This is a genomic window from Chloracidobacterium sp. D (assembly GCF_018304685.1).
GTDB classification, from domain to species: Bacteria; Acidobacteriota; Blastocatellia; order Chloracidobacteriales; family Chloracidobacteriaceae; genus Chloracidobacterium; species Chloracidobacterium thermophilum.
In genome coordinates, this window is sequence record NZ_CP072634.1 from 1 (window position 1) to 57,671 (window position 57,671).

Genomic DNA, 57,671 nt, shown 5'->3' on the forward strand with positions numbered 1-57,671 from the left:
ATGATGGACGACGAAAAGTGGACTGCCTTTCTGAGGGAGATCGAAAGGCGTATCAACCACGAAAGCTTCAGCACGTGGTTCAAGCCGGTGACATTGCATGCCTGCCAGGGGGACACCATTTACCTCCGCGTTCCCAACCGAAGCTATGAGGACTGGATTACAGAGACCTACCATGAGTATGTCGAAGAAGCCCTGAAAGCCGTTGGATGCGGTGGGGCGCGCTTGGTGTTTGTCTATACGGAGTCACCTGAACCCAAGTCTGCCAACGGGTTGCTTGACGATGAGTCTCCCAAGTCAGGCAAAGATGCCTTTTCCTTTGGTGTCTTTGACAGCGAACTCTCCGAGGGGTTGGCGGGCGCACGCATTGTTGACCTTGAACCCCTCGAACTCCCGCTCAACCCAAAATACACCTTTGACACCTTTGTTGTCGGCTCGTGCAATCAGTTTGCGCGCGCCGCTGCCATGGCGGTAGCTGACACGCCGACCCGCACCTACAACCCCCTGTTCATCTATGGCGGCGTGGGGCTTGGCAAGACTCACCTGATGCACGCCATCGGTCATGCCATCCGCAACCGGGACCGCCACATGCGGTTGGTGTACATCTCCTCGGAAAAGTTCATGAACGAACTCATCAATGCCATCCGGTACGACAAAGCCCAGGCGTTCCGCGAGAAGTACCGGAGCATTGACGTGCTGCTGATTGACGATATTCAGTTCATTGCCGGCAAAGAACGCACCCAGGAAGAGTTCTTCCACACCTTCAACGCCCTCTACGATGCCCAGAAGCAGATTGTTATTTCCAGCGACTGCCCACCACGTGAAATCCCTACGCTGGAGGAGCGCCTTCACTCCCGTTTCGAGTGGGGACTTATTGCTGACCTTCAGCCGCCTGACTTGGAGACCAAGGTCGCCATTCTGAAACGCAAGGCTGATCTGGAAAAAATTGACCTGAGTGACAACGTGGCCCTGTTCATCGCCGGAAAAATCAAGTCGAACATCCGTGAGCTGGAAGGGTCACTCATCCGGCTGGTGGCATACGCCTCACTCAAGCAGCGCCCGATTGACATTGAGCTGTGCAAAGAGGTCCTCAACATTGAGGAAGAAGAACGCCCTATCACCATTGAAATGATCCAGCGGGTCGTCAGCGACCACTACGGGCTGCGGGTGGCTGACCTCAAATCAAAGAACAACTCACGCAATATCGCGGTGCCACGGCAAGTCGCCATGTACTTGTGCAAGCAGCTCACCAACCACAGCCTGCCTGAAATCGGACGCCACTTCGGCAACAAGCACCATACAACCGTGCTCCACAGTTGCGAGAAGATTTCCCGCCTCTACCAGACCCAAAACGATTTCCACAGGCTCATCAACAACCTAATTAGTTCATTGAAATAGACTTAGGGGAGTTTTCCACAGATCTGTGGAAAACTGCCTGTGGATGACCTGTGGAACCTGTGGAAAACTCTGCCCACCTCCCGAAGTTTTCCACAGGTTCCACAGGAAAGGGCTTTTTTTCCACAGCTTTTTCCACAGCCGAATTCAAATCCAAGTGTTCTAAAATCAATAACTTGTAATTTTTTTCCACATTTCCACAGGCCCTACTAGGACTACTAGATCATGATCCATGTGGATATTTCATGAAGCGTAGTAAAAGATGCCCGCCCGGAATCAGCGGTACATAGCCGCATGGGCCGCCTGCTCAGGGCAAATCTCGACCTTCAAACCGGGAAAGACCGTTGCCCAAATCGGCAGCACCTGCTGGGCGCACCACACTTCCAGGCTGATGTCCGTGTTGTCCACGGAAATGGGCACAATCTGCAGGCTCTGGTCCTGCATCTCCACAATGACTTCCTTGACTTTGCCGCCGTGGCGACGGTCAAGGGCATCGGCGAGGCGCAGGATGGGAATCAGCCTGGTGACGGTTTCCTGATGGACCGGCAGAAGGCGGGTGAAGTCTTCGTGCTTGCGTTTTGGAAGTGAGCCACGGTGGTAGCGCGCCAGATTGGCAATGATGGCTATCTCGTGTGTATGGAAGCCGGGAAGCTCGGCGTGACGAATGAGGTACATCGCATGTTTGTGATGGCTTGTGTGTGCGATGTGGTAGCCAATATCGTGCAGCAGCGCCGCGTAGCGAAGCCATTCCCGTTCACGCATGCCCAATCCGTGGAGGGGCAGGGTCTGGTCGAAAATCTGCTCAGCAAGCTTGGCGGTGTGGTGGGCGTGGCCGGCTTCGTAGGCATACCGGCGGGCAACGGAGAGAATACTGTGCTCCCGGATGTCCCCGGCTGACAGAGGCGTATGGGAAAGCGACCAGCCCTGTTCACGCAGGTAGTTGATGACAACTCCTTCCCGCAGCGACCACTCGCAGGTAGTCAGATGTTGAATACCCAGTTCCCGGAAAATGGTCTCCAGCAGGATGCCGCCGGCAACGATGATGTCAGCCCGGCGACTGTCCACACCGGGAAGTTTGCGTCGCGCTTTGTGCGGCATCCGTTGCAGACGGCGGTTGAGGGCTTGCAGCTCTGCATAGGTCAGTTCTGATGCAAAGGATGTAAATGCGACCTTCTTGGGCGCTGGGGCCTTTGTTTCCAGGGAGTGTGTATCGGGCTTGGCAGCGGCAAGGGCGAGGATGGTTCCAGAGGTTCCGACGACCCGCTGAAAACCTCCGGCCTCCTGGATTTCACGTACCGTCCGGGCAAGGCCGCTCTGAATGTAGGTGGTGAGGGCTTCAATTTCAGCGCGCGAAGGTGGGTCCTGCCGGCTCAGAAACTGCTCCTGAAGACGAACTGCGCCCAGCTTGACCGAGGCCAGATAGGTTGGCGTCTGGCCGTCCGTCAGAATGAACTCGGTGCTTCCGCCCCCGACGTCAATGATGAGTCCGCGTTCACCCTGGAAATCGGTAACTTCAGCGACCGCCAGAGCAATGAGACGGGCTTCCTCGACGCCGGGGAGAATCTCAACTTTCAGCCCGATCTCCTGCTCAACACGCTGAAGGAACACGTCCCGGTTCCAGGCTTCCCGGATGGCGCTCGTCGCCACCACTAACACGGCTGTCACGTCGTGCGCATGCGCCAGGTCGGTGAAACGACGGAGCGTGGCGACGGCAGCTTTGATTTTTTCATCCGTCAGGTGGTGAGTCTCGGTAAGACCGGCGGCCAGGCGTACGGTGTCTTTCTCCCGTTCAATGATACGCAGTCTTTCTCCCGGACGGGCTTCAGCAATGATGAGATGGATCGAGTTTGAGCCAACGTCTATCGCCGCAACGCGGTGAAGTGCTGAACCCGGCCTGGGTGAGATGCTTTGACGGGTAGCCGCAGGCAATGTGAGTTCCAAGGAGGTGGGATGATTCCAACCAGAGGCCGGCAGAGATGAAGCCAACTACGACATACAACGTTGGCGAGGCTAGCAAAAGATTGACCGCACCTCAAGTAACTGACACGCCATGAAGACAGTGCGAAAGTGGGGGCAACGTCAATGAACTTCGGTTTGGCACTCCCGCCGCAGCCATCCTGCTGGGAAGGACGGCGGGGTGGGAGACGCCAGCCCACCACTTTCGCCTTACGGAGGATATTACCTGAATGTCGTCCCCAAGACACACCTTTGAGCGACGATTGGCTTGCTGTTGTTTTGCGCCTCTTATGGCGCTGGCCTTTGTTCATCCCACTGCCATTGCCCAGTCCAAGTCACCAGCAAAGCCGGCTGTCAGTCAGCCCGCTGTCACGCCACAGGAAAAGACGCCCAAAAGCACACCGGCGCTGACAAATGAGCAACTTCAGGCCGACCCCGAAGCCGCCCTCAAGGTACTGCTCGAAGGCAATCGCCGCTTTGCCGCCGGCGAAACCATCCATCCCCGCCAGGACATTGCGCGGATTCGTGAAACGGCCAAAGGGCAAAAACCCTTTGCCATCATCATCGGCTGCTCTGATTCCCGGGTGCCCAACGAAATCGTCTTTGACCAGGGACTGGGCGACCTGTTCATCGTTCGGACCGCCGGCCAGGTTTCAACCTACGCTTCGTGGGGAAGTATCGAGTTTGCTGAGGAAGTGCTTGGTGCCAAGCTCATCTTCGTGCTGGGGCACACGAAATGCGGCGCAGTGCAGGCGGCTGTCCGGGTGCCGGAGGTGCCAGGGCACATTGTCACCCTCATCAACGACATCAAGCCTGCTGCCCAGCAGGTCAAGGGCCAGCCCGGCGATGAAGTCGAAAACGCCGTCCGGGAAAACGTCCGCATGCAGGTCGAAAAGCTCAAAAACCTTGAGCCGGTCCTGGCCAAGCGGTTTCGTGAGGGCAAGATCAAGATCGTCGGCGGCGTCTATGACATTGACACCGGTCTCATCACGCTCGTCGAGTAGTGCATCCACCAGGCTGGCATAGCGCTGCTGTGCCAGCCGACCACCAGCCACACACCCACGCACGAGAGGAAAACCATGAACGCTACCCAAGCGATGTTCTTGAGCTTGTTGTCGCCAATGGTGCTCGCTTTCATCCTTGGCGTCATTGCCACCCGCGTCAAAAGCGACCTGAAATTTCCCGAAGACCTCTACACAGCGCTGACGATTTACCTTCTCGTCGCCATCGGTCTCAAGGGCGGCTACAAGCTTTCCATCAGTCATCTGAGCGACTTCTGGCGACCGGGCCTGGCAACGATTGCGCTGGGAGTCATTATTCCGATAGTGAGTTATTACATCCTGCGGCAGCTAGGAAAGTTCAACGTCTGGAACGCGGCGGCCATCGCAGCCCACTATGGCTCGGTGTCCGCTGTGACCTTTGGCGAGGCCATTGCCTTCCACGACACGCTCAAGGAAGAAGCCTTGCGGGCCGCCATCGAGGCCGGTGCTGTTGCTGCCGGGACAGCGGCCGATGCCCCGGCAGCTTTGGCGGTCTATCAGGCGCAGGGACTCAACTACGAAGGGTTCATGCCTTCGCTGTTAGCCATCATGGAAGTTCCGGCCATTCTGGTGGCCATCATCATCGCCCGCCTGCAGAGTCGTGAGGATTCGCTGGACGCCGGGGAAGGCGGGACGATGGGCGAGGTTCTGCGGGAATTGCTGGCCGGGAAAAGCACCCTGCTGCTCATTGGGTTTCTCATTGTTGGTTATGTTTCAGGGAAGCGCGGCTGGGAGCAGGTAGCCCCGTGGTTTGACACGCCATTCCGGGGCGTCCTGACCCTGTTCCTGCTTGAAGCCGGTCTCGTGACCGGGCGGCGTCTGGAAGACCTGAAGAAAGTCGGTCCGTTTCTCGTTGCCTTTGGCATTCTGATGCCCATTGCCAGCGCTGTGGCAGGCATCTTTGCCGGTCGGCTTGCGGGAATGACCATGGCGGGAGCGACGGTCTTGGGCGTTCTGGCCGCCAGCGCTTCATATATTGCTGCACCGGCGGCGTGTCGCGTCGCACTGCCGAAAGCCAGCCCGACCTACTACCTCACGGCCTCCCTGGCCATCACCTTTCCGTTCAACATTATTGTCGGGCTGCCGCTGTACCACTTCATTGCCACCAGGGTCTATGGGCTGTAGGTCTGAAAAGGAGGACACCGATGAAAACATTCGAGATGAAGCTCGTGGTGATTATTACCGAAGACGAGCTGGAGCCACGTCTGACGAAGGAAATCCTGGCTCTGGGGGCGCGTGGCTATACGGCCAGCCGGGTGCATGGCGAGGGTTGGCACGGCGCGCGAAAGAGCGAGTGGGAAGGGGAGAACGTCCGCATCGAGACCATCGTGCCGGAGCCTGTTGCCAACAGCATTCTGGCACACATCGCCGATCGCTACCTGCCACACTATGCCACCGTGGTTTACATGCAGACGGTGAGCATCCTGCGCGTTGAAAAGTTCACATAGCGTGACACTCTGGTCGTGACCCGCCAGCGTCTGGAGAGGTTGCCTTCACAGCCTGGTGCCAGGAATTTCTGTGCAGCTTTTGACTTGCTTTCCAACTGAAACTAGAATGTTGACAAGCCAAAAACGAGGCGGCTTTTCACATTCCTGACCGTTTATTCAGTTCACAGAAAGCAGTCGCATGGCATCCAATGATCTCCGGAGCAGTTCCTCCGGATCGCATCTCGCTCATGCTCCATCAAACCGTGGCCGGGTAGCGATCTTCATTGATGGCAATAACCTGTTTCACGCCGCGCGGTCGGCTGGCGTCGAAATAGACTACGCCAAGCTCCTGGCCTACCTCCGGGGGGAGGACCCGCTGCTGCGGGCCTTCTTTTATACCGGAGTGGACCAGCAGGCGGAGCGCCAGCAGGGGTTTCTGCTCTGGATGCGCCGCAACGGCTACCGTGTCGTACAGAAAGAACTCAAAACCTTCCCGGACGGAACCAAAAAGGCCAACCTCGATGTCGAAATTGCCGTGGATATGCTGTCACTGGCCGACAAGTACGACACGGCTATCCTCGTCAGCGGGGATGAAGACTTTACTTATGCCCTCAATGTGATTGCCTACAAGGGGGTACGGGTTGAGGTGGCTGGCTTCCGTGCCAACACTTCGCCGCGCCTGATTGACGTTGCCGACCGCTTTCACGAACTGGATGCCATCGTGACCGACATCAGCAAGTCTCCAAGCAAGCGGGACTCGCAACAGACAGAAGCTCTGCGTCCAAGTGGAGAGTGGTCAATTTCACCGGATCGCCCGGCTGAGAAACCCGAATTGAGTGGAGCCACGGCCTCTCCGGCAGAAACCGGCAGCGTTGAAGTACCTGATGAACAACCCAGTCAGCCACCGGTTTCAGGGGGCACGGGAGAACTTGTTGGAAAACCCACCCAGCCGACGGAAACGGCATCATCGGGAACAGCACCCCTGGAAACAGTGCCGGCGGTTGTCGAACCACCGCCTGTCACCGTGGACAATATCGTTGTGGGGGCGCTCCAGTCTGGCGAACATCCCGTCGTGATGGCTGGTGAATGGGAGGCATCAGAACTACCAGCCGAAGCGATGCCCGGTTCTACCTTGGAGCTGTCGGCCCTTGTGCCTTCGCCGGAACTGCCCGAAACCGGTAGGCCGGAACCTGGCACCGAAGGCGATACGGTTGGCAGCGACACACCAGGAGCTGAGCAAAGCCCGAAGGTCGGGCAACGCTGAGCACCTGACCTCCGGGGCGACAAAATCAACACGCTGGCGTCGAAGTTACGGACTACAGCAGGTTTCCCGTCAGCACAAATGGCCCAAGGTGTGGACCGGGCTGATTGAGACAGGTTTCAAGCGCCAGCCGGAGCATTGGACGGAGGTCCTCCGGCGGCAGCACGGCATCGCAGAAACCACGCGCTGCCGCAAACCGGGCATCGAGCTGCGCTTCGTAGGTGGCCCGAACGGCATCCATTTCCGCCTGCAAGTCGGCGTCCGGCGATTTTCCTTCCGCCTTGAGCCGTTCCAGTTGGGCTGAAAACAGCGCCATGACGGCCGATTCACCTTCCATGACGCCCATGCGTCCGGTGGGCAGCGAGAAGATGAAGTTCGGGTCGAAACCCTGTCCGGCCATGGCGTAGTAGCCAGCACCCGACGCATGGTTGACCGTCAGCACCAGCTTGGGCACGGTGGCCGTCGCCATGGCTTCAACGAAGTGAGCGCCGGCGCGGATGATGCCGGACTGCTCGGCTTCGACGCCGACCATAAAGCCCGACACATCCTGCACGAAAAGCAGGGGCAGGCGGTGCCGGTTGCAGGTTTCGATGAAGTAGGCCACCTTCTCGGCGCTTTCCCGATAGACAATGCCGCCGAAGCGCGGTGGCCGGTCGCCGGTGGACTTGATGAGGCCCCGCCGGTTGGCAATCAACCCAACCGGGATGCCTTCGACCCGAGCGTGGGCGCAAATCATTTCACGGGCGTAATCGGCCTGAAACTCATCGAAGGAATCAGCATCCAGCAGGGTGTCAAGCAGGGCTTCAACATCGTAGGGAAGCCGGTGATCGGCCGGCAGGATTTGATATGCCTCCCGTGGGTCGCGCCGGGGAGGCCGCGCCGGTGCAACCGAAACGGCACGGGGCGGCGGTGGCGGCAGCTCCGCCACCAACCGCCGGAGCCGCGCCAGACAGGCCGCATCATCCGGCTCACGGTAATGTGCCACACCGGAAACCGTGGTGTGCATCCGCGCACCGCCTAAAGCTTCCGGGTCCGAGGTCTGCCCCGTCGCTCCGCGCACGAGGTTGACCCCGCCAAGGCCCATGAAACTCGTGCCTTCAACCATGACGATGACATCCGACAGTGCCGGCAGATAGGCGCCGCCGGCAATGCACTGCCCCATCACGGCAGCCAGTTGTGGTATGCGCAGATGCCGGCGCATCAGCGAGTTGTAGTAAAACAGCCGGGCCGCGCCATACTGTCCGGGAAAGACGCCTCCCTGATAGGGCAGGTTGACGCCGGCCGAATCCACCAGGTAGACAATCGGCACACGGCAGCGCATGGCCACTTCCTGGGCCCGCAGCATCTTCGTAATGGTTTCGGGAAACCAGGCGCCGGCCTTTACCGTGGGGTCATTGGCTACAACCACAATCTCGCGTCCGTGGCAGCGTCCGATACCCGTCACCACGCCGGCTGCCGGCGCTTGTCCGTCATACCGGTCGTAGGCCACGAGCAGGCCTATTTCGAGGAAGGGGGAACCGGGATCGAGCAACCCGGCAATGCGTTCGCGGGCCGTCAGCTTCCCTTGGGCGTGGAGGCGCTCGATTTTGGCTTCACCGCCGCCCAGTCGGAGCCGGGCTTCAAGTTCCCGCAGTTCGGCCGTCAGGCGTTCCAGATTCTGCGACATCGTGGTTTTCAGCGACATTCGCCCGCAATTTCGTGGTAGCGGTCGTGGAGTTTGTTGAGCGCCGCTTTGATTTCCTCATCGCTGGCCTGCCGGGCCACAAGTTGGGCGACCTCAGCCGCCTCCCGTTCGAGCTTTGCCAGCAGTGGACGGAGTGCTGCTGCATCATAGCCCTTGGGCGGCCGGGAACGCGCCCACAGCCGGGCCTTGCGGGCCATTTCAGCCGCCCGTTTGCGTACCGGGCCAAAGTCGCCATCTTCCATCGGGTGAAACGTTCCGGCCAGGACGGAGTGAAACTCCTCCTGCGCTTTCCACGGGGCTTTGGGCTTGGGAGCGACGCCGGTCGTGGGTTCCTGCACGACGGCAGGCTCGACGACGGTATGCCCGACAGACGCTTGTCCGCCGATACCAAACGCCAGAACCAATCCAGTGAAACCGGTTGCAAAGGACTTGGTACGAATCATTCCTGATGAGACTCCATATCACCCGCCCCGGCTGGTTGCCTGGCGGGAAAGATAGTTGAAAAACTGCTCGCGCCACGGGGCTTCCTGAAAGCATCCCCGCAGGACGGTGCTTTCCACAGACCCGTCCGCGCGAACGCCGCGCATTTCCATGCACATCTGACGCGCAATCAGGCAGACGGCCACGCCTTGGGGATGACACACCCGCTCGATAGCAGTAGCGACATCCATGGCCAGGCGTTCCTGAAGCTGCGGCCGGCGTGCCGCGTGCTCAAGCAGTTTGGCCGGCGCGCCAATGCCCATCGCCAGCGCGGCGGGGACGTAAGCCACGTAAGCTGCGCCGAAAAACGGCGTCAGATGGTGGGCGCACATCGAATGGAACGACATCCCGCCAACGGCAATGAACTGACCGGACAGCTCTGCGGCCGGAAAGGTTGAAACCACCGGCGGTGGCTGGTCTGCAATGAAGGGTGCAAAAAACTCCGCCCAGAACTCCGCAACGTTTTCCGCCGTGCGCTCCAGATGAGTATCACGGTCTGCGGTCAGCCGCAGCGCCTCCAGCATGCGTTGCAGGGCGCGCGCTGCCGTCAGCAGTTCCATCCCCTCATTGCTCTCTGGCTTGGTTTGCTCGTCGTGCTTCGGCATGCTATTCCCACAATCGTGACAAGGCTCACGCTATCACAAGTTTGTCCCGTGATGCTCCCAACGATATTGAAACAACCATGACGAATCACGTGCGGATTGCTGATTTTGCCGCCAACCTTGGGCAGACCGTCACCATCAAGGGTTGGCTTTACAACGCCCGTTCGAGCGGAAAACTGCTGTTTCTCGAAATCCGGGACGGTTCCGGGATCGTGCAGGGAATAGTTTCCAAAAACGCTGTTTCCGAAGAAGTCTGGAACCGGGCGGCGGCGCTGACCCAGGAATCTTCCATCATCGTCACCGGGATGCCCCGCGAACACCCCAAACGACCCGGTGTGTACGAACTTGACGTACACGACCTCACCATCGTTCAACTGACGCAGGACTACCCCATCACGCCCAAGGAACACGGCATCGAGTTTCTGATGGACCACCGCCACCTGTGGCTGCGCTCCAAACGGCAGCACGCCATCCTGCGCGTCCGGCACGAAGTTGTCCGCGCGGTCCGCGACTTTCTCGACAACGATGGCTTCATTCTGGCCGACACCCCCATCCTGACGCCGGCGGCCTGTGAAGGCACCACGACCCTGTTCGAGCTGGATTACTTCGACGACGGCAAAGCCTACCTGACGCAGTCGGGGCAGCTTTACAACGAAGCCACTGCTGCCGCCTTCGGCAAGGTCTATTGCTTCGGCCCGACGTTTCGGGCCGAAAAGTCCAAGACCCGCCGCCATCTGACAGAGTTCTGGATGGTCGAACCGGAAGTTGCCTACGCAACGCTGGAAGACATGATGGTGCTGGCTGAGCGTTTCCTGAGCTTCATCGTGGCGCGCGTCCTGGAGCGCCGCCGGGAAGAACTCAAGCTGCTCGAACGCGATACAAGCAAGCTGGAAGCCATTGCCGCGCCGTTTCCACGCCTGCCCTACGATGAAGCTGTGCGGATGCTTCACGAGGCGCATCTGGCCGGCAAGCTCGAACACGATTTTGTCTGGGGAGGCGACTTCGGTGCGCCGGATGAGACCTACCTGGCACAGCAGTTTGACCGGCCGGTGATCGTCCACCGCTATCCGGCGCAGGTCAAAGCATTCTACATGGAAGAAGACCCGGAACGCCCGGAACTGGCCCTGTGCATGGACGTGCTCGCCCCGGAGGGCTATGGGGAAATCATCGGCGGCGGCCAGCGCATGCAATCCTACGACCGGCTCGCACAGCGGATCGCCGAGCACAACCTGCCCCGCGAAGCTTTTGAGTGGTATCTTGACCTGCGCCGGTACGGCACGGTGCCCCACGCTGGCTTTGGCATGGGCATTGAGCGGTGTGTTGCCTGGTTATGCGGTCTGGAGCACGTCCGCGAAACGATACCTTTCCCGCGCATGCTGTACCGGCTGCGGCCCTGAAACCCGAAAAAATACAGAAAGGTGCAGCGAGACCACAATGCGGCTGAAAACTACGTCACTCTGGTTGGCGCTCTTGCTGGCAGGTTGGTTGACGGGCAGTGCGGCTGCCCAGTCGCCAACCAGCCCAAAGCCGGCTTCTGGGCTGACGCCAACGGATACCGTCCAGATGTTTTACCGCCTGCTGCGGGAGCAGCGGTTGACTGAGGCTTTCCAACTGCACGTCTGCGGCCCGGCCGTTGAAAAAATGACGCCCCAGCAGTTGGACGAACTGAAGCCGGAATTTCTCAAGCTGATCGGAAAGATTCCTGAAAAGCTCACGACGAGCGGCGAAACCATCACCGGAGATGACGCCACGGTGTTTGTCGTCGTGCCGGCTGAGGCTGCACCCGGCAACCAGTCGCCACAAACTGAAACGGCCTCGGTTGGACTCATTCGCAGCAACGGACGCTGGCTCATCGGCGACCGTGAAACCCAGGCCCTGGCCCTGGCCCACGGCGAAAGCTTCTTCAAGTTGAGCGAAGAAGGTGTCTTCATCCGAATGTTTCAGAACGAAGACGCCATGGCGCGGCTGGTGACGCAGTTGGTGGAAATCGAGCAGGTGTTTGCCCGCAACAACCGGGGGCAGTACGGCACGCTCCCGGAACTTGTTGCGTACCGGAACCAGTTCCGGGAAGACATCGCCCGCCTGCTGGCATCGCTCGAAAACGGCGAAATCTTCGGGCACACGATTGAAATCGAGCTGACGCCCGACCGCCGGGACTTTGCTGTCTATGCCGTTCCCAAGCGGCACAACTACGATGGCCGCTACTCATTTTATGCCGACCGCAGCGGCGTTCGTTACCGCAACTACGGCGGCGCACGCATCGAGAAGGACACGCCCGGCAACAAGACCCTCAACTGAGACTCAACGGAGAAGCACCGGCTGCCGAACCCAAAGCAATGACCAATCACGACTCCCGCCACATCGAAACTCTGGCTGTTCACGCCGGGCGGACGCCGGACCCGGCAACCGGGGCCGTCATGCCGCCGATTCATCTGGCCACCAACTACGAGCGCGATGCCACCGGAGCCTGCCCCCGTGGGTTTGAGTACACCCGTGAAGGCAACCCCAACCGGCAGGCGCTGGAAACCAGTCTGGCGCGGCTGGAGGGCGGTGCGGCTGCCGCCTGCTTTGCTTCGGGGAACGCGGCGGCCGCGGCCATCTTTCAGGCACTGACGCCAGCGCAGCACGTCGTCATCGCACAGGATACCTACTACGGTACGGCCGTTTTGCTCAAAGACATCTTTGCTGCCTGGGCGCTGGAAGCCACCTTCGTGGATGCGACCGACCCGGAAGCCATTGCCGCCGCCATGCGCCCGCAGACGGCGCTGGTCTGGGTTGAGACGCCCTCCAATCCGCTGCTGTCCATCGTGGACATTGCCCGCGCAGCGGCTATTGCCCACGCGCATGGCGCGCGTCTGGTGGTTGAAAACACCCTGGGAACGCCCGTCCTTCAGCAGCCGTTCGAGTTTGGCGCGGATTTGGTCGTTCACTCGACGACGAAGTTCCTGGGTGGACACAGTGATGTGCTCGGCGGGGTGGTGGTGACGAACGTTGTGGACGAGTTCTTTCAGCGGCTCCGGCGCATCCAGGTCATTGGCGGCGCGGTGCCATCACCCTTTGACTGTTGGCTGTTGCAGCGGAGTCTGAAAACCCTTCCCTGCCGGGTTCGGGCGCAGTCCGAAACGGCGCTCAAGGTGGCGCGCTTTCTGGCGACGCACAAGCGCGTTGAACGGGTGCTGTATCCGGGATTGCCGGAGCATCCCGGCTACCTGACGGCCAAACGGCAGATGAGTGGCTTTGGGGGTGTGCTGTCGTTCACGCTCAAGGAAGGTGCCGCTGCCGCCAAGGCGTTGCCGTCACGTACGCGCATTTTCACCCACGCCACGAGCATCGGCGGGGTGGAGAGTCTCATTGAGCATCGCGCTTCGGCGGAAGGGCCCGACACCCGCGCGCCGCAAAACCTGGTCCGTCTGTCCATCGGGCTGGAGCATCCCGACGATCTCATCGCCGACCTGGCCCAGGCACTGGGCGAAGTGCCGCAGCCCGAACCAAAGCCGGTCTTTCCGGGTGGGCGACTGCTCCGCACGCCTGGAATGCCACAGAGCGGTTGATATGGCTTACCGGCTGGTGCCGGCCGTGCGCGCCGTCACGCGCTCCATCACTTCTGCGTCCTCACAGAGCGAGGGAGACATCTCCGACCCCAGGGCCAGTGGCAGTGCGCCGCCGCTGTCGGCGGCTACCATCGAGATGATCTCTTCCTGAAGCGGCCGCAGGCTGTGGGGAGAGCCGCGCTCCAGAATGGCAAAGAACAGAAGCCCCCGCTTCTGGGTGTACAGAATGCCGGCCAGCGCACTTGTGGAAGACAGGGTCCCGGTTTTGCCGATGACGGTGCCTATCAGGTCCGGGCTGGTGAAGCGACGTTGCAGCGTGCCGTTGTCAATCCCGGCTATCGGGAGCAGTTCGCCCAGGGAGATGTTCCGTTTTTCGAGCCAGTTGACGGCATAGCGCATGAGTTTGACCGTCGCGCGTGGCGTAATGGCGTTCTGCCCAAGGCCGGAGGTCGTTTGCAGATAAACTTCCTGGGGAGGCAGCTTGACCTTTTCGATGAGGTACTGCCGCACGCCGGCCGCACCGCCGACGCGCGCGCCGACAACGTGGGTCATTTCATTGTGACTGTAAGCGTTGATGGACTTGAGAATCTTCAGAAGCGGTGACGAGCGATACTCCAGCAAGGGGTAACGGGGCGTCGTGTGGTCATCAGCAAGAGCGTTGCCGGGCGAAATGGTGATGCCGTGATAGACCGGCATCTGGCTGAAGGCCCTGACGCCGCGCACCGCGTTCCAGACGGCTTCGGTTTTGGGCGTCCAGCGGCTCCGGTCAAGGGTGGTGAGAATTTCGCTCCCAATAACCGCCGGCTGTGAGCGCAGATTGAGCAGCATGCCGGACCCGATCCGAAGGTTGCCCTGGACGTTGCGAATGCCCATCTCGTAGAGCTTCTCGCCGATGAGAAACAGGCTTTCCGTCACAAAGGATGGGTCCTGTTCACCGCTGAACACCAGATCGCCCATGAGCGTCCCGGTGGACCAGTCTATCGCGCCGGTGTAGCTGATGCGGGTCGGATAGCGGTAGTTGACCCCCAAGGCTTCAAGCGCCGCCATTGAGGTCATGACCTTCGTGACCGACGCCGGGTTGTACATCAACCCTTCGTTCAGGCTCAGAACCGGTGTACCGTCCAACGCCTCGAAGTAGATGCCGTGCGGTTGTACCGAACGGGAATAGCTCAGCAGGCGGGCCGTAACCAAGTCAGGCAGGGTGAGTGGAACTGGTGGTGGTTGGACTTCATCAAGGGGAGCGGCTGGCCCGCTGGGGTGGTTATTACCCGAATCCACCCGCACAGCTACCGACCGGCGCAGGTCATCGTTCGTGACAACGCGCGGGCGCTGTTGCGCCATGAGGGGGAGAGTCAACAAACAGCAGGCGCTCCACAGAGCGAGCGACATCCGAACCGGGTGCTTCATGGTCGAAAGCTTCCTCTTGATGTGGTGGTGATGGTGTCCTGGCTGACTCTGGCACAGACGGTTGGCACAGAGGAAACGATGTTACCGCTGTGTACCGCCGACAGTCATCTCCGAAATTTTGATAGTTGGCAGACCAACGCCGACTGGCACGCTTTGCCCGTCCTTACCACAGGTGCCGACGCCGAGATCGAGTTCCATGTCACAGCCAACGGCGGTGACTTTCGTCAGGGCATCGGGCCCGTGCCCGATGAGCGTGGCATCCTTAACCGGCGCTGTGATGCGGCCATCCTCGATGAGGTACGCTTCACTGGCCGAGAAAACGAACTTGCCGCTGGTAATGTCCACCTGGCCGCCGCCAAACTGTACGGCGTAGAGTCCGCGCTTGACGCTGCGGATGATGTCTTCGGGCGTTTCCGTTCCGGCCAGCATGTAGGTATTTGTCATCCGTGGCATAGGGATGTGCCGGTAGCTTTCCCGCCGCCCATTGCCGGTGCGCGGCACGCCGAGCAGCCGGGCGTTCAGGTAATCGTTGATGTAGCCGCGCAGGATGCCCTTTTCGATGAGGACGGTGCAGGAAGTGGGGTGGCCTTCGTCGTCCATGTTGAGTGAGCCGCGCCGGCCGGGGAGTGTTCCGTCATCCACAATGGTACAGGCGTCACTGGCCACCCGCTGTCCGAGCAGGTCGGAAAAGGCGGAGGTTTTCTTGCGGTTGAAATCGGCTTCCAGTCCGTGCCCGATGGCTTCGTGGAGCAGGATGCCGGGCCAGCCATGCCCCAGGACGACTTCCATGGGTCCAGCGGGTGCTTCCACGGCGTCGAACTGCAACACCGCGAGCCGGACGGCCTCACGCGCGAGCGCTTCCGGGGCCAGTTCCCCCTCGGTGAACATCCCGAAGCCGCGCCGTCCGCCGCCGCCGGCCCGTCCGGCCCGGAGTTCGCCATCCTGGTCGGCAATGCACACGACGCCAACCCGCGCCAGTGGCTGGATGTCGCCGGCCAGAACGCCCTCGCTGGTGGCCACCATGACGACTTTCCATTCGTCGGTCAGGCTGGCCTGTACCTTCTGGATGCGCCGGTCGGCGGCATAGCACCGTTCGTCTATGTCTTTGAGCAGCTCGATTTTGCGTTCTATCGGGGGATCATCGCCGGTTTCCGTCTGGGGATACAGGTCATGCACCTTGGCCTGTGGCGTCACGGCCACGGGGCCAACGGATTGGGCTGCCTGGGCAATGCAGGCTGCCGTGCGCGCTGCCTGCCGGATGCTGGCCGGTGAAATATCGTCGGTGTAGGCATAGCCGGTCTTTTCTCCGGCAATGACGCGCACGCCGACTCCCTGGGCCACCGACCGGTTGGCCGTCTTGATGAGGCGTTCCTCCAAGGTGAGGGCGTTGGTGCGGCAATACTCGAAATACAGGTCGGCATAGTCGCCGCCGGCCGCCAGAGCTTCGCCGAGCAGGGCGTCGAGGTCGCCGGTGGTCAGCCCATAGCGGTCAAGAAAGAAGGCAATGGCATCCGTGGTCATGCAGGACGGCTCCGGGTTACAGAAGTTGGGACCTCAGCCAAGGAAACGTTCGACAATGGCCGGCGTTGCCTGGAGGGCTTCAGGAAGCCTGGCGGCGTCTTTTCCGCCGGCTTCGGCGTAGTCAGCGCGACCGCCGCCGCCGCCGCCGACAATGGCCGCCAGTTCACGCACGATGTGACCAGCCTTGAGGCGGTTGGTGAGCGCATCAGCCACCCGTACGGCGAGCGAAACCTTTTCCCCGCTGCGAATGCCAATGACGACCACGGCCGGCCCCAGCTTACCCACGAGGTATTCCGCCAACTGACGGACACCGGATTTGTCCAGATCGGCCGCTTCGAGTGCCAGCACGCGCACGTCGCCTATTGTCCGCACTTCGGCCAGCGCCGCTTCAGCGCGCTGCTGGGCAAGTTTGAGCCGCAGGGCTTCGATTTCACGCTCAGCCTGGCGCAGGCTGGTCTGGAGTTTCTCAACCTGCGCCGGAATGTCGCTGGTGTCGCCGAGGCGGAATGTGGCCGTGAGGTTGGAGAGAATGGCCTCATCGGCCTGGAATCGCTCAAAGGCTGCCTCGCCGGTCACGGCTACGATGCGCCGGACGCCAGCGGCAATCGAGCTTTCACTGATGATTTTGAACAGCCCAATGTCGCCTGTGGCCGTAACGTGCGTGCCTCCACACAGTTCCATCGAAAAGCCGGGTACTTCGACGACCCGCACGACATCGCCGTATTTTTCACCAAACAGGGCAATGGCGCCGGCGGCAACGGCCGTGTCAAGCGCCATTTCCCGTTTGGCAAGCGGGGCATTACGCCGAATCTGGGCATTGACGAGCCGTTCTATCTCGGCAATTTCGTCAGCCGACAGGGCCGCGTAGTGGGTAAAGTCAAAGCGCAGTTTGTCCGGCGCAACTTCACTGCCGGCCTGCTTGACGTGCGCGCCGAGCACTTCGCGCAGTGCCGCGTGCAGCAGGTGGGTGGCGGAATGGTTGAGCATCGTGCGCCGGCGGCGGTCAGCATCCACGGTGGCTGTCACCTGGTCATTGGCGCGCACTTCACCGCGCAGGACTTCCACGCGATGCACGATGAGACCTGTCACCGGCGCGACGGTATCCGTCACCCGCAGCGTGGCGGCTTCATTTTCGAGCAGTCCCGTGTCGCCAACCTGGCCGCCGGATTCGGCATAAAACGGCGTTTCATCGAGCACGACTTCGCCGGTTTCGCCAGCCCGGAGGACTTCGACCAGCTCGCCCTGCCGGATAACAGCCCGTACGCGCAGGTCAGGCAGGGAAAGGTGGTCATATCCGCGAAAAACGGTTGGCCGTCCGTCGAGCGCTGCCTGGTAGGCCGGGGCCACGGCTTTTGCTGCACCGCCTTTCCAGCTTTCACGCGCCCGAATACGCTCTTCCGCCAGCGCCGCTTCAAAGCCGGCTTCGTCCACCCGCAGCCCGCGTTGCTCGGCAATGTAGGCAATCAGGTCAAGGGGCAGGCCATAGGTCTGATAGAGATCGAAGGCATCCGCGCCGGAGACCACGCCCTGCTCGGCGCGCCGGAATGCTTCATCGAGCCGCTTGCGGCCGGCAGCCAGCGTCGTCGAAAACAGCTTTTCTTCCGTGGTGACGACCCGGGCAATGACCTCGGCCTGGGTCTGGAGTTCGGGAAAGGCCGTGGCCATGTGCGCGACCACGAATGCCGTGATGTCGTGCAGGAACAGGTTGTCAATCCCCAGCCGCCGCCCGTGCCAGATGGCGCGGCGCATGATTTTGCGCAGCACGTAGTTGCGTCCGGTGTTGCCGGGATAAATGCCGTCGGCAATGGAGAACGCTGTGGCGCGGGCGTGGTCAGCAATGACCCGCATCGAAATGCCGTCCGGGCTGTCGTAGTGGTAGGGTTTGCCGGCGCGGGCGGCTATCTGTTCGATGATCGGCAGGATGAGGTCGGTGTCGTAGTTGGTCTTCTTGCCCTGCAGAACCGAGGCCAGGCGTTCCAGTCCGGCACCGGTGTCCACAGAGGGCTTGGGCAGCGGTTTCAGCGTGCCGTCGGCGAAACGCTCAAACTGCATGAAGACCAGATTCCAGATTTCAACGGTGGTATCGCCGGGCCCGTTGACGTACTCCGGCCGGTTGTCAGCCAGATCATCGCCCAGAAAATAGTGGATTTCCGAGCAGGGGCCGCAGGGGCCGGTTTCGCCCATCTGCCAGAAGTTTTCCTTTTTGCCAAAGCGCAGGATGCGGTCGGCGGGTGCGCCCACCTTCTTCCACAGCGCGAAGGCTTCGTCATCGTCCTCGTAAACCGTGAACCAGAGCCGCTCCAGCGGCAGCTCGAACTCCCGCAGGAGCAGTTCCCAGGCGAAGGCAATGGCTTCTTCCTTGAAGTAGTCGCCAAAGGAAAAATTGCCCAGCATTTCAAAAAACGTGTGATGCCGGGCCGTCTTGCCGACTTCCTCCAGGTCGTTGTGCTTGCCGCCGGCGCGGATGCACTTCTGGGACGAAGCCGCGCGGGTGTAGTCGCGGGTTTCGCGGCCCGTGAAGACATCCTTGAACTGGTTCATTCCGGCGTTGGTAAACAGCAGGGTGTCATCCGGCGGCAGCACGGGCGAACTTTTCACAATCCGGTGGCCGTGCCGGGCAAAGTAGTCGAGAAAGCGATGGCGGATGTCATGTCCGGTCAACATCGGGTCACTCCTGACGAGGCAGGCGCAGACGGTTCTGAAATCCGTGTTTCACTTGGCAGAGGAAAACGCCGTCAGGGCGTTTTCGGCCAGGTGGTATGCACCTTGAAAACGCCGACGGCCGCGTTGTAGTCAGGCCAGGTCTTGTCACCGACCAGCCGCATCCAGCCTGCTCACAGGTGCTTTTCGAGCATGCGGGCGATGGTATCCTTTGGATGCGCGCCGGTGAGCCGTTCCTGTTCCTGCCCGTTCTTGAACACGATTAGTGTCGGAATGCCGCGAATGCCAAAGCGGGCTGAGGTCTGGTTGTTTTCATCCACGTTGAGTTTCCCCACCCGCACCCGTCCGGCGTAGTCGTTGGCGAGGGCTTCAACCGTTGGGGCCAGCATCCGGCAGGGTGCACACCAGGCCGCCCAAAAATCCACAAGCACCGGACGATCAGACTGCAACACTTCGCGCTCGAAGTTGCTGTCCGTGATTTCAATGACGTTACCGCCCATGATAGTTCCTCCAGGAGTTTGAGTTCACCGTTCTTTGTATCATCTGAAAAACCGGGAACGAACGGACAGGTGATTACTAGCACACGCCTTTTGCCTTGCGCCAATAGCGAACGCTTTTGGCGGCGGGCGGCTTCCGGCGGAACCACCCGGCTGAATGCTGCCAAATCCGGCTGGAAAAACCTATGCGCCTGTGGGTTGTCAAACACAGCGAGGTATTGCCGAATGTGCTGCGGCCGAAGGCGATTACTGACACCCTGACCACGCAGCAGATACCGCCCGCGCCCAGCCTGCGCACCTGGACGGTTTTGGCCGATGAAACCCTTGAGGAACCAACGGTTTACACAGAGTGCTTCCCAGCAGCCGGCGCAGTTGCCCGGACCCCTTCGCCCACGTCGTCTTCAAAACCCTGACGCTCACGAACGACATACAGCGGACGGCGCTTGACTTCCTCGTAGATTTTCCCGACGTACTCGCCGACCAGGCCCAGGCTAATCAACTGTACGCCGCCGATAAGCAGTACGGTGATGAGCGTCGAGGTCCAGCCAGGGACCGTCCAGCGCAGGACAAAGAACACATACAGGGCATAGACAATGTAGAGTGCTGCGAAGGTGGCCATGCCAAAGCCGAGCAGCGTCGCCATCCGCAGCGGCCAGACAGAAAAGGAAACCAGCCCGTGGATGGCAAAGCGCAGCATGCGGGTCACGGAATACTTGCTTTCGCCGGCGAAACGGGCCGGGGCATCAAACGGAATGGCTGCTGTGCGAAACCCCAACCAGCTTACGAGACCACGGTTGAAGCGGTGGGTTTCACGCATGGCGCAGAAGCTGTCCACCGCCAGGCGGCTCATCAGCCGGAAGTCGGCCGCACCGGGGATGATCGGCGTTCCCGATCCCCAGTTGAGCAGCCGGTAAAACAGCCAACTCGTGAGGCGCTTGCCAAAGCTGGCGTCAGCAGTTTCGCGGCGGATGGTGTACACGATGTCAGCCCCCTGTTCCCACGCCCGGACGAGTTCCGGGATGAGTTCCGGCGGATGCTGTAGATCGCTGTCGAGTGTGATGACGGCCGCACCTTGGGCAGCATCCAGTCCGGCCAACAGGGCCGCCTGGTGTCCGAAGTTGCGGGAAAAGGTCAGCGTCTTGACCCGTGCATCACGGGCGCGCAGACGGGCCAGTACCTGTGGCGTAGCATCGGTTGAGCCATCGTCCACGTAGATGATTTCCACATCGTAGGGCAGTGCCGCCACCGCAGCCGTGAGCGCCGCGTGAAAGGCTTCCAGACCCTCGGCTTCGTTGAAGCAGGGCGCGACGATGGAAAGCAGGCGGTCGGACATAAGTTGGGTCATGGGCAGTCCTGAGCGAGGTCGGCCTGCCGTTGAGCGATGTCCGCCCGGTCGGGAGCCAGTTGCCGGGCCGCAGCATAGGCAGCAGCGGCTTCCGGGCAAAGGTGCAGAGCGCGCCGCGCCTCGGCCAGAGTGAACCAAATTTGGGCGTCATCCGGCGCCAGCGTGGCCGCGCGCTCCAGATAGGGCCGCGCTTCACGCGGGCGGCCGGTCGCCAGCAGCGCGTAACCGTAGTCGTAGCAGGCAAGGCTCTGGTTGAGAGTGGTTTCATCACCCTTCAGCCACGGTTCAAGCACGGCAATGGCGCGTTCAAACTGTCTGGCCTGGCAGTAGGCATTGCCCAGGGCGCGCGCCAGCCGGTCTTCGTGCGGAGCCAGGGCGTAGGCGCGTTCCAGGCAGGCAATGGCCTCATCCAGGCGTCCCCGCGCGCGCAGGGCATCCGACAGATTGCCCAAGGCAAAGACGTTATTCGGGTGAAAGTGAAGAATCCGGCGGTAGAGCACGAGGTCATTCTGCCAATAAGGGACGTACTGCGCCGTCAGCCAACCGTACCCTATCAGCACACCGGACATGGGCAGGAGGCTTGCCAGGGCCCTGGCTTGCGGGCTGGTGAGGCGCTCCAGCCACACCATAAAGCACCAACCGAGCAGCAGAGCAAAACCCAGTGTCGGAAGGAAAAGATAGCGGTCGTGGAGAAATTCCTGCGGACGAAAGTGGCGCAGGTTGAGCGTCGGCAACAGGGGCAGCCCAATCCAGGCCAGCAGTGTCAGTGCCAGCGGAGCGCGGCGCAGCGCCCACGCCGCGCCAATGCCCACCCCCAGCAAGCCCATCAGCGGCAACCAGAACAGGCGGTCGGTCGGGCTGGTCACGTACGTAAGTTCGTATTCAAGGCGCAAGCCGACGGGCCACACGAGCAACTGTACGTACGTCCACAGCACGAGCGGGGCCGTCAGGGCCACTGTCAGCCACGGAAGGTAGGGCGTCCCTTCAAACACACCGGGCAGCGCCAACTGGCGTGCAACAAAGTATCCGGCAAGGGCGAACGTCTGCGGCCAGAGGGCGTGCAGTGCCGCGCTGAAGCGCATCCGCCAGCTTCCAGGCCGCTGGGTCAGATGCAGCAGGAAGACCATCGGCCACCAGAACACGGCAAATTCCTTGGTGAGCAGGGCGGCGGCCAGCGCGCCGGCGGCCAGCCAGTTGCGCCCGCTGGTCAGTCCCCAAGGCCAGCCCCGCTGCCACGTGGCTGGAAGCGATGAGTCTTCGGTGCAGCCAAATCCATGGTGCGGATGCCAGCCCGCGGCCTGAAGATGAAGGCCGAGCGCCAAGGTGAAAAACAGCATCAGCAGGGCATCGGGAAAGGAAGCAATCCAGGCCACAGATTCCACATGCGTCGGGTGCAGGGCAAAGATGACCGTCGCCAGGACACGTCCGGGCCCCTTGCCCAGAAGAAGCCCACCTGCCCACCAGACTCCGCCGATGGCCGCCAGGTACAACAGCAGGGAAGTTGTATGCCAGCCCCGTGGGTCTTCGCCGAAAAATGCATAGTTGGCCGTCATCCAGACCAGGTACAGCGGCCGGTATGAGTTCGTGAGCGTATAGCCGGGCTGCCCGCTCCAGACGTGGTCGGTGAAGGCGCGGCCAATGTAGGCCCAGGAGCGGATGTGGAGGTTTTCCTCGATTTGCAGGTGGTCGTCAAAAACCCGTTCATAGTTGACCGTCGGGACATACAGCAGAATGACCGACAGCAGTATCCCCAGCAGCCACCAGTGGCTGGTCAGGGATGCCGGAAGCCACAATTCGCGCCGCTGCATGGAGATGTTCTCCGGGGATGCACCGGCCAGCTTGACCGGGGTGGATTGCGTCGCGTGCGTTGGTACGACTATACTACACGCTTGTCTGTCCGTTGCCCGTGGCCAGAGACCTTACCGCTAACGCCATCGGCGCGGCACTTGCCTACACCGCATCTGAGGACACCGCTTGAAACTCGAAATCAATCATTTGTCATCGGTCAGGAAGGAACTCATTATCGAGCTTCCGGCCGAACGTGTCACACGCAGCTTCAACCGCTTCTCCCACGAACTTGCCCGCCAGGTGCGCATTCCGGGTTTTCGTCCGGGCAAGGCCCCGGTGTCGCTGGTGCGCCAGCGTTTTCAGGCCGACATCCACGAGCGCGTGCTGGCCCAACTCGGCTCGGAGGCCATTCAGGAAGCCATTCGCGCCTCGCAGTTACAGGTGCTCGGCGAGCCGACCATCCAGGACATTCGCCTTACCGATCAGTTGCCCTTCGTACTCAAGGTTGCCGTGGATGTGTTCCCGGAGTTCACGGTCGGCCCGCTGGAAGGCCTGGAAGGCACGAAGCGGGTCGTCCCAGTGACGGACGCCGACGTGGAGCGTGTGCTGGAGCAGCTTCAGGACTCCCTGGCGACGGTAACGCCGGTGGAAGATGGGCGTCCGTCCCAGCCAGGTGATCTGGTGACGGTGGCGCTTAAGGGGTACATCCTTGAAGACGGAGCGCCTGTGCCGTCTGAGGAGCGCGCGCCGGACATCACGCTGCGGCGGGAAACGCTGGAAATCGGCGGCAAGACCACCCGGCGGGAATTTGACGAGGCGCTGCGTGGGAAGAAGGTTGGGGAACAGGTCGTCGTCGAGATTCAGTATCCACCGGCTGCGCCGGGAAGTACGGCCGAAGCGGCTCCGGCAGCAGAAGGAGTCGGCGACCTTGCCGGCAAGCGCGTCCAGTTTCATCTCACGGTTGAAAAGCTGGTTCAGAAAACACGCCCACCGCTGGATGATGCGCTGGCCCAGCGGGTAGCCGGGATGGACCTGGCCGCATTGCGGGCACGGATTCAGTCCGACCTGGAAGCCGATGTGGAGCGGCGCGCCCTGGACGCCCTGGACACCCAGTTGCTCGACCAGCTCGTGGCGCGGACGGGAGTGGAAGCCCCGGAATCGCTTGTGACACAGCAGGTCAACCGGCGGCTGGGCGAGTTCGTCGAACGCCTTCAGCAGCAGGGCATTGACCCGCGTAAGGTCAACTATGATTTCCAGAAGATGGGCGAAGCCCTGCGTCCCGGTGCGGAAACCGAGGTCAAGCGGGCGATAGTTCTGGAGCAGGTGGCCCGCGAAGCCAACGTGCAGGTGACGGAGGCCGAACTGACTGAGTATTTGTCTGAGATGGCGGCGCAGATGGGCGTAGCGCTGGAAGCCCTGCGCGCCCGCTTGACAAGGGAAGACCAGCTCGATAATGTCCGGGCTACGCTGCGAAACCGAAAAGCTTTGGTCATCGTGCGCAGTGCTGCGCGGGTCGAGACACAGACCGTTTTGCCAGCCGCTGCCCCAGCGCCGGAAGAAACGGTTTCATTCCTGTCCGAAAACCAATAGAACCATGACCAGGCCCCTGCGCCCACACGCCAGTCGCGCGTGGCGCTTATCTCAATAGCCCTCAAGGTACGGTTGCACTGCCATGATTCATCCGACAGCGGCTCTCGTTCCCATGGTCATCGAGCAGACCAGTCGCGGCGAACGCGCTTACGACATCTACTCGCGCCTGCTCAAAGACAACATCATTTTTATTGGCACGCCCATTGATGACACCGTTGCCAGTCTCGTTGTGGCGCAGCTTTTGTTTCTGGAGTCTGAAGACCCCGAACGCGACATCTCGATTTATATCAACAGCCCCGGCGGTTCGGTTACGGCCGGAATGGCCATCTACGATACAATGCAGTTCGTCAAGCCCGACATCGTGACCTTCTGTATCGGGCAGTGCGCCTCGATGGGGGCGCTGTTGCTGGCCGCCGGGACAAAGGGCAAGCGGTATGCCCTGCCCCACTCGCGTATTCTGATTCACCAGCCCTCCGGCGGCGCTCAGGGACAGGCGACAGACATCCTTATTCAGGCTGAAGAAATCAAACGTATCCGTGAACTGACTTCCAACATCCTGGCCAAGCACACCGGCAAGCCCTTTGAGGTCATTGAGGCGGATGTCGAACGCGACCGCATCATGTCGGCGACACAGGCTATGGAATACGGTATCGTGGATCAGGTATTGACATCTCGCACCTAAGCAGTTGGCTTTGATGAAAACCGCTTGCTGACCGCAAGCCAGCCCGCTGCTGACGCGCCGTGGAGCCAGCCGTGAGAGGAAGAGACGACATGTTACGCTGCTCTTTCTGTGGGAAGAGTCAGAACGAGGTCAAAAAGCTCATTGCCGGCCCGACCGTTTATATCTGCAATGAGTGCATTGACATCTGCAATGAAATCATCAACGACGACGCACGCCAGGAAGCCGTCACGCAGCGTCCCTACCTGCCGCGCCCGATTGAGGTCAAGGCATTCCTGGATGACTACGTTATCGGGCAGGATGAAACCAAGAAAAAGCTTGCGGTTGCTGTCTATCAGCACTACAAGCGGATCGACATGCTGCGTAACCGCACGGCCGGGGACGTGGAAATCTCCAAGAGCAACATCCTGCTCATCGGCCCGACGGGCACCGGCAAGACGCTTCTGGCGCAGACTTTGGCACGCATCCTAAACGTCCCGTTTGCCATCGTGGATGCCACGACGCTGACCGAAGCTGGCTACGTCGGCGAGGACGTGGAAAACATCATCCTCAAGCTACTCCAGGCGGCGAACGGCGATATTGAGCGGGCGCAGCAGGGCATCATTTACATTGACGAAGTTGACAAGATATGCCGTAAGGACGACAACCCCTCGATTACCCGCGATGTCTCCGGCGAGGGCGTTCAGCAGGCGCTGCTCAAGATTCTCGAAGGGACGATTGCCAGCGTGCCGCCACAAGGCGGACGCAAGCATCCTCACCAGGAATTCTACCCGGTGGACACCACCAACATGCTGTTCATCTGCGGTGGGGCGTTCTGCGGACTTGAACGTATCATCGAGCGGCGTATCGGCAAGAAAGCCCTTGGTTTCAATGCCAAGATTGACCGGCGTCCGGCCTCGAAAACGGAAGGTATCTACAGCCAGGTACAGCCGGAAGACCTCATCAAGTATGGTCTCATCCCGGAGTTTGTCGGACGGCTTCCCGTCATCGGTACGCTCCACGAACTCGATGAAGAAGCGCTCATTGACATTCTGACCAAGCCCAAGAACGCCATCATCAAGCAGTACCAGCGACAGTTCGAGTGGGACAACGTCCGGTTGCGGTTTACCGATGATGCCCTGCGTGCCATTGCCCGCATGGCGCATCAGCGCAAAGTGGGCGCACGCGGGTTGCGGATGATTCTGGAAGAATTGATGCTGGATGCGATGTACTTCCTGCCGAGCCAGAAGCGCATCCGTGAGTTTACCGTGACCCGTGAAATGGTCGAAGACCGGCGTGTTCACCTGCCGCTCCCGGAGAAGGCAGCGTGAGAGACAGCAGCCAACCTGCCCTCTCCGGTATCCATTGGCGCCACAGCGGTTGGCCAGCCTCCTGCTAGGAATAACCTGTAGAGTTTTGCATGGACGAGTTCCACGACAGTCTGCCCGACAATGTGGCGCGTTTTCCGACGGTGCCAGTGCGTGATGTGGTCGTGTTTCCCCACACGACTATCCGCTTCAAAATTGGGCGCAAGCCGTCGGTGCTGGCGCTGAACGCCGCCCTTCAGCGCGACCGCCTGATCTTTCTGGTCACGCAGCACGACCCGACCCTTGAAGAACCCATGCCGGAGCAGGTGCACCGGGTTGGTACGGTGGCCCGTATCACGCACCACCTCCAACTGGCGGATGGCAACATCAAGGTTCAGTTTGAAGGCCTCGAACGTGGGCAGGCCATTCGTTTTGGGGAAGTCCAGGGCTGCTGGATGGCCATGGTCAAGCGCTTCCCGGTTGACCGGGAACAAAGCCCCCGGATCGCCGCCCTGGTCGGAAAGCTCACGGGTCTCATTGACCAGTATGTACGGCAAAGCCCGGACAACCCGGAAAACCTGCATGCGGACCTCCGCATCGAGGACCCGGCCCGCCTGGCCGACAGTGTGGCGAGCCATCTGAAAATTTCGGTCGAGGAAAAGCAGAAGCTGCTGGAAACCGTCGCCCTGTCTGACCGTCTGCTGCGCCTCGTGGACATTTTTGACATCGAGCTGGAAAAACTTCAGGTGGACCGGATCATTCAGGGGCGCGTCAAAAAGCAGATGGAGCGGTCGCACCGGGAGTTTTACCTCAGCGAAAAAATCAAGGCCATCCACAAGGAGCTGGGACGCAAGGACGAGCGTTCGGAGTTTGAAGAACTCAAACGGCGCGTCGAAGCTGCCAACCTGCCGGCGGACGCCCACGAAAAAGCCATGAGCGAGTTGCGCCGCCTCGAACAGATGCCGCTGATGTCAGCCGAAGCTGCCGTGTCGCGCAATTATGTGGAATGGCTCATCAGCGTGCCTTGGCACGAGCGTTCGGAAGAAAACCGCGACTTGCAGGCGGCGCAGCAAATTCTGGATGCCGACCACTACGGGCTGGAAAAAATCAAGGACCGCATTCTGGAGTTCCTTGCGGTGCGCCAACTCGTCAACCGTCCGCCGGGCTCCATTCTCTGCTTCGTTGGCCCGCCGGGCGTCGGCAAGACGAGTCTGGGCAAATCCATTGCCCGGGCCACGGGACGGAAGTTCGTGCGGTTGAGTCTGGGCGGCGTGCGGGACGAGGCCGAGATTCGTGGCCACCGGCGTACCTACATCGGCTCGCTGCCCGGCCAGATCATCCAGATGATGAAAAAGGCCGGGACGATCAACCCGCTGATGCTGCTTGACGAAGTGGACAAACTCACCGCCGACCACTACCGGGGCGACCCGGCGGCGGCGTTGCTGGAAGTGCTCGACCCGGAGCAGAACGATACCTTCCGCGACCACTATCTGGACGTGGAGTACGACCTGTCACAGGTGATGTTCATTGCCACGGCCAACGTCCTGCATACAATTCCACCGGCGCTCCGCGACCGCCTGGAAATCATCCGTCTGTCGGGCTACACCGAGCGGGAAAAGCTCGAAATTGCACGGCGGCACCTGATTCCGAAGCAGCGCGAAAAACACGGCCTGCGGGAAACCCAGATTGACTTCACGGAAGACGCGCTGGTGTCGATCATCCAGAACTACACGCGGGAAGCCGGCATGCGGAACATGGAGCGGGACGTGGCCACCATCTGTCGCAAGGTGGCGCGGAAGCTCCTGCTGACACCCGAAAGTGAGCGTGCGGACTACCGGGCCACCATCCGGGCGGCCGACCTGCCGGAGTACCTCGGCCCCATACGCTATCAGCCCGCCCGCCTGAAGGAGCGCAGCGAAGTCGGCATGGCCACGGGGCTGGCCTGGACGGAAGTCGGCGGCGAAGTGCTCTTCGTGGAAACCACCCTGCTGCCGGGGCGCGGCCAGATCATTCTCACCGGCAAGCTTGGGGATGTGATGCAGGAATCGGCGCGGGCGGCGATGACGTACGTGCGGGCGCGGGCGACCGAACTGGGCATTGCGCCGGATTTTTACCGCCGGCAGGACATTCACATCCACGTACCGGAAGGCGCCATTCCCAAGGACGGCCCCTCGGCCGGCATCACCATGGCGACGGCGCTGGTGTCGGCCCTCACCGGGATTCCCGTCCGGCAGGACGTGGCCATGACCGGTGAGATCACCCTGCGGGGCAAGGTTCTGCCGATTGGCGGACTCAAGGAAAAGCTGCTGGCAGCGCTGCGCCTTGGCGTCCGTACGGTGCTCGTGCCCAGGGACAACGAAAAGGACATGGCCGAAATCCCGGATGAAGTTCGGGAAGCCCTTGACATCCACTTCGTGGAACAGATGGAACAGGTGCTGTCCGTGGCGTTGGTCGAGTTGCCGGGTGCCCGTCTGGTGGATGACAAAAACCTGCCGGACAAGACCCTGGCGGATGAACTGCCACCCATCTGGAACACGGATGTCACGGACCACCTGTCATCGGTGCCGGTCGAATGAAGGTCGTTGCGGCGACGTTTTTGAAAAGCGCGACGGCGGCGGCGGAGTACCCACCTCCGACTTTGCCTGAAGTCGCGTTTCTGGGGCGGTCGAACGTCGGCAAGTCAAGCCTCATCAACTCGCTGCTGGGGATGCGTGGGTTGGCCCGGACCAGCCAGACGCCCGGCCGGACACAACTCATCAACTTTTTTGAAATCAACCGCGAACTTCGCTTTGTGGACTTACCGGGATATGGTTATGCGCGTGTACCACAAGCTGTCCGTGAACGCTGGCGACCCATGATTGAGGGCTACCTGAACCGCCGCTCCGCCTTGGCCTTGTGCGTGCTCATCGTGGATGCCCGCCTGGAACCCCAACCGCTGGACCTGACGATGTATGAGTGGCTGGCTGCGATGTCGCGTCGTTTCTGTGTCGTGGCCACCAAGGCCGACAAGCTTTCCCGATCCCAGTTGCTGTCCAGGTTATCGGCTTTGCGCGCCGTTTATGGTCCGGGCGTGTTGCCCTACTCTGCGCTGACCCGCGCCGGTGCGGAGCAGGTCTGGGAGGTCATCCACGCCGCCATCGCCGCCTGGAAGCCCCGCCGCAACTCCCTGGAACCTGAAACTGAAAGCTGAACCGGTCTGAACGCGACCGATTGCTGAAAGCCCATAATCCAGAAAACCGATACGGCTGCACATCGGATGCCTTGAATCCATCCTCACCATCATGACATCTGCCATGGAAGAAATGCTGGAACCGGCTGAATCTGTCGCCGTCGGGAATGGGGAATCCCCCCCATCCGCAAACGGCTTTTACGATATTGCGACACTCCGGGACATGCCGCTGTCCGACCTGGTGCGGATTGCCCAGGAACTGGAAGTCCCCGGTGCGGGCAGCCTGCGCAAGCAGGAACTGGTGTTCAAAATCCTGCAGGCCCAAACTGAACGGTCAGGCCTCATTTTCTCGGAAGGCGTCCTGGAGTGCCTGCCCGATGGGTTCGGCTTTTTGCGCGCCCCGGACTACAACTACCTGCCCGGCCCGGACGACATTTACGTGTCGCCGTCACAGATTCGGAAGTTCGATCTGCGCACCGGGGACACCATTTCCGGGCAAATCCGGCCGCCCAAGGAAGGCGAGCGGTACTTCGCGCTCATCAAGGTCGAGGCCATCAACTTCGAGCCGCCCGATCTGCGCCGGGAGCGGGTACACTTTGACAACCTGACGCCGCTCTATCCCAACAAGCGCCTGCGGATGGAGAGCACGCCGGAAAATCTCTCCGGGCGCGTGCTCGACCTGGTGACGCCGATTGGCCGCGGGCAGCGGGGGTTGATCGTCGCACCGCCCCGGACGGGCAAAACGATGCTGCTCCAATCCATTGCGAATTCCATCACACGCAATCACCCGGAGGTCATGCTCATCGTGCTGCTCATTGACGAGCGGCCCGAAGAAGTGACCGACATGCAGCGCAGCGTCCAGGGTGAAGTGGTGAGTTCGACCTTTGATGAACCGCCGACGCGCCACGTCCAGGTGGCGGACATGGTGATCGAAAAGGCCAAGCGGCTCGTCGAGCACGGGCGGGACGTTGTCATTCTGCTGGACTCGATCACGCGCCTGGCCCGGGCGCACAACGCCACTGTGCCGCCTTCCGGCAAGATTCTCTCCGGCGGTGTGGATGCCAACGCCCTGCAAAAGCCAAAGCGGTTCTTCGGCGCAGCCCGCAACCTCGAAGAAGGCGGCAGCCTGACCATCATTGCAACGGCCCTCATTGACACCGGCTCCCGGATGGACGACGTGATCTTCGAGGAGTTCAAAGGCACGGGCAACATGGAAATTCACCTCGACCGGAAGCTCATCGAGAAGCGCATCTTCCCGGCCGTGGACATCAACAAGTCCGGCACCCGCAAGGAAGAACTGCTCGTCCCGAAGGAAGACCTGAACCGGATTTTCGTACTGCGGCGCGTGCTGAGTCCGCTGTCAAGCGTCGAGTCCATGGAGCTGATGCTGAGCCATCTGGAGCGAACGAAGACCAACGCCGAATTTCTGGCTTCGATGAATGCCTAGTCCCTGCAGCCCATTCATCCATGGACATTGTCTTTGCTGTTTCTGAGCTTGCGCCGCACTCGAAAACCGGCGGCCTGGCCGATGTAGCCGCCGCCCTGCCCAAGGCTCTGGCCGCAACGGGTCTGACCGTGCGCGTGGTGACGCCGCGCTATGGTTTCATCACGGCTGGCGAGTATGTCGGCGACCTGCCGGTGCCCTTTGGTTTCGGGGTGCAAACCGCCCACGTGTTCCGGGAGCGCCGGCACGGAGTGGAGATATTTCTGATTGACGCCCCGGCGTATTTTCATCGCGGACGCAAGTTGTACGGCGAGCCGGATGACCCCCGGCGCTTTGCCTTTTTCAGCCGGGCCGTCATCGAGTTGACGCGCTGGTTTGGCAAGCCGCCGGATGTCATCCACGGCAACGACTGGATGACGGGGCTGATTCCGGTCTATCTGCGTACGACCCTGCGTGGCGATCCGTTTTTTGCCCGGACGGCAACCATCACCAGCATCCACAACCTGGCGTTTCAGGGCTTTTTTGATTTGAACGACTTGGCCTACTTTGGCCTGCCCGGCGATTTGCGCCAGGGGCCCGACGGGCTGGAGTTCAGTGGCGCCGGAAGCATGCTCAAGGGCGCCATTTTGGCTTCGGACGCCCTGACGACCGTCAGCGAGCGGTATGCCCAGGAAATCCAGACACCAGAGTACGGCTTCCGCATGGACGGTCTGCTGCGGCTGCGGCGACACGATCTGGTGGGCATCCTCAATGGCGTGGATTACGACGAATGGAATCCAGCTACTGACCCACACATCGCTGCCAACTACACACCAGAAGACCTTGGCGGAAAACGCCTGTGCAAAGCCGACCTGCTGGCGCGCTTCGGCATGCCGGTCGAGCTGGACCGTCCGGCCATTGTCATCGTCTCCCGGTTGAGCGACCAGAAAGGACTGGACCTGGTACGGGATGTCGCGTGGCGCATTCTGCACAGCGGGGCCTACTTTCTGCTGCTCGGTTCGGGCGATCCGCGCTACGAGGTCTTCTTTCAACACCTGCGTGACACCGCTCCCCGGCGCGTGGCCGTTTACTTTGGGCTGAATGAGCCACTGGCGCACCAGATGGAAGCCGGGGGCGATATGTTTCTTATGCCCTCAGCCTATGAACCCTGCGGGCTGAATCAGATTTACAGCCTCAAGTATGGCACCGTGCCGATTGTACGGGCCACCGGCGGGCTGGATGACACCATTCAGGACTTCGACCGGATAACCGGCACAGGCAACGGGTTGAAGTTCCGGGCCTACCATGCCAACCGCCTGATGGAGAAAATCTACGAAGGACTGCTGCTGTATCGTCAGCCGCACGTGTGGCGCATGCTTCAGCAGAACGGCATGCGGGCGGATTTTTCCTGGGCCCGGGCAGCGCGGAAGTACCGCGCCGTCTATGAGCGCGTCTGCGCCCTGTGAGTGTGCCTGTGAGTGTGTAAGCCAGGGTGGTGCATGTGGCGTGTCGGCATCCCATTGTCATCATTGGCGGGTTTCTCGTGGACTGGACGGCCTACCAGCCGCTGGCCACGACATTGGAAACGGCCTGCCGCGTCCCGGTCGCCATTGTGCCCCTGACCCAGGCCAGTTGGCTCTATGCCTCGGTAACGGGCAGTTACCGCTCCCTTCTGGAACTGACGCAAACCACGGTTGAAAAAGCCTGCCGCGAACATGCGGCCGGGCGGCTCAACTTTGTCACCCACAGTGCCGGCGGCATCGTGGCGCGTCTGTATCTGGGCGATGAGAACTACGATGGCATTGCCTACCGCGGCCACCGGCGGACGGCTACGCTCATCACCCTGGGCTGTCCGCACACCAGTCTGCTTTCCTGGACGCGCCGCACCATGGATTTCGTCAACAGTTGCTATCCGGGCGCGTTCTACCGGACAGTGCAGTATGTGGCCGTCATCGGCCGCGCCATTCGCGGAGCTTTTCCCGGTACGCTGGCCGAAATGGCAGCCTATCAGAGCTACCGGCTGGTGTGCGGCGATGGCACGGTGTGGGGCGATGGCGTCGTCCCGGTCGAAAGTGGACAGTTGGACGGGGCGACGAACTACGTCTGCGAAGGCATCCAGCACGTGCCCAACCGGGCCGATGCGGACTGGTATGACGCCGTGCTCGCCCGGTGGGTCCGGCATCTGGAGTAAGTCCGGCATGCAAGGGAAATCATAGCTTATGAACAAGTGGCAGCTCTTCATTGCCGGGGAGTTTCGTCCGGGAGGCCGGCGGGAGTGCTTTCCTGATTATCATCCGGCAACCGGCGCGGTGACGGCAGAGGTGGCACTGGCAACACCGGACGATTGCGATGCCGCCGTTACGGCCGCCAAACAGGCTCTTTCTGCCTGGCGGCGTTTTCCGGTCGCCGAGCGGGCGCGGTTGCTGCGGCGCGTTGCCGAGGGGATCGAAGCGCGCAGCGCGGAGTTTTTGCAGGCTGAGGTCGCCGATACCGGCAAGCCCTGTGCGCTGGCGCGTACCCTGGACATCCCGCGTGGAGCGGCAAACTTCCGCATCTTTGCCGATCTGGCCGCCGGGTTGGCCACGGAATGCTTTGAAACGGCGACGGACGACGGCGCCGGGGCGCTCAACTACGGCCTGCGGCGGCCATTGGGCGTGGTGGGCGTCATTTGTCCGTGGAATCTGCCCCTGCTGCTGCTGACGTGGAAAATCGCACCGGCCCTGGTGATGGGCAATACGGTGGTCGTCAAGCCCTCGGAGGAAACACCGGCGACGGCGACGCTGCTGGGCGAGGTCATGACGGCGGCCGGTGTGCCGCCGGGCGTCTATAACGTCGTCCATGGCTTTGGCCCGGGAAGCGTCGGGGAATGGCTGGTGGCGCACCCGGATGTCGCTGCCATTACCTTCACCGGTGAAACCCGTACCGGACAGGCCATCATGCGGACGGCAGCCGCCCGGACGAAGCGCCTTTCGTTCGAGTTGGGCGGGAAAAATGCCGCCATCGTCTTTGCCGATGCCGATTTTGACCGCGCCGTGGCCGGCGTGGCGCGGTCGAGTTTTCTCAACGGCGGGCAGGTGTGTCTCTGTTCGGAGCGGGTGTATGTCGAGCGTCCGGTGTTTGAGCGTTTTGTTGAAGCCCTGGCGCTGGCCGCCCGACAGCTTCGGCCCGGGCCGCCTGAAGACGAGACCACGACGCTGGGCCCGTTGATTTCAGCAGCGCACCGGGAAAAGGTGCTTGGCTATTATGCGGCGGCGCGGGCGGCCGGGGCTGAAATCCACGCCGGGGGCGGCTGTCCGGCGCTTCCAGCGCCATACGATCAGGGTTACTTCGTCGAACCAACGGTCTGGACGGGCCTGCCGGAAGACACTCCCTGCATTGTCGAGGAAATTTTTGGCCCCGTCTGCCATGTCGCGCCTTTCGATACGGAGGAAGAAGCGGTAGCGCTGGCCAACGCCGGTGACTACGGCCTGTGCGCGGCGCTCTGGACGCGCGACCTGGCGCGCGCCCACCGGGTGGCGCACGCGCTCGACGTAGGTGTGGTGTGGATCAATAGCTGGTTTTTGCGCGACCTGCGGACGCCTTTCGGGGGCATGAAACTGAGCGGCATCGGACGTGAGGGCGGCCGCCACTCGCTCGAATTCTACTCGGAAATCAAAAATGTCTGCGTCAAGCTCTGAATGTCCGGCGTTGTGCGCCGCAAGTGCCAACAGGAGGTCGTGAAACGGTGAGTGAAAGGGCACAGGCTGCGTCTTGTCCAGTCGAACCCAAAACCGATGTTCAGCGTGAGGCGTTTGCCCGGACTCATGCGCGCCGCCGCAACGAGTGGAAACGCTTTTGGAAGGCTGGGGTAAAAGCCTTTGAGGCAGGCGATTACGAAAAAGCGCGGTTTCTTTTTTCTGACGCCGTACGCGAGGCGCGTCGCTTCGGTGAAACCGACCCGCGCTTTGCCACCTGTCTCAACAACCTGGCGATGACCTTCGATATGCTGGGGGAAACGGCGCAGGCCGAGGCCATTTATCGCCGGGCCATCGAAGCCGACGCCAAGGCACTCGAAATTCAGTACGGCGGCTTCGTCACCAGCCTCACCAACCTGGCGCAGATGCTGGCTGACGAAGACCGCATCGCCGAGGCCGTCCAGCTTTATGACCGCGCCATTGCTTTTCTGGAAGCGCTTCATGGCCACGACACGCTGCACATTGCGCCCCTGCTCAGCGAAATGGCGCGGATGTGCGACCAGGATGGCGACTACGCCCAGGCGGAAGCCGCCCTGCGGCGGGCGCTGGCCATTCGTGAGCACGCGCATGGGCCCGACGATCTCTCCGTGGCGGTTACGCTCAACAACCTGGCTGTCTCCTGTGATTTACGCGGCAAGTACGACGAAGCCCAGGCGCTGCTGGAACGGGCGCTGGACATCTTCGAGCGCCGTCTGGGGGAAAACCACCCGAAGGTCGCCGAAACACTCAAGAATCTTGGCGTGCTCCACGACCGGCAGGGGCGCCGCCTGCAAGCCGAAGCCTGTTTTGCACGGGCGCGTTCGATTCTTGAGCCTGACAGCCGGAGTTAGTTTGCTGGACCGGTTCCGGCTGCCGTTGGGTTGGGCGTCTGGTCACAGTCAGATGGTGGGGCCGGACTCTAGCTTGCCGTATAGTACGCGATAGTGTATAATAATGCTCTTGGAAAGCACTATAAGCACAGGCAAGGCGGCAAAACTCCTTGGTGTCTCGGTCAAGACGTTGCAGCGTTGGGAACGCGAAGGAAGGCTGATTCCGGTGGCCCGAACGGACAGCAACCGCCGCCTCTACACTGAGACGCAGATCCGTGAGTTCATCGGTTTGCGGCAGGCCAACCATGCGCCAACAAAGCTTGTCGCCTACTGTCGGGTATCGAGTGCGGCGCAGAAGCCGGACCTGGCGAATCAGCGCAAAGTGCTGGAAGAGTTCGTGGTGGCGAAGGTATTGGCGGGGGTCGGGTTTATCGGGGAAGTGGGCGGCGGGCTGGACTTCAGGCGCAAGCGGTTTCTGGCCCTTATGGACGAGATCGGGCGACGGGAAGTCAGGATGCTGATCCTCGCTCACCGGGACCGCCTCACCCGTTTCGGCTTTGAGTGGTTCGAACATGACGCCCAAACCCATGGCTGCGAAGTGCTGGTCCTCAACCAGGAACGGCTGTCTCCCGAACAGGAAATGGTGCAAGACTTGATGACCATCGTGCGCTGTTTTTCGTCCCGGCTGTACGGTTTGAGGAACTATCGAAAGAAGTTGAATGAAGCGCTGAAACAGGATGTAAATGACGTCAAAAAGGCCCAACAATGCAACTGACCCACAAGATCGCTCTTTGTCCGACTCCTGAGCAGGTGGACTGCTTCAAGCGCGCCTGCGGCACGGCGCGGCGTGTTTGGAACTGGGCGCTCAATGAGTGGAACAGGCAATACGCAGCAGGCGGCAGGCCAAACGCCATGGCGCTCAAAAAACAGTTCAACGCCATCAAGTACACCGACCCGCAGTGGCTCGATGAGAACGGTCGGCCTTGGTTGCAAGACATTCACCGGGATGCCCACGCCCAGCCGTTCAGGAATCCCGCCAAAGCCTGGGAACGGTTCTTCGCCGACCTCAAGGAGGGCAAAGAAGCGCACGAGCCACGGCTCAAGAAAAAGGGCCGTTGCCGCGACAGCTTTTACGTAGCCAACGACAAGTTCCGTCTGGTCGGTAAGACGATCCGCCTACCCAGGATCGGCGAAGTCGCCATGACCGAGGAACTGCGCTTCGCGGGCAGGATTTTGGGCGCAACGGTTTCTCGCACCGCGGATCGTTGGTTTGTGGCAATACAGGTCGAGGTGCCTGATGCGCAATTTTATCGGCGTCGCACGTCGCACGAGGTCAACGGCATCGACCTGGGCATCAAGGCTGCCGCAACGATCTCCAGCGGTGAAGTCATCGAGGCGCCAAAGCCGCTCAAAGCAGCGCTGCGCCGTCTGGAAATCCGTAGCCGACGTCTCAGCCGCAAGCTGGAAGCCGCCAGGAAGGCAGCCGGATTTGAACGCCATGCCCGCCTGCCTGAAGGAACGCGCCTGCCGGTATCGAACAACCGGCAGAAGTCCGCTGCGATATTGGCAAGGCTCTATGCCCGCATGGCCAATATCCGAGCGGATTTCACCCACAAGCTCACGACTCGACTCTGCCGCGAAAACCAAGCGTTAGTGATCGAGGATTTAAACGTCAAAGGGATGCTGCAGAACGAGAAACTCGCCCGCGCCATCTCTGACGTGGGTTTTGGGATGTTGCGCTCGCAGTTGGAATACAAGGCCCGGCGCTACGGTACTCAGCTTACCATCGCTGATCGCTGGTATCCAGGCAGCCGACTGTGCTCCATCTGTGGCTGGAAGAACGAGGCGCTGACATTGAGAGATCGAACATGGGTGTGTGCTCAATGTGGTGCGCACCATGACCGTGACCTCAATGCGGCGCTGAACCTGAAACGGCTGGCAACCGAAACTGCCCTACCCGTGGCGAGTCCGTCCAGCAATGGCGGCGCTGCGGCGGGGACCGTCCCCGCCGTAGTCGGGAAAGTCACGCCTGTCAGATACGACGGTGGTCAACAGGACACGTCGGGGCAGGAAGAGAACCGTGCGCACTTTTGCGCACATTCTTGATAGCAGAACTGTGGCTGACCGGAACGGCCAATGAGACCGTTCGGGTGGCCATGGTCTCCGCTGCGGCCTCACCGGCTGGGGCGTTGCCGGCCAGGGTGGCACCGGCGTTGGCAGGAAAAACCTTCATCTATGTTTCGTACACCCGAAGCACCGATTTCGAGTCGGCCTATCGTCATCCGATGAGTGAGATTGGGGACCTGGCCGACCTCGACTTTCAGCCCACACACTTCGAGTGTGAACTGGATAGTGATGACAGGTTTCTTTTCACCCGGGAATACCTCAAGGCGATTCACTTCGTTCACCGCCAGCATCGGACCTTGCGGTCCATCGAGTTTGGCCCATTGGTTGAGGCTGGGTCGGTCGGAATGCCTGCTTCAGATGACGTGTCCGGGCAATCAGGTAAGCTGCCCCCATGGGTGATTATTTATCCCGGAGCCAGGCTTTTGGCCAAAGCTGTGGATGCCAGGAAAACCTCCGGCACCCTCATTCTGGCCAGCGATCAGAGTCAGGAGCAGGTGTATGCGTTTTACAACCAGCAACTCAAGGAACAGTACCGGGGTTTTGGACTTGAACGGAGCAGTTGGTCGCAGGGTGTGGAGTTTTCGACGGCGGATTGGACGAACGGCACGGACAAGCTGCTCAGTGTCATCACCTTGCAGGACAAATCGCCCCAGACGGTGGTGCTGTTGCGGTACAAAGGGGAAGCCCCCAGAATCGTCAAGCCACAGCGCCGCCACCCGGCACACCCGCCAATACGCCGCTCCTGACCTACCCGTGGGTGCTTAGGAGTGATATGCAAACGCCTGTGCCGTCTGGTTGTCTCCGGTCAGATGGCTAGGGGGGAAGTAGAGTGGGGGGCACCGGGAGGGTGCCCTGTTCACCTGAGCTGACCAAAGCCGGACGCTGTTTTGGAAAATTACGGCCGTGTCCCAACCAGCGAAAACTGCACTGCGTGAGCCATCAGCACCGCTCATCCACATCGTGGATGATGACGACACGGTGCGGCGGTTGTTGACCATCCTGATGGAAAAAGAAGGTTTCCGGGTTGTGGCGCACCGCGACGGCCTCACGGCCCTGGAGCAGTCCCCGGCCCTTCAGCCGGACCTGGTGCTGCTCGATGTCGCCATGCCGGGGATGGATGGCATTACGCTCTGCCGCCATTTGCGCCAGCTTGACTCTTACCGACAGGTGCCCATTTTGATGCTCACAGGGCTGTCTGACGATGGCACCGTGGCGGCTGCTTACGCTGCCGGAGCCACGGACTACATTCCCAAACCCGTGCAGCCGGAGGTGCTCAGGCACAAGGTGAGCTACCTTCTCCACAGCCACCACATTGCGCGGCAACTTCGGGAAACCGAAAACAAACTGCGTTCGATCGTGCAGTATGCCAATGATGCCATTCTCGTGCTGGACGCGGCTTTGCACGTTCTGGAACTCAACCCGAAAGCCGAGGTGCTGCTGGGAGCCGGTGTGGTTGGGAAAGTGATCGGGGAGCTTCTCGATACCGAAGAATCCCTGGATACCCTCCTGCCACACATCACCCAGACCGGGAAGGTCATCGAAGCCAAAGTCAGAAACCGGGATGGCAGGACAGCCTTGGTTGAACTGACCAGCAGCGATTTTTACCTCGGCACGCATCGGCGCTACGTTCTCATTCTGCGCAACATCACCGGGCGCAAGCCTTCCGAAAAAACTTTGGAAGCTCCCAGCGACCTGCCGGACTCCCTGACGGCTGTGCCATCACAGGGCCGTGGCCCCTCTGAACAAGAGCCGGAGACATCCGACATTCTGGATGCTTTGCCTCTGGGACTCGCCCGGTTGAACCGCCGTGGACAGATCATCTTTGTCAACCGGCACCTGGCAGACCTGCTCGGCGAACGGCCATCCCGCTGTCTGGGGACTTCCGGGCGACGCTATGTGAGCCGCCTGAGTTGGGAGGGGTATGGGCCGGCCCTGCGCCGGTTTTTGTCCCAACGGCCGCTTTCCAGCACGGCTGGTGAGCCAGTCGTGCTCACGCAGAGCGTGGTTCTCAGAAAAGCTGATGGGTGTTTCTTCCCGGTCATCCTTTCCCTGATGCCTGTCCTTGGCAGGGATGAATGGCTTGCCTTGGTTGAAGACCGCACACGTCACCAGAAGCTCGAAGAAAGGCTCCAGCGCCTCAATGAAGAATGGGTCGTGGCTGTGAATGCCCTTTCAGACATGATTCTGCTCGAAGACAGAGCGGGGCGGATTCGGCGCTGCAACCGTGCTGTGGCGGAGTTTCTCAACCGTCCTCACTCGACCATCATTGGACAATCCTCAGCCGCACTGTTCTGGGGGGCAACGGAAGGGTCATTGGCGACCTGCGTCCAACATCCGGCAGCGTTCCAGTTTCCCACCAGCGACCGCTGGTTTCGGATGAATAGCTACTGGATTAACCAGGAGCGCGGGATTGGAACCGGTTGGGTGCATATCATCACGGACATCACTTCCCAGCGGCGCAGCGAACTGGAACGGGGCAAGCTGATCCGGGCCATCGAGCAGGTCGGAGAGGCGGTCGTGACCTTCGACCGGCACGGCCGGGTCCAGTTCTGCAATCCGGCTTTCGAGCAGCTCACCGGAATGCGGAGCTGGGAGGCCATCGGTCATTCATTCAACCGGTTGGGCTTTGGACCGGTTGACCCGGCCGTTCGCCGGGACATCCTGCGCCATCTTGTCCGTGGAAAGGGCTGGTGCGGGCGCTACCTGGCACGCCGCCGCGACGGGAGTACCTATCCGCAGCAGGCGACCATTTCACCGGTGCGCGATGCCCAAGGGCAGTTGCAGAACGTGGTCGTGGTGTGTCGGGACGTCACCGAGCAACTCCGCTACGAAGCCATCGCTGAAGCCGTGAACGTAATGGAGAACGCGAGCCACATTTTTTCTGCCATCCGCCACGAGATGGGTAATCCCATCAACTCCATCAAAACGGCACTCACCGTTCTGCGGCAGGCACAACCGCTGTCTTCCGAGGCTGTCACTACCTATGTCGAGCGATGCCTGTCAGAAATCGGGCGCGTGGAATATCTGCTGCGCGCCCTGCGCTCTTTCAGCCTGTACGAAACGCCCGAACTCCAAGCCCAGCCGCTGCTGCCTTTTCTGGAGCGCTTCTGCGCCCTTGTCAAGGATGACCTGGCCGCGCAGGGAGTGGATTTTCAACCCTGCCTCGCCTCCGACCTGGGATGGGTCAACTTCGATGCGCGGGCGCTGCATCAAGCCCTGATGAACCTCATCTCGAACGCTGTGGATGCCTTGTCATCAGTGCCGGAGCCGCAGGTTATCCTGACGGCCCGGTGCCATCGTCGGCTGATCGTCATTGAAGTACGCGACAACGGGCCGGGCATCGCGCCAAAACACCGCGACCACATCTTCAAACCGTTTTACACCACCAAGCCCCAGGGAACGGGACTTGGGTTGGTCATTGCCCGGAAGTTGCTTTCCAAAATGCGGGGAACCGTCGAGCTTCAGTCGCCGCCCACGGGAGGCTGTGTGGCCATCGTCACCCTGGAAGCTCTGCACGAAAATGATGCCTGACCGGACACAGGGCAGATCGGCTTTCGGTCGGCGGGCGGATGTGGTTTGCTAAATCAAACATCCTGTGGACTTTGCCTGACAGAAAGCAGCCATGAGAAAGCTTTTCATTACCGGAGCAAGTGGTTTTGTCGGACAGGCGCTGTTGCCGGCGCTCAAGCTGGAAGGGTATGACATTGCGGCTTTGTCACGAAAGGTGCGTGATACATCGAGTGGCGTCCGCTGGGTGCTCGGGGACCCGGTGACGGTGGATGACTGGCAACGGGAAGTGGATGGCGCTTTTGGCCTCATCAATCTGGCCGGAGAACCCATCATCGGGAAGCGGTGGACGCCGGAGCAGAAACAAGCGCTGCGCGACAGCCGCGTGGTAACAACCCAGAATCTGGTTACAGCCATTGCCCAGGCCAAGCAAAAGCCGTCGGTTCTTGTGTCAGCTTCGGCCATCGGGCTGTATCCCAAAAATGAGGAAACCGAACTCGATGAAACCAGCCGCCCGGCCGACGACTTTCTGGGGAAGCTCTGCCAGGAGTGGGAAGATGCAGCCAAGGTCGCCGAGGTTCACGGTGTCCGTACGGTGCTGCTGCGGATCGGGGTCGTTCTGGGGCGCAACGGCGGCGCGCTGGAGCGGATGTTGCCCATCTTCAAATGGGGGTTGGGTGGGCCGTTGGGTAGCGGCAACCAGTGGTTTTCCTGGATTCACATTGCCGATGTGGTCGGCCTCATCCTGTGGGCGCTGGCGTCCGGGCAGGTGCGGGGTCCCGTCAATGCTGTGGCGCCGAATCCGGTGCGGATGAAGGACTTTGCTTCAACGCTTGGAAAGGTTTTGAACCGTCCGGCCTTTCTGCCAGCGCCGTCCTTTGCACTCAATCTCGTCCTTGGCGAATCGGCTCAGGTGATACTCGATGGGCAGCGTGTTCTGCCCAAAGCTGCCCTGCAACAGGGCTACACCTTTCGTTTTCCAGAGCTGGAAGCCGCCCTGCGTGACCTGACGACCTGACTGGATTTGGCCGACTACTACCCGGTCAAGCGGGTTTTGGCTGTTTCTCGTGCTGTCCGTTGTGCGGCAGTCCGCTGGGTGGTCGCCGGCCGTGACTGCTGTGCGTGGGGATTGCCCCGACGGACGACGACCACTGTCATGTCGTCTGCCTGTTCGGCTTCGCCCATGTGCCGCCGGACATCCGAGATGATAGCTGTGCACAGGTCGTGGGCGCTCTGCTGGTCAGCCTTCTGCTCCATGAAGTCGTCAATCAAATCCCGCAGCGCCTCGTAGCCATAGGGAGACCCGTATTCGTTCAGGGCTTCGATGATCCCATCGCTGGCGAGCACAAGAAACTCCTGCCCTTCGATGTAGAGCTGCCCACCCTGGTATTCATCGTAGGTTGCCCGGCGCAGGCTCCCCAAGGGGAGTCCACGAACGTCAAGTAATTCGACGTAAGGACGCTCGCGGCTGGCATAGTGCCAGCGCCCCACTACGGGAAAGCCGGCGTTGGCGACCGTGAAGCTGCCGGTGGCCAGATCGAGCTGCGCATAAACTGCCGCTACAAACATGCGGACGCGCTTCATGTCCGGGTAGAGCAGCTCGTTGAGCCGGGTGAGCATGGCGGCGCAGCCCAGTTCGTTTTCTTCCGCCTCGCTCCGAAAGGCGGTAAGCGCCACGGCGGTAAACACGGCACCGGAGACACTTTTGCCGGATACATCGCCGGCAAAGATACCCAGCTTGCCATCCGGCCCGAGGAAGAAATCATAGAAGTCACCACCGACTTCCCGTGCCGGCACGCTCAGGGCGGCAATGTCCCAGCCGTCGAGCCGAGGGGGTTCGGGTGGAAGAAATGACATTTGAATCTGGGTCGCCAGGGCAAGCTGCCGCGCGTGCCGCTGCTCCTCAAGGAAGTGGTCAAGTGGGATGGGTTGTCGGTCGCGCTCACTTTCAGGTGGACGCCAAGCGAGGGCGGTGGCCGCAAAGGGCAGTCCCACCAGCAGGGTGGGAACCCAGGGCGAGAGGCCAAGCATGGGCAGTGTGGCCGCAACAATCGCCAGGCTCGTTGCCTGATACACCCACACGGCGCAGAGTGTCGCCCACAGGCCAAACCGCTCAAGCGTCGCCACCAGAACGAGCGCCAATACGGCCTGGTGCAGGAAAAGCCAGGGCTGCTCCAGCGCCGATGGCAGGACGGGGGTCAGCGAGTCGCGCCACCCTACGCTGCCCAGAAGGGCGATAATGCCCAGGGACAACCAACGTGGCCGGCGCAGCCAGTCCACAAGTACGACCCAGGCAAAAGCCACCATGACCAGCCCCAGATCAAAGGTATTGCCCACCAGCGTCCCCACCATCAGCAGGCCTGGCGACCAGGCATCGAGCAGCAGCCGAAGATTGTCGTTGACGTTTCCGGCAACCGGAAACAGGTCAGCCAACAACCAGTGCACGAGACCCGTCAGTCCCAACAAAAACCAGCCTACCCCGCCGCCGATAAGTCCGCGCTGGAGACTCGTCGTGTATGGCACGCGGCGCAGGAGCAGGATGGCCCGGAAGACTTCCGTACGCGGGCGCTGGGTGTCGTACTCAATGTGCAGCAGTGCAGCGCACACTACCCAGACCACAGCCATGCCCAAGAGAAGTGTCGCCAGGCTGGAGATGACATAACCGCCTAACGTCCCAAGGACAAACTGCGTGCTTTGCACCCTGGCCAGCCGGTCCGGGGCACTATCGGCGACCGGGTTTTCAAACAGGGCCGGGCCGATGGAATACGGCAGTGACGGAGCGAGAACAAAGAACCAGGCAATTCCCACTACCACTGCTGCCACGGTCGGGACACGCCAGAGAATGACGTGGCGGCGGGAGGTTTTCAGCAGATAGACGGCAGCAGTGATGAGCAGAATCGTCTGGATCGGCAGCCCAAGGAGGAGATAGATGATTTTTGAATCGAAGGGGCGGGCCCAGCCGCTTGTGGTGGGCTGAAGCCGGTGTTGAAAATACCACACGGTTTCACCGCGCAGCCGGACGAGCACCACGCGCGTCAGTTCGGGCAACTCCGGGAGCGGCTGCTGCCACCGCACTTCCGTCTCCGGCTGGCCGGGAACATGTTCGACCTGGGGCGGGCCCAGCCAGAACAGTCCGAGGCTGGTGCTGCTGTCGAGAAAAGCCCGCGCCCGTGCAATGGCGACATCCGCTGCCGGCAGTTCGGCCGTGGAAACCGGTATGTCGCCGTTGAGATAGCTGATGAGTTCCCCGCTGTTGGAAAGCCCCACCTGGGCTGCCAAGCTTCCATTAGGACGCAGCCACACCACATAGTCAATCACCACTGGAAGGTGGTACTGGGCGACCAGGCGTTGGAGATTGGCTTCCGGCCGGTGCTGGCGAAGGGTTGCGAGCGTGACCTGATCAAGCTGGAGCACGCGGAGCGTCAGGCTGCGCGGCAGAGATTGTCCCGTCTGCCGGTTGAAGAAGTCATAGGCCAGGCGGGTGTTGGCCTCACGGTCCAGCCCATTGAGCAGCACCGGTTCCGGGATGGCCTGGCTGGTTAGCAGGAGACCCAGAAAGAGACCAACCAGCGCCGCTATGGCAAGCGCCGCAATGGGTGGAAAGGGCAACGGGCTGGTCGAAGCAGACATGTAGCAGCGACTTCACAAATGCGCACAACCCCAAGACCCGGTGTGCCCCGGTGAAACTCATCCGTGCCTTTTCAGCCGAGCGGCGGCCGCACCCTTCAGAGAAGGAGATTCGTCGCCAGAGGTATCCACTCAGGCGGACTTCTTCTTGCTGGCCTTGCTCTTGGCAGACGTGGCAGCTTTGGGCTTTGAGGGCGGTGCGGCTGGTGCCGGGTCAAGCGTGACTGGAGGGAGAGCTTGGTCTGCGGCAGTTACGCCCGCCGATGATTTGCGTTTCCGCTTGGGTGAGCCAGGGGGAACAACTTCGGCTGCCGGACTTGCCGCCGTGGAAGGCCCTACCGTTGCAGAAGCGTCCGGTGCTGGTGTTTCCGGCGCAGCCGCTTCCGTCGTTGCCGCCTTCTTGCGACGGGCACTTGACTTTTTCACCTCACTTCGGGGGGGATTCAACGCCTTGGCAAGGGACGGGGGAAGCACGACCGCCGGTATGGCTTCCTCGGCCATCGCGCCCTCACTGATGGCGGCGTTCATCTTCTGGCGGCGTCTGATCTCTTCTTCAACCAGCCTGTCAAGCACTTCATTTTCGGCGCGAAACCAGTCTTCAGCCATGTGCTGTGGCGTGCTGTATCCACGCTCGAGGGAAAGCTGGTGCGCCCGCCGGCGAATGGCGTCCACGACCGCGCTGTCCTGAAGCAACGACTGACGAACTTGCTTGGTATCCATCATTTCTGTGCTTGGTTCCTCCCTAGGCCTCCCAACTGCACGCCGTGCCATTGAACGATGATGTTGGGTTGGTAAACCGGCGCGCTTGACAAGGAGCGCAAAAGTGCGAGTCGTCCTGTATGTATGCACAAACCGGAGATTTTCTTGGACGACTGTTGGCAAACACACTACCATGCGACATCTGCTTTGAAAACCCTGGGTGGGCTGTGCTGGTTTTACCAAGCAGTTGTGAACCCTGTGGCGCGCGCGCCGGACAAGAGCCGATGCAGTAAGGGGGATGAGCTGGGACTGTCATGGCTGATCGTGTGCCGTCCATCCTTATCGTGGATGATGAGTTGAGTATGCGTGAACTGCTCGACCATGTGTTTCGGCGGGCAGGCTACCGCACCTTCGTCGCGGCCAATGGGGCACAGGCCCTGGAAGCTCTGCGGGGAACGGTGTTTGACGTTGTCCTGTCGGATGTCAGGATGCCGCGTCTGTCCGGCACCGAACTGCTGCACGAATGCCGCCAAATCTCACCCGATACGGTGGTTATCCTCATGACGGCCCATGGCACGGTCGAGCAGGCGCGCGAAGCCTTCAAACTCGGCGCGGACGACTTCATCCAGAAGCCGTTCGACATTGACGAACTCAAGCTCATCGTCAAAAACGCGCTGGAAAAAAGTCTTCTGCGCCGGGAAGTCGCCCTGCTCAAACGCGAACTGGGCGATCGCACGCGGCTGGAGAACATCATCGGGCGCAGCCGCCCCATGCAGGAAGTGTTGCGACTCATCCAGACCATCGCCGGTACGAACAGCACGGTACTCATCACGGGTGAATCCGGCACCGGCAAGGAACTCGTCGCCCGTGGCATCCATGCCTGCAGCCCGCGCAGCGAACGCCCCTTTGTTTCCATCAACTGCGGCGCGTTCACGGAAACCCTCCTCGAATCGGAACTCTTTGGCTACATGAAGGGTGCCTTCACCGGTGCCACCACGAACAAAAAAGGACTGTTCGAGGCCGCTGACGGCGGCACGCTGTTTCTCGATGAGATCGGCGAAATGAGCCTGGGGATGCAGGTCAAGCTGTTGCGCGCCCTGCAGGAACGCTCGATACGGCGGGTGGGCGGTACGGAAGAAATCCCGGTGGATGTGCGGGTCGTTGCCGCCACCAACCGTGATCTTTCCCAGATGGTCGAAGCCGGAACTTTCCGCAAAGACCTGTACTTCCGGGTCAACGTCATTCCCATCAACGTTCCACCGCTGCGCGAACGGCGGGAGGACATCCGCGAGCTGGCGCTGCACTTCCTCAAAAAGTACGGACAAAACCGCACCCCGCCGGTGACAGCCATTGCCGAAACGACACTCAAGTACCTTGAAAATTACTCATTTCCGGGGAACGTCCGGGAGCTGGAAAACCTCATCGAGCGGGCCGTGGCCCTGGAGCCAACCCACGAAATCCAGCCGGAGCGCCTGCCGGAAACCGTGCTGCGCTACGACCCGGCGCGGACGGCTTCCGTCTTCGATCTGCCGGAGCAGGGCATTCATCTCGAAAACTTCCTGATGGAAATCGAGAAATCCTATATTTTGCAGTCTTTGCGGCGGACGCGGGGCAATCAGACCAAGGCGGCGGAGCTGCTTCACATGTCGGTGCGCAGCCTGCGCCACCTGCTCGACAAGCACAAAATTCGCCATACGGCGAGTATGTTCCGTGAAAGTGGGGCCTTTCGTACAGGCGACGCCTCGGATGCCCCATAAGTTCACGCCCCGGATGCCCTGCCCCCCGCAGGGAAAACAGGCCGGCCGGCTCCCCCTGCCGGTTCGCGTTTCCGCGCCGGTCGCGGACACCTCATTTCCCCACCTGCTGGAAACATGAAAAAAATCCTCATTGCGGGCGGCGGGCTGGCCGGTCTCGCGGCCGCCTACGATATGGCCCAGGCCGGCTGCCAGGTTGAAGTCTTTGAGTCGCGCCCGGTGCTGGGCGGGAAGGTTTCATCCTGGAAAGATGCGGACGGCGACTGGATTGAGTCCGGGCTGCACGTCTTTTTCGGCTGCTACGAAGAGTTGTTCAAGCTCATGCGCGCCGTCGGAGCCGATAGCTATCTCCGGTGGAAAGCGCCGGTGTGCCATTTCACCCTGCCGGGAGGCGTCACCTACGACATCGTTTCCTGGCGTGGTTTGCCCTTTCCGCTCCACCTGCTGCCGAATCTCGTCACGGCCAGTCAGTTTTCGCTGGGCGAAAAACTCGCCTACGGACGCGCCCTGCTGCCAGTTCTTTTCGGAGACAGCCGCTACGCCGACGCCCAGGATGAAATCAGTTATGCCGACTGGCATCGGCAGCAGGGATTGGGGAACAACCTGCTGGGTGGGATGCTTCTGCCCCAGACGCTGGCGCTGAAGTTCCTGCCGCCGGAAGAGCTTTCGGCACAGGTCGTCCTGAACGTGTTTCGCCTGTTTCTCCGCCGCGACGACGGCTTTCAGGTTGCCTTTCTCGAAGGTTCGCCGGAAGAGTGCCTTGTGCAGCCGCTGGTTCAGGCGATTACACGCGCCGGCGGGCGCATTCACACCGGGCGCAAGGTCACGCGGATTGAGCTGGATGCCGTCGGGCACGTCCGTGGTTTCGTGGTGGATGAGACGCTGCACACGGGTGATGCGTATCTGTGCGCCCTGCCGGTACATCAGATGAACCGGCTCATTCCGGCCGCCTGGCGGGCGCAGTATCCGTACTTCGATCACCTGCGGCATTTCGTCGGCGTGCCGGTGATGAACGTCCAGCTTTGGCTCGATGGACGCCTGACCGAACGGGACAACCTGCTCTTTGGCGGCGCGGGACTGACGCCGGTTTATGCCGACATGCGTCTGACGACGCCGCGCTATGCCCCGGCCAGCGGCAACACCCTGCTTGAAGCCGTGGTGGCGCCAGCGCGCGAACTGATGGCGCTGAGTGATGCCGAAGTCGTGGCGGCTGTGTGGGAGCGGATGAAGTCGTATTACCCGGCGGTCGCGCCGCACCTCAACATCGTGAAGTCCTCTGTGGTGCGGATTCCCCAGTCGGTCTATCACCCCAAGCCCGGACTGGAGCGATACCGTCCCACGCAGGCTTCGCCGGTGCCCAACTTCTTTTTGGCTGGCGGTTTTACCCAAGGGCACCGCTTCTTTGACAGCATGGAAGGGGCCGTGGCCAGCGGGCGGCTGGCCGCCAAAGCCATGCTGGCCTATGTGCAGACTGGCCGGGCAGCCGCAGCGTGAAGGTTACTCGGAAGCCCCCTTGGCTTTGGCTGTGGCTTCCGGCGCGGTTGCCGCAACGCGGTGGGGCATGAGGATGGCGCGCAGTTCCCGTTCGAGCTGTTCGCGCAATGCCGGATTGGCGGCCAGCGCCTGCTTGGCATTTTCGCGTCCCTGTCCCAGGCGTTCGCCGCCTTTGATGGAAAACCAGGCGCCGCTTTTCTCGATGAGTTTGTGTTCCACGCCGAGGTCCAGCAGGTCGCCTTCGCGGCAAATGCCCTTGCCGTAGATGATGTCGAATTCAACTTCCTTGAACGGTGGCGCCAGCTTGTTTTTGGCAATTTTGGCTTTGGTACGGCTGCCGATGATTTCCTCGCCGTCCTTGATCGAGGCCGTGCGGCGGATGTCAATCCGTACCGAGGCGTAGAACTTGAGCGCCCGGCCGCCGGTGGTCGTTTCCGGTGATCCCCACATCACGCCGATTTTTTCCCGAATCTGGTTGATGAAAATCAGGCAGGTGTTTGTACGGTTGGCGACGGCGGTCAGCTTGCGCAGGGCCTGGGACATCAGCCGTGCCTGAAGGCCCGGCAGGGCATCGCCCATGTCGCCATCGAGTTCGGCTTTGGGAACGAGTGCTGCCACAGAGTCCACAACCACGAGGTCGAACGCTGCCGAGCGGACAAGAGCTTCTGCAATTTCCAGCGCCTGCTCACCATTATCCGGTTGCGAGACAAAGAGGTTTTCAATATCCACGCCGAGTTTGGCGGCATAGCCCGGATCGAGCGCATGTTCGGCATCAATGAAGGCCACCTGTCCGCCGGTGCGCTGGGCTTCGGCGGCAACGTGCAGGGCCAGCGTCGTTTTGCCGCCGGATTCCGGCCCGTAGATTTCAACGATCCGCCCCCGGGGCACACCACCAATGCCGATGGCCGCATCAAGGCTGAGGCAGGTCGTGGAAATGGCCGGCACCTCAATGGCCTGCCGCTCGCCCAGGCGCATCACGACACCCTTGCCAAACTGCTTTTCGAGGCTGGCGATGGCGGCATCAATGGCTTTGTTGCGTTCCTGTCGTGTGTCCGTCATGGGTGGCTCTCGCTTTGCAAAAGGAAAGTCGGGAAGGTTTGGAAGGAAAAACCAGAAATGGACTTTGAACCTTACCTGCCCGGCACTAGATTGAAAAGAGCAGGCTGTGAGTCTGTCCCTCGTCCGGTGGTACGGGCAAGGGGCCTGCAAGGATTTAATGCTTCCGCCCCGGTGGCTGGCGGGTCCGGGTTCAGGTTTTTGAGTTTTTCAGATGTTGTGTTGGTGATCGCGAGTTTCAGGAGGTCTTCCCATGGCGGCTCCCGGCAATCCCTTTGTGTCCATGGCGGCGCGTCCCAGTGAGCAGACCCGTGGGTTGTGCCCGGCGCTGGCGATGTATTTGTCCTGTGTCAACTGTCCGTTTGTGGCGGCCTGTCCCTACAAAACCCGGCTGGGCGATTTTGGTGTGGAGGCGGCGGCTCAGGAAAATGAGGCGCGTGACCGGGCGCAACGGCTCATGACGGTGCTGTGTAACGAAGGTGCGCCGGATGCCCAGCGGCAGCAGGCGGCCGATGAAGCGGCGGCTTGGCTGGAGGCGGACACCGGGCTGTTGCCCCACATCCGGGGGGCGCTGGCCATTGCCTTGGGGGACTACGGCGACGTACGCGCCTTCGAGCCGCTGGTGGCCACGCTGGGCGATCTGCGGCTTGGTGAGCAGCAGTCTTTCCTGCGTGAGGATGCGGCTTTGACGCTGGGCGATATGAATGACGCGCGCGCCTGCGAACCTTTGACCCACTGGCTGACGGACTGGCGGCCGGGGGTACGTTTTGCCTGCGCTGTTGCGCTGGGGCGGCTCGGTCTGCCGGAGGCGGTTCCGGCGTTGAAGTCCCTGCGGGATATTCGCATTGGTGATGATTTCGGGCAGCTCAACGAGCAGGTGCATGAGATGTGCCTGCATGCCCTGGCACTCCTGGGCGAGGCCGAGGTGCGCGAACCGTTGGAGCAGCTTCTGACGGCGGAACGGCGGGTGGCGCTGTCACGCGCTGAAATCGTCTTTGCTCTGGGCGAGCTGGGGGACACGGCGAGTGTGCCGGCGCTCGAAGCCCTTTATGCGAGTGAGATTGGCGAGGGATTGCGCCACTACACGGCGATTGCCCTGGGCCGGCTTGGCCGGGACACGCGCGAGCTGGTGCATCCCCTGCTGGCGGCGGAGGATGAAGACCTGGCGTTGCACGCGGCGCGGGCTTTGGCGGCATTGGGTGATGAACGGGCTATCGAGCCGCTGGTGCTGCGCGGGTTGACCTGCCGCCGTGGGTACATCCGCCGGTTGTCAGTTCAGGCGCTTCGTCCGTTTCTGGGGCAACCGGCGGTACGGGCGGCGCTGGAAGCCTACGCCGAGCAGGAGCCGGTACCGAGCCTGCGCCAACGGCTGGCACTGGGCGCATAGACGGGCTGCTTACGTGCGTCGGGGTACCACAGGTTTCAGGCTAACCTACCCCCGGAAGCAAGGCCTGGTGCGTTGCCGGGCTGCGGTCGTAAGCCGTTACTTCCACTGGGCTACAACGTCAAACTCAACGAGTGCCTTGTTGGAGTTTCGCTTGCGAAGGGGCCGGCATTCGATGTGTGAGAAGCCAAGCGCAGAGAGCATTTCCGCATACAATTGCTCGGTGGGAACCAGCGTTCCATAGAATGTCGAGTTGCCAACGATGTAATGCACCTCTGCGCCAGCAGCCAAGAGTTTCGGCAGTTCACAGAAATGCGTCCACATGTCATCGAAGTATTTGGCGACGTATTTTGCCAGCAACCTGCCATGCTTGTTCTCGGCGCATGCAATGGCTTGCAGCACATTCGTCAGACGTGTACTTCTGAAGTGTCCCTCCGGGCGCTTCCAGTCTGTGAGCCGGCTCGTTGCAATTCCCCAGGTTCCACCGATGGCCTTCCAATCGAGTTCACCGGCATCCCTGCCGTTCTGGAGAAAGCCCAGCCAGTACATATATGGGCGCAGCTCACGAATGTAGGACATGCGGTTGACATAAGGCGGTGAGGTAATCACCAGGTCGAACGTTCCTGAAATCTTGCCCTTCAACGTCCGTGCATCTGCGAGGACAACGGAGGCTGTGCCGCTGGGGTTTTCCAGTACTCCTTCAAGCACAAACTGAACACTCGCTGCAAATACCGAACCTCTGTCCACGGGAAAGGGAAGAGCGAATCCATCATCATTTCCAAATGACAGGGACTGGTGATTGAATGCCGCCTGCGACAGCTCAATGAGCGTACGACAAAAGGCCACCAGCAGTAAATTGCGGGAAGGTGTATCCGGCTCGGTGGCCTTTTCGATAGCTGCGCGAAGCAATCGAAGAAAGGTAAGTGTTTCCAGGCTCCACCACCGTTCAACATTAAAAATAGGTGGCGTTGAAACTGGCTTGACAGCATGCCTGGCAACCAAGTCAAGCACTTCCTGACACGCAGATTGCACCGCTTCAATGGTTTCCGCTGGGTATCGGGCAATTTTGGTTTGTGTAAGCCAGACCAGGAATGGATTAATATCGGCTGTTGTACTTTCGCGGCCGTAGCAGGCAGCGCAGAGTGCTGTTGTTCCTGTCCCACAAAATGGATCCAAAATCCTCTGTGCATTGGGATGGTTGGCAATCAGTTCCTCAACGATCTTCAAAGAATAAGCCGGGGTTAACCTAAGCCAGCCATATCTGCCCACCCTGGCATTGAACTTGTGGGTATATTCAGCCCGGCGCCGAAGCTGTTCTCGTGACGGAAGGGAAACCATACCTGACCCTATGGTGCCAGCAGCACCTTGAGAGTGGCTTCCACTTCACCGCGCAGACGTTGACTGTTGCGCTGGAAGAAACCTTCCAGGTCATAGCCAACCACATCCCACATGAAATCATAGGTGGATACCAAGGGATCATTTTTGCCGACAATGCCGGTGAGAACCAACCATTTTTCACTTCTGTACCGGTCCAAGATGTCGGCATCAATTTGTGTTGAGAGTATTATTGCACAAGGAAAATGAGCTTTTGTATATGCTATTGCCGCACTCGCAATGTCGGCATTCTGACGCTTTGCGTCCTTACTCTTGTAACCCTGTCGAATCTCAAAGACCGCGCCAATCAGTGCATTGGATATTTTGGTATCAACACCGATCTTCTCTGCGGCCTTCTGCATCCACGTATGAAAAATCTGCTTTCGGTGGTCGTCAGAAATTCCTTCCAGAGGCACCCGGCCGTCCAGGTAAAGGGTACGCTCCTTGCCCGTGGGTAGCTGTGTCTTGTAAGACCAGGTCACGTCGTTATGCGTGAGTCTCAGTGAGTCACACAGGATTGTCCTGAAAAGTTTTTCGCATCTGCTTCCTATCTGGCGATAGACGCTTGTCATCCCGCCTGCGGCTTTGTGGGCGGTGTACATCATTGGGTTATCCAACCCAAACCAGTTGTAGAACGGATCCGCCTGATACAGCTTTTGGAACTGTTCCAAGGTCAAACCTTTACCCCGCTTGCCTTGACCAAATCTTGGCTTATATCTGGCGCAAACCCGAATTGGCTCAAGCACGATGTCAAGGTAACGCTTGTCTTGAGTATCCAAGCCAAAATTCATGATCTAGTGGCGTCCAGGTGTGTATCCGTGGAATACACGGCTGCCAAGGCTAACCCCGAATTGGTGGGTGGTCCCAGTTGGCCAGAACGCCATTCCACGGTGGAATGACAATCGAAGCCTTGCCTTCACAGACCGTCTTGCATGCCAGGCGGATGACCGGGTGCTCTGTCCCATCGTACGGATAGCCAATTTTTTTCAGGCGCGTGACTTCAAAGGGCGTAATCGCACTGAGGTTTTCAGCGCCGCTCAGTACACCAATCCAGCACGTGCCACAGGCCCCGGTCTGGCATTCCGTGGGAATCGGTCCCGCGACACAGCGCGGGTCTTTTGCCTTGAACGCTGCCGCATTGGGCATCTGCCCGGCGGCCGTCGTCAGGGGCTGCCCATAAATGGCCTGAAACTTTGCCGCCGGGTCATGTTCATCAAAGCGAATCGTGTAGGTCTGGTTGATTTCACTGCGCAGGAGCATATCCCACACGGTGCGTGGCTCCGGCCGCCGACGCTCGGCAACGATCAGTTCCGGCTCCAGCGGCGGCACATCCATTGGCGGCGGGGGCGTTAGGAAGGCTTCCACGCCGACCTGTTGCAGCGTGGCGTAAGCCACGGCCGTAATCCCCAGCGCCAGTGCCGGATCAACCCCTGTGCGCCGTGCTGCCTGGCGAATATGGTTTTCCAGCGTTGTCCGAGGCGGCGTGCGGAGGTCAATCAGCACGGCTTTCTGAACCTTCGGCCAGAAACGATGTCCATAAAAAAACCGGTGTGAGGTGTGAATATGGTCAGCCAGGCGGTAGCGCCCGTTGAGCAGGCAGTCCTGCCGGGCGCGCGCTTCATCTTCGGCCAGCATGCGAAACAGCTTGACCGGATAAAAAGCAAACCACACCCGGAGCGCGTTCTGGTCAACGGGGTGCACATCGGGCAGAAGGCTGGCAACAATCGCCGCCCAGGCTTCGTCGTCGTGGCGGCGCAGAAACTCAATAAACTGACCGACAGTATCTGACATGGTGAATACCTGCACGTCTGAGGTTGTCCCTTATGCGCGCATGGCGCGAAATCGGGCATCATAGTCGGGCGTTCATCAGACTGTCCACTGTGCGAGGTGTGGCCGGTGAAGGCGCTGCGTTTGGTCAACGGACAATTACAGCTCGCCGAAATCCCCCGGCCGGACATGCCCGAAGAAGCGGTCATCCGGGTGACTTATGCCGGTATCTGTGCGACGGATGCCGCCATCGTACGGGGCTACACCGGCTTTTCCGGCACGCTGGGCCACGAATTTGTCGGCGTCGTGGCTGCGGCCCCCGATGCTGCCTGGATCGGGCGGCGGGTCGTCGGAGACATCAACGTGGCCTGCGGCACGTGTGAAGCCTGTCAAGCCGGCGACAGACACCACTGCGCGCAACGCACCGTCATCGGCATCCGCCAGCGCGACGGCGCTTTTGCCGAATACCTGGCGCTGCCGCTGCGCAACCTCTACGCCGTGCCTGATACCGTCAGTGATCTGGATGCCGTCTTTGCCGAGCCGCTGGCCGCCGCCTGTCGCATTCTGGAGCAGGTTTCCTGCCAGCCAGGCCAGACGGTAGCCGTTTTGGGTGACGGCAAGCTTGGACAACTCATTGCCCGGGTGCTGCACGCGCATGGGCTGGTTGTGACACTCATCGGCCGTCACGCACGCAAGCTGGCCGTGGCGGCCGAAGCCGGTATCGCAACCCGCCACGCGGATGAACTTCGGTCGGCAAACCGCCGGTTCGAGGTCGTTGTGGAAGCCTCCGGGCGCGCTACCGGTTTGGCCGATGCCCTGCGACTAGTACGCCCCCGTGGAACGGTCGTGCTCAAGTCCACTTCAGAAACACCTTGGATGCTTCCTCCAGCCGCAGTTGTCGTCCCGGAAGTGACGCTGGTCGGGTCGCGCTGTGGCGATATGCCAACCGCTCTGGCGCTGCTCGCCGCACGCAAGGTCAACCCACAGCCGCTCATCGAAGCGGTCTATGACCTGGACGACGGACGACGCGCTTTCGAGCACGCGACCACACCGGGCGTGCTCAAGGTGCTGCTCCGGTGCTATCTGCCAGAAGGCACACCACGGTAACGGTTTCCGGCCGACGTCAAGCTCTGTCTGCGCAATATGCCTGCCAGAGGTTCACTCCTTATGGTTTCTGTTGAAGTGTTGCTGGCTGGCAGAGTAAAACAGAGAAAGTACAACCACTTGCAAAACACTCTGGGACGCCGTAGCTGCCAGGCACGCTTGCCGTGCCAAGGCCCTTGGGAAGGGCTTGATACGGACCCCGCTTGGCTATGGCCGGACTGTGGGAGATAACGCCCTTGGCCGCGAACTGGGAAAAGATTCTGCTTACCTACCTGCACGACCCGCCTGACAAGGCACTTGCCATTCGCGGACACGTTGACCGCGCCCGCCGGTATGCCGTCATTGTGGTCGGCGAAGAGGAAAGCCGCCGCCTCGAAGAAGCTGCTACAACGGCCGATCCGCTGGCTTCAGCGGTTGAACGCCTTCCCATGCCAACAGCCGGAAGAGAGGGCGAGCGGGCCGTTGCGCCGAAAAACAGCCAACTGCGTATCTTCCATCCGCTGTCGGCCGCCTCAAAACACCTCGATGTGCCGCCGCTGGATGACGCCTTGACGCAGGCTGAGCAACAGCAGCTTCAGGCTATCGTCGGCGGTTTGCCTGCGAACGAATACCGCATACGCCTGCTGGCCATCTGGCGGTGTTGGCCGGAGGCACTGGCGACGAACGTTCACCCGTGCTTCGCCTTGCTTCCGGCGGACACGCGGACGCCAGACCATACCATCTGGCATCACGCCGACACGGCCGCGGCGTTTCGGGCGGCTCTTGACGCCAGTGGCGGAGAAGCCCTGCTGGCCTTTGCGCTGGGGCCTGTCCAGCGGTTTATCGAGGCGGCGCGAACCGTACGCGATCTGTGGTCAGGCAGCATGATCCTGTCGTGGCTGGCGTTTCAGGCGATGAAGCCCATTCTTGAAGACCTCGGCCCGACAGCGCTCATCTACCCTTCCCTGCGCGGTATTCCGCTGGTGGATTTGTGGCTGCACAACACACAAGGACTGCACGGGCAAGTGTCCCTGCCGCCAACCGAACTGCGGATGACGCCCTCGCTGCCACACCGGTTTCTGGCCCTTGTGCCGTGGGGCAAAGACGGTACGGCTGCCCAAAAGTTAGCCAAACGCTGCCGCCAGGCTGCCGACGATGCCGTCAAGAAACTGGCGGATGCCGTCCGCGCCGTTCTCCAGCAACCTTTGGGCAACGCCTGCCAAGGGTGGGACAAGCGCTGGGACGCACAAATCAACAACTACTTCAACGTGGCGACGGCTGTGCTGCCGCTGGGCGGCTCTGCCCAAACCATTGACCAGACGCTGGCGCGCCTGCTCACCGGCAAAGCTTCCTTCGGGGAAGCCTTTCCCAACGCGGCGGCCGTCCGTCAGCTTGCCCGCGCCATTCCCAAAGGCGAGCAACCGGGCTACGACCAGGAACACGCCGGGCGCTGGCAGCATCAGGTCGAGCTGGCGCAGCGGTCGCTGGCTGCCCACCGTACGGTTCGCCCTGTCCCGCCCAACCCACCGGTTCAGACTGGCGGGCGCTTTCCGCAGAAATGTACGCTGCTCGGAACCTTCGAGCAGATGGGGCCGGACGAACTCGGCGCGTCAAGGCAGTTCTGGAATGCGCTTTCGGCGTCAGAGCCTGGCCTGAGTGTCGAGGGCGTTCGTCTGTGGCCGGGCGAAGGCTTGTGCGCCATCGGGCTGGTCAAGCGATTTGCCGCGCCGGCCTTTCTGAAAAAGGAACTGGAGCTTGCAACGGACGACCTGCGTTTCCCGGATACCTGGACTGTCGCGGCTGCTGACTGGTTGCGGCAGGCCGGAATTGACTGGCGGCGGGACTGGAGAAAGCCCTGGAACGGCAACTGGCTGTACTGGTCCCGACCGGATGAGAATCCCGAAGACGCCGATTCCTGCCCGGCCGAACTTTGGAAAATCATCGCATCGGCCAAAAAAGAACACGGCCAGCCGCCGGTGTACTACGCCATTCTCAAGCTTGACGGCGATGAGCTTGGCGGCTGGCTGCGGGGTGAAAAGTCGCCGCCGGTGCGGGAGGTGATGCACCCTGAACTTGTCGCCTACTACGAAAATCTGCACCAGCAAGCCGGGCTGGACGCCAAACGCCCGGTCGGCCCGGCGCTGCATGCCGCCATCAGCACGGCGCTGGCCAACTTTGCCCTGCACATCGTCCCACAGGTCGTTGCCGAACACGGCGGAACGGTCATTTATTCCGGCGGCGATGACACCCTGGCGCTGCTGCCGCTCAGCACCGCCCTGGACTGCGCCCATGAACTGCAAGCTGCCTACAAAGCCGACTGGTACGAAAAAGACGGCCGCACCTACCTGCTCATGGGTTCGCTGGCTACGCTGTCGGGCGGGCTGGTGCTTGTTCACGCCAAGGACGATCTCCGGCTGGCATTGCAGGATGCCCGCCGCGCCGAAGAGCAGGCCAAGGATGCCAGCCGCGATGCCCTGGCCATAACCGTCCGCCGCCG

The 57,671-nt window shown here is 60.9% G+C and carries 43 protein-coding genes and 1 pseudogene (1 of these 44 running past the window's edge); 28 read left to right on the forward strand and 16 right to left on the reverse strand.

What is annotated here, in order from left to right; genetic code table 11:
- The gene (gene dnaA / locus J8C01_RS00005; protein WP_014098519.1) at window positions 1-1,395 is read left to right on the forward strand and encodes a chromosomal replication initiator protein DnaA; all 1,395 of its coding nucleotides are present in this window, start codon (window positions 1-3) and stop codon (window positions 1,393-1,395) included.
- A 273-nt stretch (window positions 1,396-1,668) separates the two neighbouring features.
- On the opposite strand, the gene J8C01_RS00010 is transcribed toward dnaA, so the two are convergent.
- The gene (locus tag J8C01_RS00010; protein ID WP_211431963.1) at window positions 1,669-3,333 is read right to left on the reverse strand and encodes a Ppx/GppA phosphatase family protein; all 1,665 of its coding nucleotides are present in this window, start codon (window positions 3,331-3,333) and stop codon (window positions 1,669-1,671) included.
- Between the two features lie 245 nt (window positions 3,334-3,578).
- On the opposite strand from J8C01_RS00010, the gene J8C01_RS00015 reads away from it, so the two are divergent.
- The 4 genes and pseudogenes from J8C01_RS00015 to J8C01_RS15265 all read left to right on the forward strand — a co-directional run.
- Window positions 3,579-4,352 (forward strand): carbonic anhydrase, encoded by a 774-nt coding sequence (locus J8C01_RS00015; RefSeq protein ID WP_249355453.1) that lies wholly within the window; start codon window positions 3,579-3,581, stop codon window positions 4,350-4,352.
- A gap of 75 nt (window positions 4,353-4,427) precedes the next feature.
- Window positions 4,428-5,513 carry a sodium-dependent bicarbonate transport family permease gene (locus J8C01_RS00020; RefSeq protein WP_211431964.1) on the forward strand — a complete coding sequence of 362 codons (1,086 nt, stop codon included), beginning with the start codon at window positions 4,428-4,430 and terminating at the stop codon, window positions 5,511-5,513.
- 20 nt (window positions 5,514-5,533) lie between these two features.
- A complete protein-coding gene (locus J8C01_RS00025; RefSeq protein ID WP_014098523.1) occupies window positions 5,534-5,836 on the forward strand; it encodes a P-II family nitrogen regulator in 303 nt (100 codons plus the stop codon).
- A gap of 178 nt (window positions 5,837-6,014) precedes the next feature.
- A pseudogene (locus J8C01_RS15265) lies at window positions 6,015-6,560 on the forward strand (NYN domain-containing protein); the annotation flags it as partial.
- Window positions 6,561-7,131: 571 nt separating this feature from the next.
- On the opposite strand, the gene J8C01_RS00035 reads toward J8C01_RS15265, so the two are convergent.
- Genes J8C01_RS00035 through folE form a run of 3 tightly spaced genes read right to left on the reverse strand, consistent with a single transcriptional unit; the run spans window position 7,132 to window position 9,845 of the window.
- Window positions 7,132-8,742, reverse strand: coding sequence for an acyl-CoA carboxylase subunit beta (locus J8C01_RS00035; protein WP_249355454.1), 1,611 nt, complete (start codon window positions 8,740-8,742; stop codon window positions 7,132-7,134).
- 8 nt (window positions 8,743-8,750) lie between these two features.
- A complete protein-coding gene (locus J8C01_RS00040; RefSeq protein WP_014098526.1) occupies window positions 8,751-9,203 on the reverse strand; it encodes a hypothetical protein in 453 nt (150 codons plus the stop codon).
- Between the two features lie 18 nt (window positions 9,204-9,221).
- On the reverse strand, window positions 9,222-9,845 hold the full coding sequence (folE, locus tag J8C01_RS00045) for a GTP cyclohydrolase I (protein ID WP_014098527.1): 624 nt from the start codon (window positions 9,843-9,845) through the stop codon (window positions 9,222-9,224).
- 77 nt (window positions 9,846-9,922) lie between these two features.
- Here folE and asnS point away from each other — a divergent pair, with 77 nt between their 5' ends.
- From asnS to J8C01_RS00060, 3 genes are read left to right on the forward strand one after another with little or no spacing between them, the layout of a single operon-like run.
- The gene (asnS, locus tag J8C01_RS00050) at window positions 9,923-11,239 is read left to right on the forward strand and encodes an asparagine--tRNA ligase (RefSeq protein WP_211431967.1); all 1,317 of its coding nucleotides are present in this window, start codon (window positions 9,923-9,925) and stop codon (window positions 11,237-11,239) included.
- A 37-nt stretch (window positions 11,240-11,276) separates the two neighbouring features.
- Complete coding sequence (locus tag J8C01_RS00055) at window positions 11,277-12,140, forward strand: hypothetical protein (protein ID WP_211431968.1); 864 nt, start codon at window positions 11,277-11,279, stop codon at window positions 12,138-12,140.
- 38 nt (window positions 12,141-12,178) lie between these two features.
- Entirely contained in the window at window positions 12,179-13,393 is a 1,215-nt protein-coding gene (locus tag J8C01_RS00060; protein WP_211431969.1) for a trans-sulfuration enzyme family protein, read from the forward strand.
- Between the two features lie 6 nt (window positions 13,394-13,399).
- On the opposite strand, the gene J8C01_RS00065 is transcribed toward J8C01_RS00060, so the two are convergent.
- From J8C01_RS00065 to J8C01_RS00090, 6 genes are all read right to left on the reverse strand, one after another.
- Window positions 13,400-14,800 (reverse strand): D-alanyl-D-alanine carboxypeptidase, encoded by a 1,401-nt coding sequence (locus tag J8C01_RS00065; RefSeq protein ID WP_211431970.1) that lies wholly within the window; start codon window positions 14,798-14,800, stop codon window positions 13,400-13,402.
- Between the two features lie 81 nt (window positions 14,801-14,881).
- A complete protein-coding gene (gene tldD / locus J8C01_RS00070; RefSeq protein ID WP_014098533.1) occupies window positions 14,882-16,321 on the reverse strand; it encodes a metalloprotease TldD in 1,440 nt (479 codons plus the stop codon).
- 33 nt (window positions 16,322-16,354) lie between these two features.
- Window positions 16,355-18,985, reverse strand: a complete 2,631-nt coding sequence (alaS, locus tag J8C01_RS00075) for an alanine--tRNA ligase (protein WP_211431971.1) — start codon at window positions 18,983-18,985, stop codon at window positions 16,355-16,357.
- 170 nt (window positions 18,986-19,155) lie between these two features.
- The gene (trxA, locus tag J8C01_RS00080; protein WP_014098536.1) at window positions 19,156-19,482 is read right to left on the reverse strand and encodes a thioredoxin; all 327 of its coding nucleotides are present in this window, start codon (window positions 19,480-19,482) and stop codon (window positions 19,156-19,158) included.
- A gap of 337 nt (window positions 19,483-19,819) precedes the next feature.
- A complete protein-coding gene (locus J8C01_RS00085) occupies window positions 19,820-20,824 on the reverse strand; it encodes a glycosyltransferase family 2 protein (protein ID WP_249355455.1) in 1,005 nt (334 codons plus the stop codon).
- The gene (locus J8C01_RS00090; RefSeq protein WP_211431972.1) at window positions 20,821-22,632 is read right to left on the reverse strand and encodes a tetratricopeptide repeat protein; all 1,812 of its coding nucleotides are present in this window, start codon (window positions 22,630-22,632) and stop codon (window positions 20,821-20,823) included. Before J8C01_RS00090 ends, J8C01_RS00085 begins: the two co-directional genes overlap by 4 nt.
- A gap of 166 nt (window positions 22,633-22,798) precedes the next feature.
- Between J8C01_RS00090 and tig the strand changes: the two genes are divergently transcribed.
- The 15 genes from tig to J8C01_RS00165 all read left to right on the forward strand — a co-directional run bounded on the left by tig (window position 22,799) and on the right by J8C01_RS00165 (window position 41,954).
- Window positions 22,799-24,202: a trigger factor gene (gene tig / locus J8C01_RS00095; RefSeq protein WP_211431973.1), complete on the forward strand. Its 1,404-nt coding sequence runs from the start codon at window positions 22,799-22,801 to the stop codon at window positions 24,200-24,202.
- 82 nt (window positions 24,203-24,284) lie between these two features.
- On the forward strand, window positions 24,285-24,884 hold the full coding sequence (gene clpP, locus J8C01_RS00100) for an ATP-dependent Clp endopeptidase proteolytic subunit ClpP (protein ID WP_014098540.1): 600 nt from the start codon (window positions 24,285-24,287) through the stop codon (window positions 24,882-24,884).
- An 89-nt stretch (window positions 24,885-24,973) separates the two neighbouring features.
- Window positions 24,974-26,191, forward strand: a complete 1,218-nt coding sequence (gene clpX / locus J8C01_RS00105) for an ATP-dependent Clp protease ATP-binding subunit ClpX (RefSeq protein ID WP_014098541.1) — start codon at window positions 24,974-24,976, stop codon at window positions 26,189-26,191.
- Window positions 26,192-26,280: 89 nt separating this feature from the next.
- Window positions 26,281-28,743, forward strand: a complete 2,463-nt coding sequence (lon, locus tag J8C01_RS00110; protein WP_211431974.1) for an endopeptidase La — start codon at window positions 26,281-26,283, stop codon at window positions 28,741-28,743.
- Window positions 28,740-29,357, forward strand: a complete 618-nt coding sequence (yihA, locus tag J8C01_RS00115; RefSeq protein WP_014098543.1) for a ribosome biogenesis GTP-binding protein YihA/YsxC — start codon at window positions 28,740-28,742, stop codon at window positions 29,355-29,357. Before lon ends, yihA begins: the two co-directional genes overlap by 4 nt.
- 91 nt (window positions 29,358-29,448) lie before the next feature.
- Window positions 29,449-30,783 (forward strand): transcription termination factor Rho, encoded by a 1,335-nt coding sequence (gene rho / locus J8C01_RS00120; RefSeq protein WP_228374054.1) that lies wholly within the window; start codon window positions 29,449-29,451, stop codon window positions 30,781-30,783.
- 20 nt (window positions 30,784-30,803) lie between these two features.
- Complete coding sequence (locus J8C01_RS00125) at window positions 30,804-32,225, forward strand: glycogen synthase (protein WP_014098545.1); 1,422 nt, start codon at window positions 30,804-30,806, stop codon at window positions 32,223-32,225.
- Window positions 32,226-32,251: 26 nt separating this feature from the next.
- The gene (locus J8C01_RS00130) at window positions 32,252-32,950 is read left to right on the forward strand and encodes an esterase/lipase family protein (protein ID WP_211431975.1); all 699 of its coding nucleotides are present in this window, start codon (window positions 32,252-32,254) and stop codon (window positions 32,948-32,950) included.
- 28 nt (window positions 32,951-32,978) lie between these two features.
- On the forward strand, window positions 32,979-34,436 hold the full coding sequence (locus J8C01_RS00135) for a 2-hydroxymuconic semialdehyde dehydrogenase (RefSeq protein ID WP_211431976.1): 1,458 nt from the start codon (window positions 32,979-32,981) through the stop codon (window positions 34,434-34,436).
- 47 nt (window positions 34,437-34,483) lie between these two features.
- Window positions 34,484-35,323 carry a tetratricopeptide repeat protein gene (locus tag J8C01_RS00140; RefSeq protein WP_211431977.1) on the forward strand — a complete coding sequence of 280 codons (840 nt, stop codon included), beginning with the start codon at window positions 34,484-34,486 and terminating at the stop codon, window positions 35,321-35,323.
- A gap of 103 nt (window positions 35,324-35,426) precedes the next feature.
- Window positions 35,427-36,077 carry an IS607 family transposase gene (locus J8C01_RS00145; RefSeq protein ID WP_211431978.1) on the forward strand — a complete coding sequence of 217 codons (651 nt, stop codon included), beginning with the start codon at window positions 35,427-35,429 and terminating at the stop codon, window positions 36,075-36,077.
- Window positions 36,068-37,408: an RNA-guided endonuclease InsQ/TnpB family protein gene (locus tag J8C01_RS00150; RefSeq protein ID WP_211431979.1), complete on the forward strand. Its 1,341-nt coding sequence runs from the start codon at window positions 36,068-36,070 to the stop codon at window positions 37,406-37,408. The genes J8C01_RS00145 and J8C01_RS00150 overlap by 10 nt, the downstream gene beginning before the upstream one ends.
- Complete coding sequence (locus J8C01_RS00155; protein WP_211431980.1) at window positions 37,393-38,175, forward strand: hypothetical protein; 783 nt, start codon at window positions 37,393-37,395, stop codon at window positions 38,173-38,175. The genes J8C01_RS00150 and J8C01_RS00155 overlap by 16 nt, the downstream gene beginning before the upstream one ends.
- Window positions 38,176-38,332: 157 nt before the next feature.
- The gene (locus tag J8C01_RS00160) at window positions 38,333-40,960 is read left to right on the forward strand and encodes a PAS domain S-box protein (RefSeq protein WP_211431981.1); all 2,628 of its coding nucleotides are present in this window, start codon (window positions 38,333-38,335) and stop codon (window positions 40,958-40,960) included.
- 91 nt (window positions 40,961-41,051) lie between these two features.
- Window positions 41,052-41,954 carry a TIGR01777 family oxidoreductase gene (locus tag J8C01_RS00165; protein ID WP_211431982.1) on the forward strand — a complete coding sequence of 301 codons (903 nt, stop codon included), beginning with the start codon at window positions 41,052-41,054 and terminating at the stop codon, window positions 41,952-41,954.
- 17 nt (window positions 41,955-41,971) lie between these two features.
- On the opposite strand, the gene J8C01_RS00170 is transcribed toward J8C01_RS00165, so the two are convergent.
- Entirely contained in the window at window positions 41,972-44,566 is a 2,595-nt protein-coding gene (locus tag J8C01_RS00170; protein WP_211431983.1) for a PP2C family protein-serine/threonine phosphatase, read from the reverse strand.
- Between the two features lie 129 nt (window positions 44,567-44,695).
- Entirely contained in the window at window positions 44,696-45,286 is a 591-nt protein-coding gene (locus tag J8C01_RS00175) for a hypothetical protein (RefSeq protein WP_014098555.1), read from the reverse strand.
- Window positions 45,287-45,576: 290 nt separating this feature from the next.
- Here J8C01_RS00175 and J8C01_RS00180 point away from each other — a divergent pair, with 290 nt between their 5' ends.
- Complete coding sequence (locus J8C01_RS00180; protein ID WP_211431984.1) at window positions 45,577-47,019, forward strand: sigma-54-dependent transcriptional regulator; 1,443 nt, start codon at window positions 45,577-45,579, stop codon at window positions 47,017-47,019.
- A 114-nt stretch (window positions 47,020-47,133) separates the two neighbouring features.
- Complete coding sequence (locus tag J8C01_RS00185; RefSeq protein ID WP_211431985.1) at window positions 47,134-48,510, forward strand: FAD-dependent oxidoreductase; 1,377 nt, start codon at window positions 47,134-47,136, stop codon at window positions 48,508-48,510.
- Between the two features lie 3 nt (window positions 48,511-48,513).
- Here J8C01_RS00185 and recA read toward each other — a convergent pair whose 3' ends face one another.
- Entirely contained in the window at window positions 48,514-49,569 is a 1,056-nt protein-coding gene (gene recA / locus J8C01_RS00190; protein ID WP_014098558.1) for a recombinase RecA, read from the reverse strand.
- Between the two features lie 250 nt (window positions 49,570-49,819).
- Between recA and J8C01_RS00195 the strand changes: the two genes are divergently transcribed.
- Window positions 49,820-50,953, forward strand: a complete 1,134-nt coding sequence (locus J8C01_RS00195; protein WP_014098559.1) for a HEAT repeat domain-containing protein — start codon at window positions 49,820-49,822, stop codon at window positions 50,951-50,953.
- Between the two features lie 96 nt (window positions 50,954-51,049).
- Here J8C01_RS00195 and J8C01_RS00200 read toward each other — a convergent pair whose 3' ends face one another.
- Genes J8C01_RS00200 through J8C01_RS00210 form a run of 3 tightly spaced genes read right to left on the reverse strand, consistent with a single transcriptional unit; the run spans window position 51,050 to window position 54,115 of the window.
- Window positions 51,050-52,288, reverse strand: a complete 1,239-nt coding sequence (locus J8C01_RS00200) for a DNA adenine methylase (RefSeq protein WP_041569018.1) — start codon at window positions 52,286-52,288, stop codon at window positions 51,050-51,052.
- Window positions 52,289-52,296: 8 nt separating this feature from the next.
- Entirely contained in the window at window positions 52,297-53,115 is an 819-nt protein-coding gene (locus J8C01_RS00205; RefSeq protein ID WP_014098561.1) for a hypothetical protein, read from the reverse strand.
- Between the two features lie 49 nt (window positions 53,116-53,164).
- The gene (locus tag J8C01_RS00210) at window positions 53,165-54,115 is read right to left on the reverse strand and encodes a 2Fe-2S iron-sulfur cluster-binding protein (protein ID WP_014098562.1); all 951 of its coding nucleotides are present in this window, start codon (window positions 54,113-54,115) and stop codon (window positions 53,165-53,167) included.
- A gap of 105 nt (window positions 54,116-54,220) precedes the next feature.
- Here J8C01_RS00210 and J8C01_RS00215 point away from each other — a divergent pair, with 105 nt between their 5' ends.
- Together J8C01_RS00215 and cas10 are read left to right on the forward strand one after the other, a co-directional pair.
- Window positions 54,221-55,198: an MDR/zinc-dependent alcohol dehydrogenase-like family protein gene (locus tag J8C01_RS00215; protein ID WP_211431986.1), complete on the forward strand. Its 978-nt coding sequence runs from the start codon at window positions 54,221-54,223 to the stop codon at window positions 55,196-55,198.
- Window positions 55,199-55,404: 206 nt separating this feature from the next.
- A protein-coding gene (cas10, locus tag J8C01_RS00220; protein WP_211431987.1) for a type III-B CRISPR-associated protein Cas10/Cmr2 crosses the window boundary here: on the forward strand, window positions 55,405-57,671 show its 5' portion. Its footprint extends 358 nt past the window's final position; only the first 2,267 of its 2,625 coding nucleotides appear in the window; it begins with the start codon at window positions 55,405-55,407; its stop codon lies beyond the right edge, outside the window.

What these genes read in the sequence shown, in the direction of transcription:
- J8C01_RS00025 (WP_014098523.1), top strand. Translation starts at nt 5,534, where the DNA reads ATGAAAACATTCGAGATGAAGCTCGTGGTGATTATTACCGAAGACGAG.
- J8C01_RS00205 (WP_014098561.1), bottom strand. Translation starts at nt 53,115, where the DNA reads ATGAATTTTGGCTTGGATACTCAAGACAAGCGTTACCTTGACATCGTG.
- J8C01_RS00135 (WP_211431976.1), top strand. Translation starts at nt 32,979, where the DNA reads ATGAACAAGTGGCAGCTCTTCATTGCCGGGGAGTTTCGTCCGGGAGGC.
- J8C01_RS00170 (WP_211431983.1), bottom strand. Translation starts at nt 44,566, where the DNA reads ATGTCTGCTTCGACCAGCCCGTTGCCCTTTCCACCCATTGCGGCGCTT.
- folE (WP_014098527.1), bottom strand. Translation starts at nt 9,845, where the DNA reads ATGCCGAAGCACGACGAGCAAACCAAGCCAGAGAGCAATGAGGGGATG.
- J8C01_RS00210 (WP_014098562.1), bottom strand. Translation starts at nt 54,115, where the DNA reads ATGTCAGATACTGTCGGTCAGTTTATTGAGTTTCTGCGCCGCCACGAC.
- J8C01_RS00125 (WP_014098545.1), top strand. Translation starts at nt 30,804, where the DNA reads ATGGACATTGTCTTTGCTGTTTCTGAGCTTGCGCCGCACTCGAAAACC.
- tldD (WP_014098533.1), bottom strand. Translation starts at nt 16,321, where the DNA reads ATGACCACGGATGCCATTGCCTTCTTTCTTGACCGCTATGGGCTGACC.
- J8C01_RS00200 (WP_041569018.1), bottom strand. Translation starts at nt 52,288, where the DNA reads ATGGTTTCCCTTCCGTCACGAGAACAGCTTCGGCGCCGGGCTGAATAT.
- J8C01_RS00060 (WP_211431969.1), top strand. Translation starts at nt 12,179, where the DNA reads ATGACCAATCACGACTCCCGCCACATCGAAACTCTGGCTGTTCACGCC.
- lon (WP_211431974.1), top strand. Translation starts at nt 26,281, where the DNA reads ATGGACGAGTTCCACGACAGTCTGCCCGACAATGTGGCGCGTTTTCCG.
- alaS (WP_211431971.1), bottom strand. Translation starts at nt 18,985, where the DNA reads ATGTTGACCGGACATGACATCCGCCATCGCTTTCTCGACTACTTTGCC.
- J8C01_RS00185 (WP_211431985.1), top strand. Translation starts at nt 47,134, where the DNA reads ATGAAAAAAATCCTCATTGCGGGCGGCGGGCTGGCCGGTCTCGCGGCC.
- recA (WP_014098558.1), bottom strand. Translation starts at nt 49,569, where the DNA reads ATGACGGACACACGACAGGAACGCAACAAAGCCATTGATGCCGCCATC.
- J8C01_RS00145 (WP_211431978.1), top strand. Translation starts at nt 35,427, where the DNA reads ATGCTCTTGGAAAGCACTATAAGCACAGGCAAGGCGGCAAAACTCCTT.
- J8C01_RS00165 (WP_211431982.1), top strand. Translation starts at nt 41,052, where the DNA reads ATGAGAAAGCTTTTCATTACCGGAGCAAGTGGTTTTGTCGGACAGGCG.
- J8C01_RS00055 (WP_211431968.1), top strand. Translation starts at nt 11,277, where the DNA reads ATGCGGCTGAAAACTACGTCACTCTGGTTGGCGCTCTTGCTGGCAGGT.
- J8C01_RS00180 (WP_211431984.1), top strand. Translation starts at nt 45,577, where the DNA reads ATGGCTGATCGTGTGCCGTCCATCCTTATCGTGGATGATGAGTTGAGT.
- yihA (WP_014098543.1), top strand. Translation starts at nt 28,740, where the DNA reads ATGAAGGTCGTTGCGGCGACGTTTTTGAAAAGCGCGACGGCGGCGGCG.
- J8C01_RS00015 (WP_249355453.1), top strand. Translation starts at nt 3,579, where the DNA reads ATGTCGTCCCCAAGACACACCTTTGAGCGACGATTGGCTTGCTGTTGT.
- J8C01_RS00040 (WP_014098526.1), bottom strand. Translation starts at nt 9,203, where the DNA reads ATGATTCGTACCAAGTCCTTTGCAACCGGTTTCACTGGATTGGTTCTG.
- J8C01_RS00195 (WP_014098559.1), top strand. Translation starts at nt 49,820, where the DNA reads ATGGCGGCTCCCGGCAATCCCTTTGTGTCCATGGCGGCGCGTCCCAGT.
- clpP (WP_014098540.1), top strand. Translation starts at nt 24,285, where the DNA reads ATGATTCATCCGACAGCGGCTCTCGTTCCCATGGTCATCGAGCAGACC.
- J8C01_RS00020 (WP_211431964.1), top strand. Translation starts at nt 4,428, where the DNA reads ATGAACGCTACCCAAGCGATGTTCTTGAGCTTGTTGTCGCCAATGGTG.
- clpX (WP_014098541.1), top strand. Translation starts at nt 24,974, where the DNA reads ATGTTACGCTGCTCTTTCTGTGGGAAGAGTCAGAACGAGGTCAAAAAG.
- trxA (WP_014098536.1), bottom strand. Translation starts at nt 19,482, where the DNA reads ATGGGCGGTAACGTCATTGAAATCACGGACAGCAACTTCGAGCGCGAA.
- J8C01_RS00085 (WP_249355455.1), bottom strand. Translation starts at nt 20,824, where the DNA reads ATGACCCAACTTATGTCCGACCGCCTGCTTTCCATCGTCGCGCCCTGC.
- asnS (WP_211431967.1), top strand. Translation starts at nt 9,923, where the DNA reads ATGACGAATCACGTGCGGATTGCTGATTTTGCCGCCAACCTTGGGCAG.
- dnaA (WP_014098519.1), top strand. Translation starts at nt 1, where the DNA reads ATGATGGACGACGAAAAGTGGACTGCCTTTCTGAGGGAGATCGAAAGG.
- J8C01_RS00090 (WP_211431972.1), bottom strand. Translation starts at nt 22,632, where the DNA reads ATGCAGCGGCGCGAATTGTGGCTTCCGGCATCCCTGACCAGCCACTGG.
- J8C01_RS00175 (WP_014098555.1), bottom strand. Translation starts at nt 45,286, where the DNA reads ATGATGGATACCAAGCAAGTTCGTCAGTCGTTGCTTCAGGACAGCGCG.
- J8C01_RS00150 (WP_211431979.1), top strand. Translation starts at nt 36,068, where the DNA reads ATGCAACTGACCCACAAGATCGCTCTTTGTCCGACTCCTGAGCAGGTG.
- J8C01_RS00035 (WP_249355454.1), bottom strand. Translation starts at nt 8,742, where the DNA reads ATGTCGCAGAATCTGGAACGCCTGACGGCCGAACTGCGGGAACTTGAA.
- rho (WP_228374054.1), top strand. Translation starts at nt 29,449, where the DNA reads ATGACATCTGCCATGGAAGAAATGCTGGAACCGGCTGAATCTGTCGCC.
- J8C01_RS00065 (WP_211431970.1), bottom strand. Translation starts at nt 14,800, where the DNA reads ATGAAGCACCCGGTTCGGATGTCGCTCGCTCTGTGGAGCGCCTGCTGT.